This is a genomic window from Streptomyces sp. NPDC058620 (genome assembly GCF_042717135.1).
Lineage (GTDB): Bacteria > Actinomycetota > Actinomycetes > Streptomycetales > Streptomycetaceae > Streptomyces.
Genome location: NZ_JBHXQO010000003.1, coordinates 1 through 56480, shown reverse-complemented (window position 1 = coordinate 56480; position 56480 = coordinate 1). Strand labels below are relative to the sequence as shown.

53 protein-coding genes, 2 tRNA genes and 2 pseudogenes (1 of these 57 running past the window's edge) are annotated in these 56480 nt (G+C 69.9%); 34 read left to right on the top strand and 23 right to left on the bottom strand.

Annotated features, from left to right (window positions below):
• The 6 genes from ACFWSK_RS05000 to ACFWSK_RS04975 form a co-directional block, all read left to right on the top strand.
• A protein-coding gene (locus ACFWSK_RS05000) for a 2Fe-2S iron-sulfur cluster-binding protein (protein ID WP_383782074.1) crosses the window boundary here: on the top strand, positions 1 to 168 show its 3' end. 1458 nt of this gene lie to the left of the window's left edge; 168 of the gene's 1626 nt are visible here — the last part of the coding sequence; the start codon falls outside the window, past its left edge; its stop codon occupies positions 166 to 168.
• 91 nt (positions 169 to 259) lie between these two features.
• Positions 260 to 2611: a xanthine dehydrogenase family protein molybdopterin-binding subunit gene (locus tag ACFWSK_RS04995; protein ID WP_383782072.1), complete on the top strand. Its 2352-nt coding sequence runs from the start codon at positions 260 to 262 to the stop codon at positions 2609 to 2611.
• Between the two features lie 116 nt (positions 2612 to 2727).
• Positions 2728 to 3243 (top strand): hypothetical protein, encoded by a 516-nt coding sequence (locus tag ACFWSK_RS04990; protein ID WP_383782069.1) that lies wholly within the window; start codon positions 2728 to 2730, stop codon positions 3241 to 3243.
• 66 nt (positions 3244 to 3309) lie between these two features.
• Positions 3310 to 4743, top strand: coding sequence for a hypothetical protein (locus ACFWSK_RS04985; RefSeq protein ID WP_383782067.1), 1434 nt, complete (start codon positions 3310 to 3312; stop codon positions 4741 to 4743).
• A 26-nt stretch (positions 4744 to 4769) separates the two neighbouring features.
• Positions 4770 to 6143: a type VII secretion-associated serine protease mycosin gene (gene mycP, locus ACFWSK_RS04980; RefSeq protein WP_383782065.1), complete on the top strand. Its 1374-nt coding sequence runs from the start codon at positions 4770 to 4772 to the stop codon at positions 6141 to 6143.
• A 157-nt stretch (positions 6144 to 6300) separates the two neighbouring features.
• Positions 6301 to 6828: a GNAT family N-acetyltransferase gene (locus ACFWSK_RS04975; protein ID WP_383782063.1), complete on the top strand. Its 528-nt coding sequence runs from the start codon at positions 6301 to 6303 to the stop codon at positions 6826 to 6828.
• Positions 6829 to 6966: 138 nt separating this feature from the next.
• Here the strand turns inward: ACFWSK_RS04975 and ACFWSK_RS04970 are convergent, their stop codons facing one another.
• The gene (locus tag ACFWSK_RS04970; RefSeq protein ID WP_383782061.1) at positions 6967 to 7527 is read right to left on the bottom strand and encodes a GNAT family N-acetyltransferase; all 561 of its coding nucleotides are present in this window, start codon (positions 7525 to 7527) and stop codon (positions 6967 to 6969) included.
• A gap of 174 nt (positions 7528 to 7701) precedes the next feature.
• On the opposite strand from ACFWSK_RS04970, the gene ACFWSK_RS04965 reads away from it, so the two are divergent.
• The 4 genes from ACFWSK_RS04965 (at position 7702) to ACFWSK_RS04950 (ending at position 12653) form a co-directional block, all read left to right on the top strand.
• A complete protein-coding gene (locus ACFWSK_RS04965; protein WP_383782059.1) occupies positions 7702 to 8136 on the top strand; it encodes a hypothetical protein in 435 nt (144 codons plus the stop codon).
• Between the two features lie 18 nt (positions 8137 to 8154).
• Positions 8155 to 10497: a hypothetical protein gene (locus ACFWSK_RS04960; RefSeq protein WP_383782056.1), complete on the top strand. Its 2343-nt coding sequence runs from the start codon at positions 8155 to 8157 to the stop codon at positions 10495 to 10497.
• 81 nt (positions 10498 to 10578) lie between these two features.
• Positions 10579 to 11223 carry a hypothetical protein gene (locus tag ACFWSK_RS04955; protein WP_383782054.1) on the top strand — a complete coding sequence of 215 codons (645 nt, stop codon included), beginning with the start codon at positions 10579 to 10581 and terminating at the stop codon, positions 11221 to 11223.
• Between the two features lie 209 nt (positions 11224 to 11432).
• Positions 11433 to 12653, top strand: coding sequence for a S8 family serine peptidase (locus tag ACFWSK_RS04950; RefSeq protein WP_383782052.1), 1221 nt, complete (start codon positions 11433 to 11435; stop codon positions 12651 to 12653).
• A gap of 4 nt (positions 12654 to 12657) precedes the next feature.
• Here ACFWSK_RS04950 and ACFWSK_RS04945 read toward each other — a convergent pair.
• The 4 genes and pseudogenes from ACFWSK_RS04945 to ACFWSK_RS04930 all read right to left on the bottom strand — a co-directional run.
• Positions 12658 to 13644 (bottom strand): annotated as a pseudogene (locus ACFWSK_RS04945) (serine/threonine-protein kinase); the annotation flags it as partial.
• A gap of 90 nt (positions 13645 to 13734) precedes the next feature.
• Entirely contained in the window at positions 13735 to 15963 is a 2229-nt protein-coding gene (locus tag ACFWSK_RS04940) for a PQQ-binding-like beta-propeller repeat protein (RefSeq protein WP_383782050.1), read from the bottom strand.
• A 3-nt stretch (positions 15964 to 15966) separates the two neighbouring features.
• Positions 15967 to 16866 (bottom strand): serine/threonine protein kinase, encoded by a 900-nt coding sequence (locus ACFWSK_RS04935; RefSeq protein ID WP_383782048.1) that lies wholly within the window; start codon positions 16864 to 16866, stop codon positions 15967 to 15969.
• A 144-nt stretch (positions 16867 to 17010) separates the two neighbouring features.
• Positions 17011 to 17085 (bottom strand) — tRNA-Cys (locus ACFWSK_RS04930).
• 209 nt (positions 17086 to 17294) lie between these two features.
• On the opposite strand from ACFWSK_RS04930, the gene ACFWSK_RS04925 reads away from it, so the two are divergent.
• From ACFWSK_RS04925 to ACFWSK_RS04900, 6 genes are all read left to right on the top strand, one after another.
• Complete coding sequence (locus ACFWSK_RS04925) at positions 17295 to 18770, top strand: MFS transporter (RefSeq protein ID WP_383782046.1); 1476 nt, start codon at positions 17295 to 17297, stop codon at positions 18768 to 18770.
• A gap of 39 nt (positions 18771 to 18809) precedes the next feature.
• On the top strand, positions 18810 to 19010 hold the full coding sequence (locus ACFWSK_RS04920; RefSeq protein WP_026290595.1) for a ribbon-helix-helix protein, CopG family: 201 nt from the start codon (positions 18810 to 18812) through the stop codon (positions 19008 to 19010).
• Entirely contained in the window at positions 19007 to 19396 is a 390-nt protein-coding gene (locus ACFWSK_RS04915; RefSeq protein ID WP_383782044.1) for a type II toxin-antitoxin system death-on-curing family toxin, read from the top strand. The genes ACFWSK_RS04920 and ACFWSK_RS04915 overlap by 4 nt, the downstream gene beginning before the upstream one ends.
• Positions 19397 to 19546: 150 nt before the next feature.
• Positions 19547 to 21328 (top strand): DEAD/DEAH box helicase, encoded by a 1782-nt coding sequence (locus ACFWSK_RS04910; RefSeq protein ID WP_383782042.1) that lies wholly within the window; start codon positions 19547 to 19549, stop codon positions 21326 to 21328.
• A gap of 456 nt (positions 21329 to 21784) precedes the next feature.
• Positions 21785 to 22429, top strand: a complete 645-nt coding sequence (locus tag ACFWSK_RS04905) for an IclR family transcriptional regulator (protein WP_383782039.1) — start codon at positions 21785 to 21787, stop codon at positions 22427 to 22429.
• 113 nt (positions 22430 to 22542) lie between these two features.
• Positions 22543 to 23331 (top strand): S16 family serine protease, encoded by a 789-nt coding sequence (locus ACFWSK_RS04900; RefSeq protein ID WP_383782037.1) that lies wholly within the window; start codon positions 22543 to 22545, stop codon positions 23329 to 23331.
• On the opposite strand, the gene ACFWSK_RS04895 is transcribed toward ACFWSK_RS04900, so the two are convergent.
• From ACFWSK_RS04895 to ACFWSK_RS04860, 8 genes are all read right to left on the bottom strand, one after another.
• Positions 23261 to 24574, bottom strand: a complete 1314-nt coding sequence (locus ACFWSK_RS04895) for an MFS transporter (RefSeq protein ID WP_383782035.1) — start codon at positions 24572 to 24574, stop codon at positions 23261 to 23263. The two genes, ACFWSK_RS04900 and ACFWSK_RS04895, sit on opposite strands and share 71 nt — an antisense overlap.
• A gap of 22 nt (positions 24575 to 24596) precedes the next feature.
• On the bottom strand, positions 24597 to 24785 hold the full coding sequence (locus tag ACFWSK_RS04890) for a hypothetical protein (protein WP_383782032.1): 189 nt from the start codon (positions 24783 to 24785) through the stop codon (positions 24597 to 24599).
• A 13-nt stretch (positions 24786 to 24798) separates the two neighbouring features.
• Positions 24799 to 25380: an ArsR/SmtB family transcription factor gene (locus ACFWSK_RS04885; protein WP_383782030.1), complete on the bottom strand. Its 582-nt coding sequence runs from the start codon at positions 25378 to 25380 to the stop codon at positions 24799 to 24801.
• Positions 25381 to 25456: 76 nt separating this feature from the next.
• Positions 25457 to 26440, bottom strand: a complete 984-nt coding sequence (locus tag ACFWSK_RS04880) for a glycine betaine ABC transporter substrate-binding protein (protein ID WP_383782597.1) — start codon at positions 26438 to 26440, stop codon at positions 25457 to 25459.
• A complete protein-coding gene (locus ACFWSK_RS04875; protein WP_383782025.1) occupies positions 26440 to 27306 on the bottom strand; it encodes an ABC transporter permease in 867 nt (288 codons plus the stop codon). The genes ACFWSK_RS04880 and ACFWSK_RS04875 overlap by 1 nt, the downstream gene beginning before the upstream one ends.
• Positions 27303 to 28562 (bottom strand): betaine/proline/choline family ABC transporter ATP-binding protein, encoded by a 1260-nt coding sequence (locus ACFWSK_RS04870; RefSeq protein ID WP_383782021.1) that lies wholly within the window; start codon positions 28560 to 28562, stop codon positions 27303 to 27305. The genes ACFWSK_RS04875 and ACFWSK_RS04870 overlap by 4 nt, the downstream gene beginning before the upstream one ends.
• Positions 28555 to 29202, bottom strand: a complete 648-nt coding sequence (locus tag ACFWSK_RS04865; RefSeq protein WP_383782018.1) for an ABC transporter permease — start codon at positions 29200 to 29202, stop codon at positions 28555 to 28557. Before ACFWSK_RS04865 ends, ACFWSK_RS04870 begins: the two co-directional genes overlap by 8 nt.
• 15 nt (positions 29203 to 29217) lie before the next feature.
• The gene (locus ACFWSK_RS04860; protein WP_383782014.1) at positions 29218 to 29691 is read right to left on the bottom strand and encodes an Lrp/AsnC family transcriptional regulator; all 474 of its coding nucleotides are present in this window, start codon (positions 29689 to 29691) and stop codon (positions 29218 to 29220) included.
• Positions 29692 to 29828: 137 nt separating this feature from the next.
• Here ACFWSK_RS04860 and hppD point away from each other — a divergent pair, with 137 nt between their 5' ends.
• Entirely contained in the window at positions 29829 to 30974 is a 1146-nt protein-coding gene (gene hppD, locus ACFWSK_RS04855; RefSeq protein WP_383782011.1) for a 4-hydroxyphenylpyruvate dioxygenase, read from the top strand.
• A gap of 160 nt (positions 30975 to 31134) precedes the next feature.
• Here the strand turns inward: hppD and ACFWSK_RS04850 are convergent, their stop codons facing one another.
• Positions 31135 to 32829, bottom strand: coding sequence for a tetratricopeptide repeat protein (locus ACFWSK_RS04850; RefSeq protein WP_383782008.1), 1695 nt, complete (start codon positions 32827 to 32829; stop codon positions 31135 to 31137).
• A gap of 97 nt (positions 32830 to 32926) precedes the next feature.
• On the opposite strand from ACFWSK_RS04850, the gene ACFWSK_RS04845 reads away from it, so the two are divergent.
• Entirely contained in the window at positions 32927 to 34294 is a 1368-nt protein-coding gene (locus ACFWSK_RS04845) for an FAD-binding oxidoreductase (RefSeq protein WP_383782004.1), read from the top strand.
• A gap of 54 nt (positions 34295 to 34348) precedes the next feature.
• On the opposite strand, the gene ACFWSK_RS04840 is transcribed toward ACFWSK_RS04845, so the two are convergent.
• Positions 34349 to 34831, bottom strand: a complete 483-nt coding sequence (locus ACFWSK_RS04840) for an SsgA family sporulation/cell division regulator (protein ID WP_383782001.1) — start codon at positions 34829 to 34831, stop codon at positions 34349 to 34351.
• Positions 34832 to 35057: 226 nt separating this feature from the next.
• Between ACFWSK_RS04840 and ACFWSK_RS04835 the strand changes: the two genes are divergently transcribed.
• Both ACFWSK_RS04835 and ACFWSK_RS04830 read left to right on the top strand, forming a co-directional pair.
• Complete coding sequence (locus ACFWSK_RS04835; RefSeq protein ID WP_383781998.1) at positions 35058 to 36785, top strand: RDD family protein; 1728 nt, start codon at positions 35058 to 35060, stop codon at positions 36783 to 36785.
• A 90-nt stretch (positions 36786 to 36875) separates the two neighbouring features.
• Positions 36876 to 37544: an RDD family protein gene (locus tag ACFWSK_RS04830; protein WP_383781996.1), complete on the top strand. Its 669-nt coding sequence runs from the start codon at positions 36876 to 36878 to the stop codon at positions 37542 to 37544.
• A gap of 43 nt (positions 37545 to 37587) precedes the next feature.
• Here ACFWSK_RS04830 and ACFWSK_RS04825 read toward each other — a convergent pair whose 3' ends face one another.
• Positions 37588 to 37893, bottom strand: coding sequence for a hypothetical protein (locus tag ACFWSK_RS04825; RefSeq protein ID WP_383781992.1), 306 nt, complete (start codon positions 37891 to 37893; stop codon positions 37588 to 37590).
• Positions 37894 to 38263: 370 nt separating this feature from the next.
• On the opposite strand from ACFWSK_RS04825, the gene ACFWSK_RS04820 reads away from it, so the two are divergent.
• Complete coding sequence (locus ACFWSK_RS04820; RefSeq protein ID WP_383781989.1) at positions 38264 to 40666, top strand: immune inhibitor A domain-containing protein; 2403 nt, start codon at positions 38264 to 38266, stop codon at positions 40664 to 40666.
• 123 nt (positions 40667 to 40789) lie between these two features.
• On the top strand, positions 40790 to 41215 hold the full coding sequence (locus ACFWSK_RS04815; protein WP_383782596.1) for a hypothetical protein: 426 nt from the start codon (positions 40790 to 40792) through the stop codon (positions 41213 to 41215).
• On the opposite strand, the pseudogene ACFWSK_RS04810 reads toward ACFWSK_RS04815, so the two are convergent.
• Together ACFWSK_RS04810 and ACFWSK_RS04805 are read right to left on the bottom strand one after the other, a co-directional pair.
• Positions 41103 to 41684, bottom strand: a pseudogene (locus ACFWSK_RS04810) (isochorismatase family protein); the annotation flags it as partial. The gene ACFWSK_RS04815 and the pseudogene ACFWSK_RS04810 sit on opposite strands and share 113 nt — an antisense overlap.
• Before the next feature lie 130 nt (positions 41685 to 41814).
• Entirely contained in the window at positions 41815 to 43143 is a 1329-nt protein-coding gene (locus ACFWSK_RS04805; protein WP_383781986.1) for a nicotinate phosphoribosyltransferase, read from the bottom strand.
• Positions 43144 to 43232: 89 nt separating this feature from the next.
• Here ACFWSK_RS04805 and clpS point away from each other — a divergent pair, with 89 nt between their 5' ends.
• The 7 genes from clpS to ACFWSK_RS04770 all read left to right on the top strand — a co-directional run bounded on the left by clpS (position 43233) and on the right by ACFWSK_RS04770 (position 48106).
• Positions 43233 to 43541, top strand: a complete 309-nt coding sequence (gene clpS / locus ACFWSK_RS04800; protein WP_383781983.1) for an ATP-dependent Clp protease adapter ClpS — start codon at positions 43233 to 43235, stop codon at positions 43539 to 43541.
• A gap of 53 nt (positions 43542 to 43594) precedes the next feature.
• Entirely contained in the window at positions 43595 to 44179 is a 585-nt protein-coding gene (locus ACFWSK_RS04795; RefSeq protein ID WP_383781980.1) for a DUF2017 domain-containing protein, read from the top strand.
• A 296-nt stretch (positions 44180 to 44475) separates the two neighbouring features.
• Positions 44476 to 45906 carry an amino acid permease gene (locus ACFWSK_RS04790; RefSeq protein ID WP_383781977.1) on the top strand — a complete coding sequence of 477 codons (1431 nt, stop codon included), beginning with the start codon at positions 44476 to 44478 and terminating at the stop codon, positions 45904 to 45906.
• 114 nt (positions 45907 to 46020) lie between these two features.
• Positions 46021 to 46443, top strand: coding sequence for a Mov34/MPN/PAD-1 family protein (locus ACFWSK_RS04785; protein ID WP_383781974.1), 423 nt, complete (start codon positions 46021 to 46023; stop codon positions 46441 to 46443).
• Between the two features lie 208 nt (positions 46444 to 46651).
• On the top strand, positions 46652 to 46780 hold the full coding sequence (locus tag ACFWSK_RS04780) for a putative leader peptide (protein WP_383781972.1): 129 nt from the start codon (positions 46652 to 46654) through the stop codon (positions 46778 to 46780).
• Between the two features lie 97 nt (positions 46781 to 46877).
• The gene (locus tag ACFWSK_RS04775; RefSeq protein WP_383781969.1) at positions 46878 to 47156 is read left to right on the top strand and encodes a MoaD/ThiS family protein; all 279 of its coding nucleotides are present in this window, start codon (positions 46878 to 46880) and stop codon (positions 47154 to 47156) included.
• Complete coding sequence (locus tag ACFWSK_RS04770) at positions 47156 to 48106, top strand: PLP-dependent cysteine synthase family protein (protein WP_383781967.1); 951 nt, start codon at positions 47156 to 47158, stop codon at positions 48104 to 48106. Before ACFWSK_RS04775 ends, ACFWSK_RS04770 begins: the two co-directional genes overlap by 1 nt.
• Positions 48107 to 48191: 85 nt before the next feature.
• Here ACFWSK_RS04770 and ACFWSK_RS04765 read toward each other — a convergent pair whose 3' ends face one another.
• Positions 48192 to 48653 (bottom strand): type II toxin-antitoxin system PemK/MazF family toxin, encoded by a 462-nt coding sequence (locus ACFWSK_RS04765; RefSeq protein WP_383781965.1) that lies wholly within the window; start codon positions 48651 to 48653, stop codon positions 48192 to 48194.
• A gap of 191 nt (positions 48654 to 48844) precedes the next feature.
• On the opposite strand from ACFWSK_RS04765, the gene ACFWSK_RS04760 reads away from it, so the two are divergent.
• Complete coding sequence (locus ACFWSK_RS04760) at positions 48845 to 49597, top strand: MBL fold metallo-hydrolase (RefSeq protein WP_383781963.1); 753 nt, start codon at positions 48845 to 48847, stop codon at positions 49595 to 49597.
• Between the two features lie 76 nt (positions 49598 to 49673).
• On the opposite strand, the gene ACFWSK_RS04755 is transcribed toward ACFWSK_RS04760, so the two are convergent.
• Positions 49674 to 50936 carry a PTS transporter subunit EIIC gene (locus tag ACFWSK_RS04755; protein WP_383781960.1) on the bottom strand — a complete coding sequence of 421 codons (1263 nt, stop codon included), beginning with the start codon at positions 50934 to 50936 and terminating at the stop codon, positions 49674 to 49676.
• A 262-nt stretch (positions 50937 to 51198) separates the two neighbouring features.
• Positions 51199 to 52509 (bottom strand): PTS transporter subunit EIIC, encoded by a 1311-nt coding sequence (locus ACFWSK_RS04750; RefSeq protein ID WP_383781957.1) that lies wholly within the window; start codon positions 52507 to 52509, stop codon positions 51199 to 51201.
• Positions 52510 to 52729: 220 nt separating this feature from the next.
• On the opposite strand from ACFWSK_RS04750, the gene ACFWSK_RS04745 reads away from it, so the two are divergent.
• The 4 genes from ACFWSK_RS04745 to rdgB all read left to right on the top strand — a co-directional run bounded on the left by ACFWSK_RS04745 (position 52730) and on the right by rdgB (position 54931).
• The gene (locus ACFWSK_RS04745; protein WP_173313430.1) at positions 52730 to 52963 is read left to right on the top strand and encodes a glucose PTS transporter subunit EIIB; all 234 of its coding nucleotides are present in this window, start codon (positions 52730 to 52732) and stop codon (positions 52961 to 52963) included.
• 97 nt (positions 52964 to 53060) lie between these two features.
• The gene (gene rph, locus ACFWSK_RS04740) at positions 53061 to 53798 is read left to right on the top strand and encodes a ribonuclease PH (protein ID WP_383781953.1); all 738 of its coding nucleotides are present in this window, start codon (positions 53061 to 53063) and stop codon (positions 53796 to 53798) included.
• A 103-nt stretch (positions 53799 to 53901) separates the two neighbouring features.
• A complete protein-coding gene (locus tag ACFWSK_RS04735; RefSeq protein ID WP_383781951.1) occupies positions 53902 to 54297 on the top strand; it encodes a hypothetical protein in 396 nt (131 codons plus the stop codon).
• 31 nt (positions 54298 to 54328) lie between these two features.
• Entirely contained in the window at positions 54329 to 54931 is a 603-nt protein-coding gene (gene rdgB / locus ACFWSK_RS04730; protein WP_383781949.1) for an RdgB/HAM1 family non-canonical purine NTP pyrophosphatase, read from the top strand.
• Positions 54932 to 54999: 68 nt separating this feature from the next.
• Here the strand turns inward: rdgB and ACFWSK_RS04725 are convergent.
• Both ACFWSK_RS04725 and ACFWSK_RS04720 read right to left on the bottom strand, forming a co-directional pair.
• A tRNA-Leu gene (locus ACFWSK_RS04725) sits at positions 55000 to 55083 on the bottom strand.
• Positions 55084 to 55126: 43 nt separating this feature from the next.
• The gene (locus ACFWSK_RS04720; protein ID WP_383781946.1) at positions 55127 to 56089 is read right to left on the bottom strand and encodes an HNH endonuclease; all 963 of its coding nucleotides are present in this window, start codon (positions 56087 to 56089) and stop codon (positions 55127 to 55129) included.
• Positions 56090 to 56480: the final 391 nt, after the last annotated feature.

The following is a 56480-nucleotide window of genomic DNA, read 5'->3' as shown; positions in this document are numbered from 1 at the left end:
TCCGGCTACCGGGGAGTGCTCGACGCGGTGGGCGAGGTCATCGCGGGCCGCGAGGCGAACGCGGACACGTCCGCGTCCGCGCCGGCCGACGAAGCGCGCATCCCGCACCAGGCGCCCCCGGGCGCCGGTAGTGTCCAGCCTCAGCCGCACGAGGGAGGCGACCTGTGAGCGACGCACGCAGGACCGCCGGAAACCCGAGCGCGACCCCACCGGCCGACCACAGCTGCTGCCGCAGCGGGGCGAATGACAAGGAGGCGGCGTGAGCAGCGACGCAGCCACCGCGGCCAACGCGACCAGCGCCACCCGCACCACGTTCCCGGACACCACGGTCCCCGGCTCCGGCCCGGACCAGGAGCCGCCGGCGCTCGGCCTGGGCGCTTCGCTCCCGCCCGCCGACGCCCGCGCGAAGACCGAGGGCACCTTCCCGTACGCGGCCGACCTCTGGGCCGAGGGGCTGCTGTGGGCGTCCGTACTCCGCTCCCCGCATCCGCACGCCCGCATCCTGTCCATCGACACCTCGGCAGCGGCCGAGATGCCGGGGGTACGCGCGGTCGTCACCCACGAGGACATCCCCGGGGACCGCTCCTACGGCCGCCAGGTCGTCGACCGCCCCGTGTTCGCCTCCGAACTGGTGCGCCACCACGGTGAGCCCATCGCCGCCGTCGCCGCGGACCACCCGGACACGGCACGCCTCGCCGCAGCGGCCATCGCCGTCGAGTACGAGGTCCTGGAACCGGTCACCGACCCGGAGAAGGCGTTCACCGCCGAGCCCCTGCACCCCGACGGCAACCTCATCCGCCACATTCCGCTGCGCTACGGCGACCCGGAGGCCGAGGGCGAGGTGGTCGTCGAGGGCCTGTACCGCATCGGCCGTCAGGACCCCGCCCCGATCGGAGCCGAGGCCGGTCTCGCCGTGCCCCGTCCCGACGGCGGCGTGGAGATCTACACGGCCTCCACCGACCCGCACACCGACCGCGACCTGGCCGCCGCCTGCTTCGGCCTGGAGACGGACCGCGTGAAGGTCGTCGTCACCGGCGTCCCCGGCGCCACCGGCGACCGCGAGGACCCCGGCTTCCAGATCCCGCTCGGCCTGCTCGCCCTGCGCACGGGCTGCCCGGTCAAACTGGCCGCCACCCGCGAGGAGTCCTTCCTCGGTCACGCCCACCGCCACCCGACGCTCCTGCGCTACCGCCATCACGCGGACGCCGAAGGCCGGCTCGTCAAGGTCGAGGCCCAGATCCTGCTGGACGCGGGCGCGTACGCCGACGCCTCGTCCGAGTCCCTGGCCGCGGCCGTCGCCTTCGCATGCGGTCCGTACGTCGTACCGCATGCCTTCATCGAGGGCTGGGCCGTCCGTACGAACAACCCGCCTTCCGGCCACGTACGCGGCGAGGGCGCGATGCAGGTCTGCGCGGCCTACGAGGGCCAGATGGACAAACTGGCGGCGAGGCTGGGCATCGACCCGGCTGAGCTCCGCCTCCGTAACGTGCTGTCCACCGGCGACATCCTCCCGACCAGCCAGACCGTGACCTGCCCGGCCCCGGTCGCGGAACTGCTCAGGGCGGTACGGGACTTCCCGCTCCCCGCCCTGCCGAAGGACTCCTCGGAGGAGGACTGGCTGCTGCCCGGCGGCCCGGAGGGCGCGGGCGAGCCAGGCGCCGTACGGCGCGGGGTCGGGTACGCGCTCGGCATGGTCCACATGCTCGGCGCGGAGGGCACGGACGAGGTCTCCACCGCCACGGTCCGGGTCCACGACGGCATCGCCACGGTCATCTGCGCGGCGGTCGAAACAGGCCAGGGCTTCTCGACCCTCGCCCGGCAGGTCGTGCAGGAGACCCTGGGCATCGAAGAGGTCCACGTGGCCGCGGTCGACACCGACCAGCCCCCGGCGGGCCCGGCGACGCACGGCCGCCACACCTGGGTCTCCGGCGGGGCGGTGGAGCGGGCCGCCAAGATGGTGCGCACCCAGCTCCTCCAGCCGCTGGCCCACAAGTTCGGCATGTCCACGGAGCTCCTCCAGATCGCCGACGGCAAGATCACCTCGTACGACGGCGTGCTGTCCACGACGGTCACGGAGGCCATGGACGGCAAGGAACTCTGGGCCACGGCCCAGTGCCGCCCCCACCCGACCGAACCCCTCGACGAGTCCGGCCAGGGCGACGCGTTCGTCGGCCTCGCCTTCTGCGCGATCCGGGCGGTGGTGGACGTCGACATCGAGCTCGGATCGATCCGGGTCGTCGAGATGGCGGTCGCCCAGGACGTGGGCCGCGTACTGAACCCCGCGCAGCTGGCCGTCCGCATAGAGGCGGGCGTCACCCAGGGCATCGGCGCGGCCCTGACGGAGAACCTGCGCACCGCCCGTGGCCTGATCCGTCACCCCGACCTCACCGGGTACGCGCTTCCGACGGCCCTGGACGCACCGGACATTCGCATCGTCAAACTCGTCGAGGAACGCGACGTGGTGGCCCCCTTCGGCGCCAAGGCCGCCTCCGCGGTGCCGGTGGTGACATCCCCCGCGGCCGTCGCGTCGGCGGTCCGCTCGGCGACCGGCCGCCCGGTCAACCGCCTCCCGATCCGCCCGCAGGCTGCGGTCTCAACACCCAAGGCATGACCGGCGCATGACGGTGTGATTCGCGTTGCACGTGCAACCCAGGGGTGCGAGCTGTCACTGATGCTGACTACAGTGATCTCCAAAGCTTTAGCGAGTTGTAAACGGGGGAGGGCACTGTGGCGAGCGACGCAGGGTCAGGGGCGGGGCCGGTTCCGGGATGGCCGTTCGGCGGCATCTTCGGTGCGGTGCAGGACACGGTGGGCGACCTGGTCACGGAGCTCCAGTCGTTCACGAAGTTCCGCGACCGCATAGATGAGCTGATCCAGGACCTCAAGGCATCACCGGCCGACTCGAGGAAGGTGGGCGAGGACCGCGTCGCGTCCACCGAGTTCGGCGACCCGGCATGGGCCGAGGCGAGCGGACTGTACGAGTCGTACAAGACGGTCATCACGGAGCTGGAGAGCCTCTCGAAGATGCTCTCGGACTCGATGGAGGGCATGGGCATCGCGGTCCTCGCGTCGCACAAGGGTTACGAGAACCTCGACGAGGACATCCGCGAGCGCATGCGCGCGATCAGCGACAGCACGACGGAGCATTACGGCGGCGAGTACGTTCCGGAGCCGGACCCGACGAAGCCGGCGGAGCCGAAGACGGGCGACGCCTCGGGTTCCGGCGGGCTTTCATGGAAGTGATGATCACGGGCGGCTTGGCGCGGGGAGAGGCGGGGGAGCGGGATGGGTAGGACATCGTTCGAGGACATGTCGCACGAGCGGATGCTCAGGTGGCTCGATCAGGCCAACAGCGGGGCTGTGCAAGGTGCGGCCGACCGCCTGTTGAGTGCGGCTACGGAGATCGCCAAGATTGCGGAGGACCTGAAGATCCGTCCGCAGATGGTGGACTGGAAGGGTGAGGGCGCGAACGCGTTCCGCACCTGGAGTGCGGACCTGGCCAACGCGACCTTGCGTCTGAGCGAGTACAGCGAGGGTGCGTCGAAGCGGCTGGCCGAGGCGTCCGACGCGATCGCGCTGGCTCAGGTAGCGATTCCACGCACGCACGCCGGTGCACAGGCGAACCTGGATGCGGCGCTGGCGGCGCGGAACGATCCGGACGCTTCGGCGGTGGCGCGGACGTCTGCGGAGACGCTTCTCGCCGAGAAGGAAGCGAACCGCCAAGAGGCGGCACGGGAGATGAAGAAGCTCGCAGAAGCTTACGAGCTGTCGAAGGACCGGATCGCTGCTCTGGACAAGCCGAAGTTCCCGCCGCCCCCGGCGGCGTTCGTACCGGAGCGGGACACGAACCGTCACGACGAGCAGGGCTACGACCGTGGAGCTACGGGCGGGTCGACAGGTGGCATTGCGGGTGGCGTATCGGCGTACACCAGAGAACCTGAATCGACAGGTGGCGCAACGGCGATTCCTCGAATGGCACAGGCGCCCTCGTCGTCAGGCAATGCGGTGTTGCGTCCCGTGGACATGGAGATCGACAGCGTAGCCACGCTGCCAACCGCTCCGGCCGTCCCTTCTGCGAGTCCGCCGAGCATGCCGGGTGGAGGAAAGGCCGATGGCGGCTTGCCGCCGGTGATCGGGGGCGCCCCACCCGTTGTCGCGCGCGGCCCGGGCCTGCCGCCCACGTCGGGCGGTGGAGGAAAGTCGACAGGCGCTTCGCGCCTGCCCATGCCTCCCGCGACCAGCACGACCTCCGGCCCCGGGGCCATCGGCCGACCGTCGGGTCAGAACGGAATCGTCGGTGGACGCCCGGTCCCGCAGTCGTCGGGCAAGCCGATGGTCGGACTTCCCCGTGGCACCGTGATCGGTGGCGAAGGGACCCATAGCGGCCGTGCGCCCATGGGGCACGGCCCGGGCATGGGCGGCCCCACCGGCGGCCAGAACGGCATGCTGGGCGGGCGCCGTCTGGCGGGTGAGACCGGCGGAATCGTTGGCGGTCGTCCGCAGCAGCAAGGCACCTCCAGCGGTCGCCCGTTCACGCCGGGAGGCAGTGGCCTGGTCAGGGGTGGGGGCTCGGCCCAAGGCGCTCGTGGTGCAGGTCCGGTCGGGCGTGGGGGATCCTTCACGCCTCAGCGCCCGGGAGACTCGCGTCGTGAGGCTAGAGGCGAGAGGCCGGACTACCTCACGGAGGACGAGGAGACCTGGCAGCAGAACGGTCGGCGCATCGTGCCGCCGGTCGTCGACTGAGTACTAGGAACTGGCAAAGGAATCGCATGCGGATCAGCAGGAGCACCGACCGGGTAGTCGCTCGCCCCGGAACCATGGCCTCGGTCGTTGTGGGGCTGCTGCTGATCGGAGCCGTACCTGCTCATGCGGATTCCGTGCGTTCCGACCAGTGGCACCTCGACGCCATGCAGGCCGAGGAGATGTGGGAGATGAGCACCGGTGAGAACGTCACCGTCGCCGTCATCGACTCCGGTGTTGATGCTTCGAACCCTGATTTGCTCGGCCAAGTACTCAAAGGGAAGGACCTGGCCGAGGATTCTCCTGGCGATGAACGCGTCGACTATGACGGTCACGGAACGGGAATGGCTGGACTTATCGCCGGTACCGGTAAGTCCGGTGGAGGCGACGGTGCCTTCGGTCTGGCTCCAGGCGCCAAGATTCTCCCCGTTCGTATGACCGACGATACCGGCAAGGTCAACGGGGCCACAGGCAGCAAGAATTACAGCGATGACTTGTCTGCCGGGATTCGTTTTGCAGTGGATAACGGTGCCAAGGTAATCAATGTTTCTCAGGGGAACGAGGAGGGTAGCGAGGAAATCAACGATGCGGTGAAGTATGCCCTTAAAAAGGGGGCGTTGATCTTTGCTGCTGTCGGAAATACAGGTGACACGGATAACTCGCTCGAATATCCAGCGGGAACCCCAGGTGTTGTCGGCGTAGGGTCCCTTGGCAAGGACCTCAAGAAGGCACCAACGTCTCAGTACGGCAGCCAGGTTGACCTTTCGGCGCCGGGAGTGGACATGGTCCATGCGTGTGGCCGCCAGAAATCGGGGCTGTGCAGGTCCACCGGCACCAGCGACGCCTCCGCCATCGCCTCCGCCTCAGCCGCCCTGATCTGGTCCAAGTACCCGGACTGGACCAACAACCAGGTCCTACGGGTCCTGATCGACACGGCCAGCGGCCCGACCAGCGGTGCCGAGCGCAACGACTACATCGGCTATGGTGCGGTTCGCCCCGGGGCAGCCTTGTCGAATCCCGGCGACCCCGGCCCCGCCGACGTTTACCCGCTCCCCGACCTCGCCGCTGCCGAGTCCGCGAAGCAGTCCGCCATGCCGTCCGCCAAGCCGTCGCAAGCCAAGGGCGGCTCCGAGGCGAACGAGACCCCCGCCGCCGCTGCCCCCGCCACCGACGACGAGGGCGGCAACACGGCGCTCTGGATCGGTCTCGGTGTCGGAGCGGCCGCCCTCATTGGTGGTGCGGTGGCCGTCGCAGCCGCACGCTCCCGCCGCCGCCGCACCACCGCCGCCCCCACCCCGCCCCCGTACCAGCAGGCGCCCCACCCGGCCTACGCCCCGCCCCACGGAACCCCCGGCGCCCGGCCCCCGTACGGCGGCCCGCCCTCCCAGGACCCCCGCGTCTGAGCGGACCTGTGCAGGGGAAGTCGAGGCTTGCGGAGGCTGCGTAGCGTCCCACGCAACGCAGCCTCCGCAACCACTTGCAACCGCCCCTCAAGGGGTTCTGTCGGTCCCAGCAGAAGTTGGCCGTCTCATCCGACGCACCGCGACGAGGATCGAGCCCATGCGCAGCAGCACCAGGATCCGCCTGATCGAGCCCACCGACGCCGCCCCGATAGCCGCGCATCGGGTGCGGGACTTCGAGGCTTTCCGGCCGTGGGAACCGGCCCAGCCGGCCGACTTCTTCACCCCGGAGGGCCAGGCGGAGCGGATCGACAGCCTGCTGGCCGGATACCGGGCCGGCGCGGTCTGGCCGGGCGTGGTACTCGCCGACGACCAGGTGATCGGGCAGGTCACCGTCGGAGGCATCCTGCCGCAGCCGCATTTGCGCCGCGGCTCCGTCGGGTACTGGATCGCCGGCGTCGCCCAGAATCAGGGGCACGCCGGGCACGCCGTCGGGCTCGTACTCCGGGTGATGACGGACGAACTCGCGTTGCACCGCGCCGAGGCGTCCACCAATCTGGAGAATCTGCCGTCGCAGCGGGTGCTGCGCCGCAACGGGTTCAGCCCGTACGGCGTCGCGCACTCCTCGATCTTTCTCGACGGGAACTGGCGGGACGGGCTGCTGTGGGAGCGGATCCTCGGCGACTAGCCTCGCCGCCGCCCGCCTCACCCGCGGTGGACGCCCGCCTCACCCGCGGTGGACGCCCGCCTCACCCGCGGTGGACGCCCGCCTCACCCGCGGTGGACGCCCCCTCCGCCTGCGGTGGCCGTCTTCCGGGTGCGTGCCCTACGGCTTGGCGGGGTGAGCGGAGAGCCATTCCGGGGCCAGCACCGACCAGATCTCGGTGTCCTGCCGTACGCCCCGGTAGAGGTCGTTCTGCCGCTGTACGCCTTCGAGGGTCATCCCGAGCCGCTTGGCCACGTTGATGCTGGGCGTGTTCTCGGGGGACACCAGCCACTCCACCCGGTGCATTCCGCGTTCCCGGACCGCCCAGTCGATGATCACGCGAAGCGCACGGGTGACCAGGCCGCGCCCCGTCGCGTCCGGTTCCAGCCAGCAGCCTGCCTCGCAGGTGCCCGCGGCGGCGTCGAAGGTGGGCAGGAGGATGCCGCCGACGAGGAGTCCGTCGAGCCAGATGCCGTAGATCCGGCCGGTGTCCGCGGCGGTCTTGTCGGCGTGCTTCCGGAGCCAGTTCCGTGCGGAGTCGAGGTCGGGCACCACATCGGGAAGTCCCACGTGCCGGCCGATGTGCGCGCGGCCACGGTCCATGTGCGCGAGGAACTCCTCCGCCTGCCAGGGCTCCAGCGGTCGCAGCTCTGCTCCGTCACCCAGGGATATCGCGAACATTCCCGTCCTCCTCAGCGATCACGTGCGGTCCCCGGATCTTCGCACGCGACCGGTGCCGCTCCACGTGGTGCACATCCCGGAGTGGAGTCGCTGAAACTGGCCGGTTAGCGTGTGCGTCATCGAGGTGGAGGTAACCGCTCCGATGGAATCCGATACGCGAGTACGGGGGAATGCATGACGTTCGACGCAGAGTGGGCGACACTTCGTGCGGAATCGACGCAACGGGTCGATATGCGACTGAATGGCGTTCCCCCGGAGCCGGGCGGTTCCGGCGGCCCGTCCTCTGCCGACCTTGCGGTCAATCAGGACAACCTGGGTGCCATCGGGCACGACGCGTACGAACTGCGCACCAGGGTCTCGAAAGACGGCGATCACGCCCGGCCCTCGACCTTCGAAGCGGCCATCGCGCTCACCAACGGGAACTTCGAGAGCGGCTCGGGTCTTCTGAAGGTCCACGACCGGTGGAACACGCACTTGAAGACGCTTCTCGACGCGTGCTCGCAGATTTCGAACCATCTCAATTACACGAAATCCGCTCACCAGAAGGACGACGTCCAGATCGGCGGCGACCTGATCTCCGTGTCCAAGCTCAACGAGTATCTGAAGTAATCCGCGGGGGAACAGGTCATGTTGAAGTACGAGGACATCGTCGACGCACCGGTCGCCAAGCTGAAGACTGCCGCTGACGACTGGTCGGAGATGGTCACCAGACTGGACCGGCTGGCCGAGGACGCCACCAACGGGATGAAGGCCAAGGCGGACAAGGCCGAGTGGGAGGGCGCGAACGCCGGTGTCACCAAGGCGTTCATCGGTAAGACCGCGAAGGAGTTCACGGACGCGGCGGCCGAGGCCAAGGGTGTCAAGCTCATCCTGGAGGACGCCCACACGGCCATCAAGAAGGCCAAGGACGACCTGGTGGCCGTCCGGGACGTCGAAGGCCCCGCGGCGGGCATCCACGTCGACGCCAAGGGCAAGGTCACGGCGCGCCACCCGCTGGAGAAGGACAACGCGGCTCGGCACGACCCGGACTACAGCGAACTCCTGCGCAAGCAGCGGGAATCCCTGGAGGCGTGGCAGAAGAAGATCGACCTCATCGTCGACAACTGCAACGACACGGATGTCGCCTTCAAGAACGCCCTGGAAGCCAACGTCACCGAGAGCAACGACTTCAGCGCTCCGAAGTACCAGAACCTGGACCAGGAGGAAGCGGCCAGGGCCGCGCAACTCGCCGCCAGGGGCCGCGACATCACGCACACGGAACTCCAGTCCCTCAACGAGTTGCTGCACGACAACTCGAAGTCCCAGGAATTCTCGAAGAATTTCTACGAGAAGCTCGGGCCGGAGAAGTCCCTCGCGTTCTTCGGCCAGCTCGCGACGGACACGCACGACTACGGCAAGGTCGACAAGGAACGCCTGAAGGACGTCCAGGAGCTGCAGCGAAATCTCGGTCTCAACCTGGCCACCGCCTCGCACGACAAGGCGTTCTCGGCCGAGTGGGGGCCGGAGCTGCGCAAACTCGGCACCGAGCAGATCCCGCTGTCGAAGTACGACAACTCCGGCGGTGCGTACGGGTACCAGTTGCTCGGCGGCATCATGCGGTACGGGAACTACGACGCGAAGTTCCTCAACCCGATTGCCGAACACGTGGCGCAGCTGCATCAGAAGGACCCGTACATGTTCGCCAACAACAAGCAGATCAACGGCTTCCTGGAGCACCCGTTCAACCCGTCGGGTAGGAACGGCGCCGGATACGACCCGACCACGGCCATGCTGGAGGCGCTCGGGAACAGCCCGGATGCCGCGAAGCACTTCTTCGCCGACGATCCGACCGCGTACAACAAGGACGGGACCGTCAACGCGGGAGCGACGGCGGACCTCGGCAAGAACAAGGACGGCGAAAAGATCACCAACTATCTCGATTTCTTCGGAAACGAGAAGTGGGAGTCGTTCCCGGACAGCAACTCCACCGACCCGGACAAGCTGGAGCCGACCCTTCAGTACATGCCGGACGCACTGGGGAACGCCCTGGAGGCGGCGACCCTCGGCTACCCGGCCGGCCACCCGGACGGCAGCGTGGTCAGAGACGCGGACAACGCCAAGGTCATGCAGGACGTCATGGAGAAGTACGGCAACGACGCGGGGCTGCTCAAGCAGCACGAGGCGATGGCGGACAGCCTCGGCACCATGGGGGCCGGCTATATCGACGACATCAACTGGGCGCTGGACAAGGGGAATACGGACAGCGTCTTCGCCCCCGGCAAGAATCCGGACGGACACATCGACTTCGAGGACGACGAGGAGGGCCGGAGGACGGCGCGCGGGTTCCTCAGTGTGCTGGGTCAGCACCCGGACGCGTACGCCACCGTGTCCAAGGCGGAGCAGGTGTACTCCACCAGCGTGCTGGAGGCTCAGGTCGGTCGCGACGGGAAGATCGACACCGGAGCCGCCCGGTCGACGGTGCATGTCGGTGCAGAGGTGCAAGGCATGCTCGACCAGTCACGTGCCGACCAGGTCGAGGCGACGAACCTGAAGACCCACGAGGACTACGAGAAGGCGGTGGCCAAGCGGGCGGGGTGGATCGAGTTCGGCGCCGTGGCGGGAGTCGCGGCCGGCGTCGCCTTCCTGCCCGCGACGGCTGCCGTGGGCGCGGCCGCGGTCCTCGTCCCGCTCGCCACCGATACCGCCAGTGGGGCCGTGGAGCAGGTCATCGGCCAGGTCATCGGCAATATCTCGGACAACTCCGTGGACGAGCACAAGGACAAGGTGGAGGACCTCACCCGGGAGGAGAAGACCAAGGTCTACTCCGCCGGTGAAGGTATGGCCGAAGCCCCGATGGAAGCGTTCATGGCGCAGCACGGTGTCGACATCAACAGCGAGTTCGGTCAGGACCTGAAGGAATCCATGAGGATCGGTTATGCGACGGGCAATGACCGTGAGAACCAGCAGGGCAGCGACCCGGAAACCGGCTGACGCGATGAGCGGCGATGAGACGGAGAGATACTGATGTTGATCAAAGGTAGGCGTGTCCGCAGTGGCCTCTCCGGCGTGGCGGTGACTGCTTCTCTGCTCGCCGGTGCCGTCGGCTGCGTGGGTGACGAGGGCACATCGACGGCCGACGAGAAGTCCGTCGCCGCCGAGAAGCTGTGCGGGGGTGCGGTGTCCGCCGAGGCGGGAAAGGCGCTGAAAGTCATCACCGGGTCGACCAGGTTCGAGGAGTCGGGCGAGACGTCCACAGTCGCTCATGCCGCAGAAAAGGTGATCGGTGCCTTCTCGCCTCCCGGCGCCGGCTCTTCCGGCGAGGACGGCGACATCTGCCGGATCTACACCCCTGTCGGAACGCCCGGTGACGAGCTCAGGGTCACGTGGCACCTGTCCTACCGGGGTCCTGGCGACGCGAATCCCGCTTCGAAGTTCACGCCGCTGGACATGGGGGAGTGGGCAGGGACCGCACCGGACGAAGCGTTCATCGGCTTCGCCTGCCGAAGCGAAAAGCTGGCCGGGTCGGCGCAGACTGCCGGCCACATCCGGATCGGCGTCGGGCGGACGGGAATGCCACAGGAGGCCGAAGGCGATGTCGAGGCGTTGCGGCGGGCCTACGCGACCGTGACGCACTCGGTGTCGCGCGCCATGGCCGAGCAACTGGGCTGCGACGGGGAGGCGGGGCTTGAGCCCCAGCCCTCGCTGGACCCGGCGTAGCGAGGGGAGCCGGGGTAACTGAGTGAGGATACGTGGGCCCTTGCCGGAAACCCCGGGACCTCCCGGTCGTCGCCGCTGACTAAAGTGATCTCCGAAGCTTCGAGGGGGAGGTAGCCGTGCTGCCGGTTGCTGTGCTGCCGAGCGATCGGGGGGCAAGGGGGTCGGCACTCGCCCCCGAGCGAACGGGCCTGTTCCGGACGGTGCTTCCGGTGGTCCTGGCGTCGCTGGCGCTCGGAGCGGGCACGGCTCCCGCGCACGCGGCCACGGTGCTCTCCGGCCAGTGGCACCTCACCCGGATGCAGGCCCAGGAGATGTGGCGGACCAGCACCGGGGCCGGTGTCACGGTCGCGCTCATCGACACCCGGGTGCGCGAGGTTCCCGAGCTGTCCGGCCGGCTGCTGCCGGGCAAGGACTTCCGTGGGGGAGCCGCCGGTGAGCGCAACGACTTCGGCACCACCGCCGCCTCAGTGATCGCCGGTACCGGCAAGGGGCCCGGCGGCCGGGAGAGCGCGTTCGGGCTCGCCCCCGGGGCGAAGGTGCTCCCGCTGGAGGTCTCCGACGGCCAGGGCACCGGCAACGCCGCCGCGCAGGACGACGCGGTCAACACCGGACTCGTCCCGGCCCTCCGGTACGCGGCCGACTCCGACGCGAAGATCATCAGCGTGTCGCTCTCCGCGTCCGGCGACACCGATGAGGTGCGCGCAGCCGTGGACTACGCCCGCAGCAAGGGAAAGCTGATCTTCGCGGCCGTCGGCGAGTCCGTGATCGACGCGCCGCTGGTGCGGTACCCGGCCGCGACGCCCGGGGTCGTCGGCGTCAGCGCCGTCGGCAAGGACCTGAACGGCCTCAAGAAGGCGGGTGCCGGGCTCGCGGTGGATCTCAGCGCACCCGGTGAGGACATCATCAGCGCGTGCGCGGGCGAGACCGGGCTGTGCCGGAGCAAGGGCACCGCGGTGGCCACCGCGCTGGCCTCCGCCTCCGCCGCGCTGATCTGGGCCGAGCACCCCGCGTGGACGGCCAACCAGGTCCTGCGCGTCATGGTCGGCACGGCGGGCGGCCCGACCAGCGGGGCCGTACGCAACGACTTCATCGGGTACGGGATCGTCCGGCCCCGCATCGCGCTGAAGACCCCGGGCGACCCGGGGGCGGCCGACCGGGACCCCATCCCCGACTACCGGACCGCGTCCCCCACCCCCAGGCCGTCGGCCTCCGCATCGGCCTCCGCGTCCGCGTCGCAGGAGCCCTCCGGCGGGGCGGGCTCCGGTCCGGCGCAGGGCGCACCCATGGCCGCGTCGGACGGCGGACACAGCGCGGCCTTCTGGCTCGCGCTCGCCGTGTGCGCCGCCGGGCTGCTCTGTATGGGTGTCGCGGCGCCGCCCCTGCTGGCCGACAGGCGGCGTGCCCGGCCGGCCGGCCTCAGTCGTCCTTGAGCTGCCACGCGGCAGTGCCGCCGCCCACGGCGAGCACGGCCCCGCCGGTGGCGAGCGCGGTGAGGAACCTGCGCCGGGTCTGATCCATCGGGGCGGCGGCGGGGCCTGCGGGGATCAGGCGGGCCGCCTCGGTCTCGTACCGGTTGATCAGCGGTGCCAGGCCGCCCTGCCGCCACACCTTCTCCGCACGCCGCGGGGGCGCGAACGCGCGGGCGATCTGTTCCGGTCCGGGCCGCGCGCCGGGCTCCTTGGCGAGGCAGGGGGCGATGAGGGCCCGCAACGGCTCGGGGACGTACGACAACTGCGGCTGCCCGTGTACGACTTCGTACTGCACGGCGGCGACATGGCCGCCGGTGAAGGCGCGTTGCCCGCCCGCCGCGTACACCAGCACGGCGCCCAGCGAGAAGACGTCGGCGGCCGGGCCCACCCGGTGCCCGAGCACCTGCTCGGGCGCACCGTAGCCGGGTGTGACGGGGATCTGGCCGGTCGTCGTGAGGGTGAGCCCGTGTTCCGGGCGGGCGATACCGAAGTCGATGATGCGCGGCCCGTCCGACGTCAGCACGATGTTCGCCGGCTTGAGGTCGCGGTGCACGATCCCGGCGCCGTGGATCTCGTGCAGGGCGCGGGCCAGCGCCGATGCCAGGACGTGCACCGTCGGGGCGTCGAGCGGGCCGTGGGCCGCGATGGCCTGCTCCAGGTCGGGGCCGGCCAGGAACTCGGCTGCGATCCACGGCCGCCCGCCCTCGACCTGCGCGTCCAGCACCCTGGCCACGCCCTTGCCGGTGACGGTCCGCGCGGTCTGCGCCTCGCGGACGAAGCGCTGCACCAGCTGCTGGTCGTGGGCGAGTTCGGGCCGCAGTGACTTCACCGCGGCCCGGTGGCCGCGGCCGTCCTGCCCGAAGTAGACCTTGCCCATTCCGCCCTCGCCGAGCACCCCGAGCAGACGGTACGGGCCGAGCCGGAGCGGGTCTCCCGGGCCGAGCGGTTTCATGGCGGGTCCTTCTCGGAGGAGTGACGGAAGGTGAGGGAGGAGGGGGACGGGGAGCGGGTGTGTGACCGAGCGGCCGTGCGACGGCCCGGGTCAGCCGTCGAGGCGCAGGGCCTCCACCTCTCGGTCGCCGCCGTTGCCGACGAGCGTGTCCTTGCCGGGTGCGAGCGCGAAGTTGACGATCGGCGTCCGCAGCGAGCGTACGTACGTCCGGCCGCTCAGCTCGATCGCCCCCAGCCCCTGCTCGTCCCCGTAGTAGAGGTGCTTGCCGACGACGACGGGCGGCGCCCCCGCGGTGGTGCCGCTGCCCTCGGGAACCGGGACCTCCCAGAGGAGTTCGCCGCGTTCCGGGTCCAGGGCGATCATGCCCCGCCCGCCCTCGGCCGCGTACAGCACGCCGTTCCGTACGGCCGGCGGCCCGTAGTGGTCACTGCCGTCCGCCGAGTCGCCGAGACCGCGGTCGCGGCCGAACTCCCAGACCACCGCGCCGTTGGACAGCCCGATCGCCTGGAGCACGGTCGTCCCGATGTAGAGGTGCGTACCGTCGTCGGCGAGCTGGGCCCCACTGCTCGCCAGGGTGGAGCTGTTGTCGGCCGCCGCCTCCACGGACCTGCGCCACAGCTCCTTGCCCGAGCCGGTGTCGTGCGCGCTGAGTGTGAGGTCGAACGCGGTCTGCGCGACGACGATCCGGTTGCCGACCACCTTGCCGATGGCCCCGCCGTAGCCACCGCCCTTCTTCCACTCCTGGAGCGGGACGCGCCAGCGGAGTTTCCCCGTGCGCGCGTTGACCGCGTACAGGTGCCAGTCGAACGTCTCCGAGGTGTCGTCCCCGGCGGTCAGATACACGGTGTCGGCGGTGGCGCAGAGGAGTTCGGCGCTCGCACCCTTCGGCAGATTCAGGCCCGACAGCGTGGTCACCGTACGGGCCTGCCGGCCGGTTTCCGTGTCGACCGTGACGACCGAGTAGTCGTCGGTCGTCTCGCCGACCGTCCAGTAGAGCAGGGAGCCGTCCGTGATGGCCCGGCCCTCGAACAACGTCGGGAAGAACATCCAGAGTTCTCTGCCGTCCGCCGGGTCGATGCCGCGCAGCTGACCGCCCGTCGTCACGACGATGGTCCTGCCCACGAAGAGCGGCGGCATCGTCTCGTCGGCCTTCCCCTCACCGGTGGTCCACAGCACGTCCCAGGGACCCGCCGTGTCCCGGGCCGGCGGCGAGGCGGACGGACCCGCCCCGGATGCGGACGTCCCCGGCGAGCCCTTCGCCGCGTCCTTCGCGTCCGACCGGCCGGGCCGCAGCCACAGTCCGGCGCCCGCGACCGCACCGGCCGCCACCACCCCGCCGAGGGTCAGGAGCCCGCGGCGGGAAAGCGCCGCGCGCCGGGATGCCGGTGCGGCGGTGGCGGCGACGGGCGGTTCCGCCGGCGCAGGGAGCCGCTCGGGGCGGAACTGCCAGACCTCGGCCGCGCGGCGGGCGATCTCCGAGAGGAGCGGGTGGGAGAGGTGGTCGGCGAACTCGCCGTGCCCGTCGTGGAGCGCGGCGGCCAGCTCCCCGGTGGCCGGGCGCAGCGCGGGGTCCTTCGCCAGGCACCGGGCGAGCACCGGGGCCAGCGACTCCGGAACGCCGGTCAGGTCCGGGTCGGCGTACCGGACGCGGTAGAGCAGATCGGCGGGCTGTCCGCTGCCGAACGGGCCGTGGCCGGTGGCGGCGAAGACGAGGACACCGGCGAGCGCGAAGACGTCACCGGCCGGGGTGTGCTCCTGTCCGGTGGCCTGCTCCGGGGACATGAACGCGGGGGTTCCGGCGGCCGCGCCCACGCGTGTGAGGCGGTCGTCGCCGAGGGCGCGGGCGATGCCGAAGTCGATGACCTTCGGTCCGTACGCGGTGATCATGACGTTGGACGGCTTCAGGTCGCGGTGCACCACGTCGGAGCGGTGCAGCTGCCCGAGCGCTCCGCACAGTGCCGCGCCCACGGCCCGTACGGCGGCCTCGGGAAGGGGGCCGCTCACGGCGACCGCGTCGTCCAGGGGCGGGCCCAGGACGTACTCCGTCGCCATCCAGGGCACATCCGCGAGTGGATCGGCGTCGACGACCTGGGCGCCGTGCCGGCCGCCGATCACCCGGGCCGCGTCGGCCTCCAGCCGGAACCGGGCGCGGAACGCGGCATCGGCCGCGATGTGCGCGTGCACCGTCTTGAGGGCGACGGTCGCGCCGCCGGGCGTGCGGGCCAGGTAGACCGTGCCCATGCCGCCGCTGCCGAGCCGGGCGGCCAGCCGGTACGTGCCGATGTGCGAGGGGTCTTCGTGAAGCAGGGGTCTGATCATCGGTCAGGCTCCGAGAGGCGGTCGTACGTCGGCTGCGAGGATCTCCGCGGACTGGCGGGCGATCGCCGCGACCACCCGGCCGGGCAGCCGCAGCGCGCCCGCCTCGGGCCCCGTCTCCAGGACGGTGGCGACCGGGGCGGAGGTCGCCGGCGGTGCGAGTGCCTCGAGAACGTCGGTCGCCCGGGGGCGGGCCGCGGGGTCGCGGGAGAGACAGGCGGACACGAGCGACCGCAGCAGGAGGGGGAGTTCGTCCCGGTCGGGGACGGTGTGGCCGGTGGCCGCGTACGCGAGGACCGCGCCCAGGGCGTGGATGTCACCCGGTGGTCGGGGGCGCCCGCCCGCGGCCTGTTCGGGCGGGAGGCTTCCCGGGTCGAGGCCGGGGAGCCCCGACCGGGCCGTGCCGTCCTCTGCGGCGGTGCGCGCCGCGCCGAAGCACGTGAGCCGCGGGCCGTCCCCGGCCAGCAGCACGGCGGCGGGCGACACCCCCGCGTGGGTCACCCCGGCCGCATGGGCGGTGGCCAGCGCCTCGGCGAGGCAGCGGCCCAGGACGCGCAGCGTCTCCTCGGGCAGCGGCCCTCCGTTGACGGCCAGGGCCGTCGGGAGGGGGAGCGCGGGGACGTACGGGCGTGCGCACCACACGGCCGTACCGGGCTCCGCGTGCTCGGTGACGGGGGCGGCCCACGGGCCGAGCAGGAACCGGGCGGCCTGCGCCTCGGTGAGGAACCTGCCCGGGTCGGTGCCGGGGAGCGGCACGCTCACCAGCGCGGCCCGGCCGCCGTCCGCGGTGCGGGCGATGAAGCGCTGCTCGGGGACGGCGGCGGCGCCGGGGCCCGTCGGGTCCAGCCGTGCGACGACGAGGTAGGGGCCGATCTGCCGGGAGGGAGCGAGGTGCGGCAACTGCATGGAACGGAAATCCCCCCGGACGTCATCGGAACAGGGGCAGCCTACTCAGTGATCAAGCCCGGAGGCTTCGCGGCCGAGCGGCGGTCGGCTCCGACCCGCAACGCCACCGCCCGCCCCTCGGTGTGAGGGGCGGGCGGTGGCGTATGGAGACCGTGACCGGATTCGAACCGGTGTAACTCGAGTTGCAGTCGAGCCCCTGAGCCTCTCGGGCACACGGTCATGTGTGTTTCTTCCTTGCCCTGACGACGTTAGGGCGGTCGCCCGGGGCGTACAAGGGGCCCGGCCGGCCCGCAATACGACTGCCACACGCCGTTCATGAGGGGGCACGGCCGGGGTGGTGACGGGGCCCCGGACCTACGACCAACGGACGAGAGCGGTCCCGCACATCGACAGGGTTCAAACGGATCTTTGCCCCTTACTCTTGGCTCATGACCGCCCTCGAACCGCGCGACGCCGACGTCTCGCCCCGCACCGGACCCCCCGTCGTCGCCGAGAGCGAGAGCGCGGAGAAGAACGAGGGCGTACTCGGACGGAGCCACCGGGCGCTCAGCATCGGCATCGTCTCCGTCGTGCTCCTCATCGCCTTCGAGGCCACCGCCGTCGGGACGGCCATGCCGGTCGCGGCGCGCGAACTGCACGGCATCCCCCTGTACGCGTTCGCGTTCTCCGCGTACTTCACCACCAGCCTCTTCGCCATGGTGCTCTCGGGGCAGTGGGCCGACCGGCGTGGACCGCTGGCGCCGCTCGCCGCGGGGATCAGTTCCTTCGCGGCCGGGCTCCTGCTCTCCGGGACAGCAGGAAGCATGTGGATGTTCATCGCCGGGCGGGCCGTCCAGGGGCTCGGCGGCGGGCTGGTGATCGTGGCGCTGTACGTGGTGATCGGCCGCGCCTACCCGGAGCGGATCAGGCCGGCGATCATGGCCGCCTTCGCCGCGAGCTGGGTGATCCCCTCCGTCGTCGGCCCGCTCGCCTCCGGGACCGTGACCGAACACCTCGGGTGGCGGTGGGTCTTCGTCGGCATTCCCGTGCTCATCGTCTTCCCGCTGGCCCTCGCCCTGCCGGCGATCCGGCGGATGGCGGCGGGGCCCGCCGACGGCTCGACGGGATCGGAACCGTTCGACCGGCGGCGCATCCGGCTCGCGCTCGGTATCTCGGTGGGGGCGGGCCTGCTCCAGTACGCGGGGCAGGAGCTGAACAGGTACGCCCTGCTCCCGGCCGCGGCCGGCGTCGCACTGCTGGTCCCCGCCGTACGGGGCCTGCTTCCGCCCGGCACCGTGCGGGCGGCGCGCGGACTGCCCGCGGTGGTGCTGCTGCGCGGGGTCGCGGCCGGTTCGTTCATCGCCGCCGAGTCCTTCGTACCGCTGATGCTCGTGACCCAGCGCGGGCTGACCCCGACGATGGCCGGTCTCTCGCTGGCCGTCGGCGGTGCGACATGGGCGCTCGGCTCGTACGTACAGTCGCGCCCGCGCCTGGAGAAGCACCGGGAACCGCTCATGGTGGCGGGCATGGTGCTCGTCGCGGTGTCGATCGCGGCGGCGCCCACCGTGCTGATCCAGGGCGTGCCGGTCTGGATCGTCGCGGTGGCCTGGGCCTTCGGGTGCTTCGGCATGGGCATGGTGATCGCGTCGACGAGCGTGCTGCTGCTGAAGCTGTCGGCGCCGGAGGAGGCGGGAGCCAACTCGGCGGCACTCCAGATCTCCGACGGCCTCTCGAACGTGCTGCTGCTCGCGGGCGGCGGTGCGGCGTTCGCCGCACTCGGTGGGGGAGCGCTGGGCGCGGCGGCGCACGGGGCGGGGGCGGGCGTCGCGGTCTCGCACCCCGGTGCGTTCGTGGCGGTCTTCCTGCCGATGGCCGGGGTGGCGCTGGCGGGGGCGTGGGTGGCGGCGCGGGTGCGGGTCCCGTAGCGGTACCACTCTGGCCCCACTCGCTGGTACCGTTTTGGTATGGCCATGAACCTGCGTCTTCGCGACGACCAGACCGAGGCACTCAAGCAGCGCGCCGAGCAGGAGGGCACCAGCATGCACGCCATACTCCTGCAGGCCGTGGACGACTACCTCGCCAGGACCGCACAGCAGGCCATCGTCCGCAAGACGGCCAAGGAGCAGGCCGCCAAGTGGAGCGAGCTCATGGAGCGGCTCAAGTGACCTGCGTCTATCTGTCCGCCGAGGACATCCTCGTCATCGCCGGACATGCCTGCGGCGACATGCAGATCGTGGTGCGCGACGCGGGCCTTCTGGAATCGGCCGCGCACCGGCCTTCCGCGGCCATGTTCGGGGAAGAGGCGTACCCGGACGTGGTCGACAAGGCCGCGGCGCTGCTGCAGTCGCTGGCGATCAATCGCCCTCTGTTCGATGGCAACAAGCGCATGGCCTGGCTGTCCTGCGTGACGTTCCTTGCCATGAACGGGGTGGACCTGCGCCCCGACATCGACGCCGCGGAACGCCTGGTCATCGCCGTCGCCACGGGTGAGATGGACGAGGTGAAAGCCATCGCGCATGGGCTCCGCGAGCTGGTCGTCGCGGAGGTGTGACAGCCATCGCAATTCCTGGCGCAGCGGCGTAGTTCAGGGAGGTTCGTAGCCGGGTCACCGGTAAGGTGGCCCGGTTGTCGTATCTCGTACGAGGTCGTGCGAGCCCCGCGGACAGCGCCCCACGTACCCGAGAGACCCGAACCGGAGACCGTGACTACTACCGCCTCCCACCACCTCTCACCCGCCTTTCCCGGTCGCGCCCCCTGGGGTACGGCCGGCAAGCTGCGAGCCTGGCAGCAGGGCGCCATGGAGAGGTACATCCAGGAGCAGCCGCGTGACTTCCTCGCGGTTGCGACGCCCGGCGCAGGGAAGACCACCTTCGCGCTGACCCTCGCCTCGTGGCTGCTGCACCACCACGTCGTGCAGCAGATCACCGTCGTCGCGCCGACCGAGCACCTCAAGAAGCAGTGGGCCGAGGCCGCGGCCCGGATAGGGATCAAGCTCGACCCCGAGTACAGCGCGGGCCCCGTGAGCAAGGAGTACCACGGGGTCGCCGTGACGTACGCGGGTGTCGGCGTCCGGCCGATGCTGCACCGCAACCGCTGCGAACAGCGCAAGACCCTCGTGATCCTCGACGAGATCCACCACGCCGGTGACTCGAAGTCGTGGGGCGAGGCGTGTCAGGAGGCGTTCGACCCGGCGACCCGCCGGCTGGCGCTCACCGGAACGCCCTTCCGGTCCGACACCAACCCGATCCCCTTCGTGGCGTACGAGGAGGGGAACGACGGAATCCGGCGCTCCTCGGCCGACTACACGTACGGCTACGGCAACGCCCTCGCCGACGGTGTCGTGCGTCCGGTCATCTTCCTCAGCTACAGCGGCAACATGCGCTGGCGCACGAAGGCAGGTGACGAGATCGCCGCACGCCTCGGCGAGCCGATGACCAAGGACGCCATCGGCCAGGCGTGGCGGACCGCGCTCTCGCCCACCGGGGACTGGATTCCCAACGTGCTCTCCGCCGCCGACAAGCGGCTGACCGAGGTGCGCAAGGGCATCCCCGACGCCGGTGGGCTCGTCATCGCCACCGACCAGGAGTCGGCCCGCGAGTACGCCAAGATCCTCAAGAAGGTGACAGGGCAGAAGGCGACCGTCGTCCTCTCCGACGAGAAGGCCGCCTCGAAGAAGATCGACCAGTTCGCCGCCGACGAATCGCGGTGGATGGTCGCGGTCCGGATGGTGTCGGAGGGCGTCGACGTGCCGCGCCTCGCGGTCGGCGTGTACGCCACCACCATCTCGACGCCCCTCTTCTTCGCGCAGGCCGTCGGGCGATTCGTACGGTCGCGGCGCCGGGGCGAGACCGCCTCCGTCTTCGTACCGACCATTCCGATGCTCCTCGACTTCGCCAACGAGATGGAGGTCGAGCGGGACCACGTCCTCGACAAGCCCAAGAAGGGCAGTGACGAGGAGAACCCGTTCGCCGAGGAGGACAAGCTCCTCTCCGACGCGGAGAAGCTGGAGGACGAGGAGACCGAGGAGCAGCTGCCCTTCGAGGCGCTGGAGTCCGACGCGGTCTTCGACCGGGTGCTGTACGACGGTGCCGAATTCGGCATGCAGGCGCACCCGGGCAGCGAGGAGGAGCAGGACTACCTCGGTATCCCGGGGCTACTCGAACCCGACCAGGTGCAGCTGCTGCTCCAGAAGCGGCAGACCCGGCAGATCGCGCACAGCCGTCAGAAGCCGGCAGAGGAGGCCGACCTGCTGGAGAAGCCGGCCGAGGCGCGGCCGGTCGTCACCCACAAGCAACTGCTCGGACTGCGCAAGTCGCTGAACACGATGGTGTCGGCGTACACGCACCAGAGCGGCAAGCCGCACGGCGTGATCCACACCGAACTGCGCCGGGTGTGCGGCGGACCGCCGAGCGCCGAGGCGACCGCCGGACAGATCCAGGACCGGATCAAGAAGGTCCAGGAGTGGGCGACCCGTATGACGTGAGGGGGCGCCGCACCCTTCGCAGACCACCGCCGGCCCGGGCAGGAGCACCGCTCCTCGCCCGGGCCGGTTGCTTTCATGGAAAAATTTTGGCCGATTGTTTACGGCTTGTTAACGCTGGTTCACATGTGGTGCACATGCCGTATACGGAGCGTGGCGGACGAGTCGCCCGACCAGGACGCGCGTAGATGTCCGGGTTCCGGACGGTGCCCCGCTGACCGGCACTTATGCCTGGCGGCCGTAGGGGCGTTTCCGCGGACGCCCGGATTCTGGACGAGGTCTTCCGCTGAGCGGACTGGCTCGCTACTGTCCCGGCCATATGAACGCCCCGTGGCAACGCCGCCGCGGAGCGCAGCCGGTGCCATGGCCAGCCGGCGGCCTCTCCGTGCGTCGCCGCTGGGACCGGTGTCGCCACTGCCGCGAGAGAGCCGCCGCCACTCACCAAGAGGAGAGGGCGTCGTGACCGCGGAGACATCCCAGACGCTCGACCGAGGACTGCGCGTCCTCAAGCTGCTCGCCGACACCGACCACGGCCTGACCGTCACCGAGTTGTCCAACAAACTCGGCGTCAATCGCACCGTGGTCTACCGTCTGCTCGCCACACTCGAACAACACGCCCTGGTACGCCGCGATCTGGGCGGCCGGGCCAGGGTGGGCCTGGGCGTGCTCCGCCTCGGCCGCCAGGTGCACCCGCTCGTCCGGGAGGCCGCGCTGCCCGCGCTGCGTTCGCTGGCCGAGGACATAGGCGCCACCGCCCACCTCACCCTCGTCGACGGCACCGACGCCCTCGCCGTCGCGGTCGTCGAGCCGACCTGGACCGACTACCACGTCGCCTACCGTGCCGGCTTCCGGCACCCGCTCGACCGGGGCGCTGCGGGCCGGGCGATTCTCACCGCCCGCCAGCAGACCGCACCGGACCACCCCGGCTACACCCTCACACACGGCGAACTCGAGGCCGGGGCGAGCGGCGCCGCCGCACCGCTCGTCGGGGTCTCGGGCGTGGAGGGCAGCGTCGGCGTGGTGATGCTCGCCGACGCCGTACCGGAACGAGTGGGTCCGCGTGTGCTGGACGCTGCCCGGGAGGTCGCGGACGCGCTGCGGTAGGCGCGGAACCTCCGCCCCCGACCGCCGGGCGGGCTCGCTCCTGCCGAGCCCGCCCGGCGGCGTGGGACGGAGCGCGGCGGATGGACGCGGAGCGCGGAAGATAGATTGGGCGGGTGCTCTCTCGCCTCTCGCGCCCCCGCGCGCTCGCCCTCTGCGCGCTGCCCGTCCTCGCGGTATTCGGTACGGCCGCCCTCGCGCCCCTGCCGTTCACCCTGGCGCAGCCGGGGCTGACCGCGGACGTCCTCGGGGACGATCAGGGGAAACCGGTGATCACCGTCAAGGGGACGCCCACCCGGACCACCGAGGGCCAGCTCCGGATGACGACGATCGTCGCGACCGGGCCGACCGCCGACGTCGGGATCGGTGACGTGATCGACAGCTGGTTCAGGACCGACCGGGCGGTCATGCCCCGGGACGCCGTCTACCCGACCGGCGGCTCCGAGAAGGAGATCGAGCAGCGCAATCTCGAAGACATGAAGAAGTCGCAGAGCGTTGCCGTCGACGCGGCCCTGACCTACCTCGACAAGGACCCCGGCTCCGTCGACGTCAGCCTGAGCCTCGCCGATGTGGGCGGGCCGAGCGCCGGCCTCTTCTTCTCGCTCGGCATCATCGACAAGCTGGCGGGCGACGGCTCCGGCGGTGACCTCACCGGCGGCCGCAACGTCGCAGGCACCGGCACCATCAGCGCCGACGGCAAGGTCGGCGCCGTCGGCGGCGTCTCCCTGAAGACTCAGGCCGCCCACCGTGACGGGGCGACGGTCTTCCTCGTACCGAAGGCCGAGTGCAGGCAGGCGCAGGCGGAGCTGCCGAAGGGTCTCCGGCTCATCCCGGTCACGACGCTGAGCGGTGCGGTGTCCTCTCTGCGGGCGCTGGAGCAGGGGGGCAGGGTCCCGGGCTGCTGACGCCCTTGCCGGTGGCCGGTTCCGGCTCCTCCATCGTGCGCCAGGCGGGGAAGACCAGCGGGCTCAGCGTGGCGAGGAAGTAGACCCCGCCCATCGCGAGCAGCGCGCCCGTCGCGCCCGTGCTCTCCACCAGCAGGCCGGCCGCCAGACCGCCCACCGGCATGGCGAGTTCACAGCCGGCGGTGATCGCACCGGACACCCGGCTGCGCAGTTCCTCGGGGACGCGTTCGTACGTCATCGTGGTCAGGATCGGGTTCAGCATGCCGCCCGCGATCCCGCCCAGCGCCATCGTGACGGCCAGCGGAAGGGTCGTACCGGTGAGCGCGGCGACCGCGAACCGGGGCGCGCCGCACAGGATCACGCACACCGTGAACACCGCCCGCCGCGAGAACCGGTGCCCCACGGCCCCGTACAGCAGCGCTCCCGTCAGACCTCCCGCCCCGAACAGCGCGGTGAGCAGGCCGAGATCGGTGGCTCCGCCCAATTCGCCCTCGGCGTGCACGGGGAGCAGGACGGCGTTCCATCCCTGGTCGGTGCCGTTCATGAACATCACCATGACCACGACGGCGAGCAGCAGCCGGTTGCCCAGCAAGTACGCGTATCCCTCGCGGAGTTCGGAGCGGTACGCGCGCAGCGAGACCGGCGCCGCGGCCTTGCGGGGTTCGGCCGCCCGGACCCCTCGCACCCCGGCCGCGACCAGCAGCGCGGACACGAGGAACGTCGCCGCGTCCAGCAGGAGCACGGTCTCGGCGCCGGTGAACGAGATCAGGACACCGGCCAGCGCCGCCCCGGCCATCCGGGCGCCGCGCGACACGGCGTCGAAGAGGCTGGCGGCGCGGGCGAGCGTGGTGCCCGCGTGCTCGGCGAGGTCGGGGACGAGGACGTACCGTGCCGTGTTGCCCGGCGTGTGGACCAGGCCGTTGAGCGCCATGAGCGCACACAGCATCCAGAATTCGAGCACCCCCGCGTAGTGGAGCAGCGGGATGGCGGCGATGGCCGTGCCGCAGACCGCGTCGGAGGCGACGGAGATCCGGCGGCGGCCGACCCGGTCGATGACGGGCCCGCCGATCAGCGCGGCGACGACGATGGGCAGGGTCGCGCAGAAGGCGACGACGCCGGCCCGGCCCGCGCTGCCCGTGGTCTCCAGGACGAACCATGGGACGCCGATGAGAGTGAGCGACGTACCGGCCGTGGATATGGAGTTGGCCGCGAGTACGGCGATCAGTGGTGTGCGGTGACCCATGGTGATTCCCCCCGGTCGTGGTCTAGGCCGCGCGAGGCGCGCGCACCGCTGCGGACGCGGAGCGCTCCTGGGTGAGTCGCAGGCCGAACTCGACAAGTGCCCAGCCCAGTTGGGCCTTGATGCCCCTGCGTGCCGGCCGGAGCGCCGCCGCCTCGCGGTGCAGTTCGGCGGAGCGGTACGTGTGCAGCTGGAGGTGGATGTCGGGGTGCATGGCGGTGTTCCCTTCAGTCGGACGAGCGAGGGAAGGCGTGCAGGTGGAAGCGGACCTTGGCGGACCCCTCGGTGCCGGGAGCCACCTCCCGCTTCCGGTAGCTGTTGATCAGCTCGTGCACCTTGGAGTCCAGTTCCATGGCGAGTTCCGGCGTGAGCCGAAGCGTCCAGTCGCTGAGGTCGTGGGCGTCGGCCCAGTCCGGCCAGTCGCCCATGGTGCCGATGAACGTGCTGAGTTCCTGGGTGTGGAGGGAGGCCACCTCGTGGCTGAAGAGGTTCGCGGCGCCGCGCACTGTCGGGTCGTCGTTGGTGTGAAGCTCGGAGTTGAACCGGATGGACTCATGGGCCGCCTGCCACCAGCGCTCGCGCCCCTTGCCGTGTTCGGGGGCGTCCTCGACGAAGCCGTACGCGGCGAGCTGGCGCAGGTGATAGCTGGTCGCCCCGCTGGACTCGCCCAGGATCGCGGCGAGTTGCGAGGCGGTGGCGGGGCCCTCGGCGCGCAGCTTGCTCAGCAGGCGCATGCGCAGGGGGTGGGCCAGCCCCCGCAGGGTGCGTGGGTCGAGCTCGTGGATTCTGTCCTGCGGGATCTCGGGCATGGGCCTACCGTAGAGTCGCAAAGGAACCGTTGCAAGTATTTTTTTGCAATGACTTCTTTGCAACTCTGCCCCCTGCTCACCCTTCCGTGATGAACCCCTCCTCGACCAGCCAGTCCTTCGCCACCTCGTGCGGGTCCTCCCCGTCCACGTCCACCTTGGCGTTGAGCACCTGCGCCACCTCCGTCGTCAGCTTCCTGCTGAGCGGGTCGAGCAGGTCCGCGATCTCCGGGTACTTCTCGAACGTCGCCGTGTGGATGACCGGCGCCGCGTTGTAGTTGGGGAAGAAGTGCTTGTCGTCCTCCAGTACGTCCAGGTCCATCGCCCTGATCCGCCCGTCCGTGGTGAACACCTCGCCGAGCAGGCAGGAGTCGGACTTGGACACCTGGGTGTAGATGATCCCGGCGTCCATCTTCTGGATGTTGGCGGCCGGGATCGACATCCCGTACGCCTTCTCCATGCCCGGCAGGCCGTCGTCGCGCGAGGCGAACTCGTTCTCCACGCAGACCGTCACCGCGCCCGGGTCCTTCTTCGACAGCTCGGCGACGTCCGACAGCGTCCTGAGCCTGTACTTCGTGTTGTTCTTCTTGCTGATCGCCAGCGCGTAGGTGTTGTTGAGGGTGGACTGCGGCAGCCAGGTCACCCCGTTGCGGCGGTCCTGGTCGCGGACCGCCTCCCACTGCTTCAGCGGGTCGACGATCGGCTTCGCACGGCCGAGGTAGGTGATCCAGGCCGTGCCCGTGTACTCGTACATCGCATCGGCGTCGCCCTGGACGATCGCCTCGCGCGCACTGATCGAGCCCGGCAGGTTCGTCCGGTCCAGGACCTCCGCGCCGGCAGCCTTGAAGATCAGGCCGATCATCTGACCGAGAATGATGTTCTCGCTGAAGTTCTTCGAGGTGACGGTCAGGGAAGCGCCCTTGAGCGGTTCGCCCGCACCGACCGAGCCCGGCTCCACCTCGTCCACCATCGGCGAACCGCTCTTCAGTCCGCACCCGGCGAGCACCACGGACGCCACCGCGATCCCCGCCAGCGCACTCCTCGCCCTGCGGCGGCCCACCATCACGGGGCCTCCAGTCCACGCGGCGTCAGCGACAGCTCGACCAGCGAGGCCATCCAGTCCACCAGCAGCGCGAGCACCACCGTGAGGACGGAGCCGAGCACCAGAACCGGCATCCGCTGGGTCTGGATGCCGGAGGTGATCAGGTCGCCCAGCCCGCCGCCGCCACCGAACGTGGCCAGCGTCGCCGTGCCCACGTTGAGCACCAGGGCCGTCCGCACCCCCGCCAGAATCAGTGGCACGGCGAGCGGCAGCTCGACCTTGGTCAGCGTGCCCACGCCCGACATCCCGATGCCGCGCGAGGCCTCGATCAGCGTCGGATCGATCGACTTGAGACCGGCGACCGTGTTGGAGAGCACTGGCAGCACGGCGTAGATCACCATTCCGACGATCGCCGTGGACGGGCCGATGCCCAGCCAGATCACCAGCAGCGCCAGCAGACCGATCGCCGGGGTGGCCTGCCCGACGTTGGCGACGGCCGTGACGACCGGGGCACCCTTGCTCAGTCCGCGCCGGGTCAGTGCGATCCCCAGCGGGATCGCGATGATCAGCACCCAGAAGGTGGAGATCGCGGTCAGCCTGACGTGCTGCCACCACCGCAGCTCCACATTGCCGCCCGAGAGCGAGTTCTCCGCGATCGAGTCGAGCGAGACATTGGTGATCCACACATAGGTGATGGCCAGGACCACCGCGAGGGCGAGCGGCACCACCACCAGCTTCTGCCAGGTGATCCGGCGCGCAGGACCGGCCGGCGCGGCGACGGGGTCCTCCTCCTCGTCACGGAAGGCATGGCCGTTGACGTCGTGCTCGCCGGGCGCCCGGGTCTCCGGCACCCCGCGCCCCGGCGGCACCTGATGGCTGGGAGTCATGGGGAGGTGCCACCACCCTCCAGCTCCTGTTCGGTCCGGTGGGCCCGCAGCTCCTCCAGATCGTGCTCGTGCTCGATCGCGGTGAGCCGGTCGGCCTCCAGGAGCTCCTGCACGGAGTTCATGAGAGTCACCATGTCGACGACGCCGATGAACTCACCGCGCCGCCCCGTCACCGCCACCCGGCCACCGCTGTCGAGCAGCACCGCCTCCAGTGCGTCGTGCAGCGTCGCGTCCCGCGTCACCGTGTCGTGCACCAGCTGCCCGGCGCGGGCCAGGGAGCCCCGGGCCCGCATCAGGTCACCACGCCGCAGCCACTTGTACGGGCGGTTCCTGCGGTCCAGCATCAGCAGCTCGGTGTGCGGGCCGCTGCGCAGCTTGTTGAAGATCGACTGGAGCGGGTCGTCGACCGTCACGGTGGGGAAGTCCGCGATGCCCACATCCCGTACGCGTGTGAGGTTGAGCCGCTTCAGGGCCGCGCCCGCGCCCACGAAGCCGGAGACGAAGTCGTCCGTCGGATTGGTCAGGATCGCCTCGGGCGTGTCGAACTGGGCGATGTGCGAACGCTCCCGCAGCACCGCGATCCGGTCGCCCAGCTTGATCGCCTCGTCGAAGTCGTGCGTGACGAACACGATCGTCTTGTGGAGCTCGTGCTGGAGCCGGATCAGCTCGTCCTGGAGGTGGTCACGGGTGATCGGGTCGACGGCGCCGAACGGCTCGTCCATCAGCAGCACCGGCGGATCGGCGGCCAGCGCCCTCGCCACCCCGACCCGCTGCTGCTGACCGCCCGACAACTGGCGGGGATAGCGCCCGTGGAACTCCCTGGGGTCGAGACCGACCAGGTCGAGCATCTCCTCGACCCGGTCCTTCACCCGCGACTTCGACCAGCCGACCATCTTCGGCACGAGCGCGATGTTCTCCGCGACCGTCATGTGCGGGAAGAGGCCGGACGACTGGATCGCGTATCCGACCTTGCGGCGGAGCTTCACCGGGTCGATGTCGGTGACGTCCTCGTCATTGATCCTGATCCGCCCGGACGTCGGCTCGATCAGCCGGTTGATCATCTTCAGGGTGGTGGACTTCCCGCAGCCGGAGGGCCCCACGAAGATGACCGTCTCACCGGCCTTGATCTCCATCGAGACGTTGTCCACGGCGGGGCTGGGATTGCCGGGATAGGTCTTGGTCAGATTCTCCAGCTGGATCGTGGCGCCGGACGTCGCGGTGCTGCTGGGTCCGGCATCGGTCGCGGTCTCAGACACGGATACCCCTGGGAATGGTCAGCCGCCCGAGCAGGACGTACGCGGCGTCGAAGAGCAGAGCGAGGATGACGATGCCGAGCGTGCCGGCGAGGACCTGGTTGATCGCGTTGGCGCTGCCCAGCGAGGCGATCCCGCGGAAGATCTCGTTGCCGAGGCCGGGGCCCGAGGCGTACGCGGCGATGGCGGCGATCCCCATCAGCATCTGCGTGGAGACCCGGATACCGGTCAGGATCGGCGGCCAGGCGAGCGGCAGCTCCACCTTGCGCAGCCGCGCGAACCGCGACATCCCGATGCCCGTCGCCGCGTCGACGAGGGACGGATCGACGCCGCGCAGCCCGACGATGGAGTTACGGACGACGGGCAGCAGCCCGTACAGGGTGAGCACGATGACGGTGGGCGGCACACCCAGCCCCACCAGCGGGATCAGGAGACCGATGGCGGCGAGGGAAGGGATGGTGAGGATCGTCGCCGTGGAGGTGACGGCCAGCGACCCGCCCCAGCCGCTCCGATAGCTGACCACGCCGATCAGGATGCCCAGCACGGTGGCGATGACCATGCACTGGAAAACCGCGCTGACGTGCTGGAACGCGTCGGTGAGCAGTTGCTGGTGCCGATTGCCCAGGTACTCCCAGAAGCTCACACGTCACTCCCCGGTTCAGTCGGTGTCCTCCGCGGCCTGCTCGACCAGCGGGATGATGCGGAGCGGGACCGGGTTCTCCATGACGATCGCCGTGGAGGCCCGGACGATGCCATCAAATCCGACAACCAGGTCGATCACCCGCTGGAGATCCGCGTTCGAGCGGGCGACGAGCCGGCACAGCATGTCCCCGTGGCCGGTCGTGGTGTGCAACTCCAGCACCTCGGGAACGCCGCTCAAATGGGCCCGGACGTCAGCCCCTTGACCCTGTTTGATCTCCAGCGTGGCAAAGGCGGTGACCGGGTAGCCGAGCGCCGCCGGGTCCACGTCCGGGCCGAAGCCGCGGATTACCCCGTTCGCCTGAAGGCGGTCCATCCGGGCCTGCACCGTCCCGCGTGCCACCCCCAGACGCCTGGACGCTTCGAGCACTCCGATGCGGGGTTCCCGGGCCAGCAGCACGATGAGCCGCCCGTCCAGTCGGTCGATCGCCACGGTCCGGCTCCTGGAGGTCGAGTGTGTGATGGTCATCATGTACAGATAGCCGACCGCCACGGCACCCCCAGTGCACATATTGCGCAGCCAAATCGCGAACTGTTGCGCAGCTTGCGAAGCGGCGGGAACCTTCGGATATGACTGAGACTCTGCACACCACCCCCGACACCGCCCGGCAGGCCGATCCCTTCCCGGTCAAGGGAATGGACGCGGTCGTCTTCGCCGTGGGCAACGCCAAGCAGGCCGCGCACTACTACTCGACGGCGTTCGGCATGAAGCTCGTCGCCTACTCCGGACCGGAGAACGGCACCCGCGAGACCGCGAGCTACGTGCTGACCAACGGCGCCGCCCGCTTCGTCCTGACCTCGGTCATCAAGGCGTCCACCGAGCACGGCCGCTTCCTGGAGGAGCACGTCGCCGAGCACGGTGACGGCGTCGTCGACCTGGCCATCGAGGTTCCGGACGCGCGCGCCGCGTACGCCTACGCGGTGGAGCACGGCGCCCGTGGCATCACCGAGCCGTACGAGGTCAAGGACGAGCACGGCACGGTCGTGCTGGCCGCCATCGCGACGTACGGCAGGACCCGCCACACCCTCGTCGAGCGCAGCGGCTACGACGGCCCCTACCTGCCTGGCTTCGCCGCCGCCGACCCGATCGTCGAGCCGCCGGCCAAGCGCACCTTCCAGGCCATCGACCACTGCGTCGGCAACGTCGAGCTGGGCCGCATGAACGAGTGGGTGGCCTTCTACAACAACGTCATGGGCTTCACCAACATGAAGGAGTTCGTGGGCGACGACATCGCCACCGAGTACTCCGCCCTGATGTCGAAGGTCGTCGCCGACGGCACGCTCAAGGTCAAGTTCCCGATCAACGAGCCCGCGATCGCGAAGAAGAAGTCGCAGATCGACGAGTACCTGGAGTTCTACGGCGGCGCGGGCGTCCAGCACATCGCGCTGGCCACCAACGACATCGTCGCGACGGTCCGCTCGATGCGCGCGGCGGGCGTCTCCTTCCTGGACACCCCCGACTCGTACTACGACACGCTCGGCGAGTGGGCCGGCGAGACCCGCGTCCCGGTCGAGACCCTGCGCGAGCTGAAGATCCTGGTCGACCGCGACGAGGACGGCTACCTGCTGCAGATCTTCACCAAGCCGGTCCAGGACCGCCCGACGGTCTTCTTCGAGATGATCGAGCGCCACGGCTCGATGGGCTTCGGCAAGGGCAACTTCAAGGCCCTGTTCGAGGCGATCGAGCGCGAACAGGAGAAGCGCGGCAACCTCTAGCCCTGCCGGCACACCGCCTGAACCACCCCCTCGGCCCGCCTCCCCGGCCGGGACAGCAGAACGGGCCCTCCACGGGCCCGTTCCGCGTTTCCGCCGGCATTCGATCAACGCCCCGGCGCACCTGCGGCGGTGGCGCCGGGCACTTGTTCCGGTACTGACGTCACTGGCCGCCGGACGGACGGGCCGACGGTGACGTGCGGGTCGGTGAGGGCGTGGCCGAGGGGCTCTGCTTCTGCTTCTGCTTCGGAGACGGGGACGGGGACGGGGAAGGGGAAGGGGACGTCGTCTCCGGGGGTGTCGAGGCCGAACTCGTCGGTTCCGGGGCCGGTTCCGGGGTCTCGGCCGGGGCTGCGGCGGGCTGCATGTCCCTCGGGCCGCCGTCCGCCGGTTCGCCGAGAGACTTCAGGGCGTCCTCCGCCAGGGGAGCGGCCAGCGGGGAGAAGTCCGGGTTGGTGCGCAGGGCTTCCTCCAGGTGCCGGCGGGCCCCGCCGTACTGGCCCAGCTCCCGCTCGATCACGCCCAGGTGGTACGCGTACGAGGCGTTCCGCACGCCCGTCTCCAGCGCGCTGCGGGCGTACTCCAGCGCCTCCTCCGAGTCGCCCGACCGGTGCAGCGCCCAGCCCAGTGCGTCGGCCACCGCGGCGCTGCGGCGTTGCTGGGACCACTCGGCGCGCAGCAGCTCCACCGCCGTGCCGGCGTCGCCGTGGTCCGTCTCCAGGCGGGCCAGGAGCAGGGTCTCGTTCACCCCGGCGGCCTTCGCCCGCGTCAGCATCCCGCGCAGCTTCGTGTACTGGGTGAGGGCGTCGCCGTCGAAGCCCAAGGACTCGTACAGCTCGCCCAGTTCGAGGACGTACTCCGGACGGGGCAGCTTCGCCACCGCCCTCTGGTAGGCGGACAGCGCCTCGTCCGTACGGTCCAGGGCCACCAGCGCGCGGGCCCGGCCCGCATGCGAGGCGTGGTGGCCGCTGTCGGTGCGCAGGGCCGCGTCGTACTGGGCCACGGCCTCCTCCGGCTCACCGCGCTCCCAGGCCAGCTCGCCCAGCCGGTGCAGGGCCTCCGCCTTCTCGGCCAGGGTGGCCGCCCGGTCGGCGGCCTCCTGGGCGGTGGCGAGCGCGTCCTCGCGCCAGCCCCTGTCGCGGTACATCTGGGCCGTACGGGCCAGGGCGGGCACCCCCTTGCGGAGCCGGCCGAATGCCTCCGTCGCCTCCCCTGCCGCCTCGTAGTCGCCCAGCCCGTTGTACGCCTCGATCAGGACCGGGTACGCCCGCCACGTCCTCGGCTCCCGCGCCTTCACCGACTCGCCCCACTTCTTCGCCGCGAGGAAGTCGTGCCGTGCGTTGGCGAGCGCCGCCAAGCCCACCCACGCCTCCCCGTTGCCGCGCTCACCGGGCCGCGCGGCCAGCGAGCGCTTCAGGGCGCCTTCCGCCCGGGCGTAGTACGCCGCGTCCGCGGTACGCCGCCCCCACTCCACGTACGCCGAACCGAGCACCGCCCACGACGGTGCGTCCTGCGGATGCCCGGCCACCCACTTCTGCCGGTCCCCGATCAGGGCCGTCAGGTCCGGGAGCGCGGCGGGGGACCCCGCGGTCGTCGCCGCCTGGGCCCGTTCGGCCGGACCTGGTACGCCGGACCCGGTGTCCCTCCGGTTCTCCGGTACGGCCACCACCGCCCCCGTCACGAGCACGGCCGCCGCCACCACTCCGAACGCGGCCCGGCGCAGGGTCGTACGCAGCGTGGGGGGCGGCGGCGGGACGGCCGTCGCACCCTCCGGCGGGAGCGCGGTGGCGGCGGGCGGGGAGGCGTGAGGGTCGGGCGGCTGACGGGATTCCGGGTCCTGCTGCGGCATGACGTCCATATCGATCACTCTGCGTCAGTACGAAGAGCACACCGCCCCTTGCGAACGCCGCCGCAGACGGGTTCACACCATTGGCCCCGGGTGTCAGTCTTGGATCATGGACGATCTTCTCGAACGGCTGCGCGCCGGTCTCCCCGCCGAGGCACTGATCACCGACCCCGACGTCACCGCCTCGTACGCCCACGACATGGCGAGCTTCTGCGACGCGGGCGCGCCCGCCGTCGTCGTGCTCCCGCGCACGGTCGAGCAGGTACAGCACGTCATGCGCACGGCGACGGCCCTGCGCGTCCCGGTCGTCCCGCAGGGCGCGCGCACCGGCCTCTCGGGGGCGGCCAACGCCTCCGAGGGGTGCGTCGTGCTGTCCCTGGTGAAGATGGACCGGATCCTGGAGATCAGCCCGGTCGACCGGATCGCCGTCGTCGAGCCGGGCGTCATCAACGCGGTGCTCTCGCGCGCGGTGAACGAGCACGGTCTGTACTATCCGCCGGACCCCTCCAGCTGGGAGATGTGCACCATCGGGGGGAACATCGGCACCGCCTCCGGCGGACTGTGCTGCGTGAAGTACGGGGTCACCGCCGAGTACGTACTCGGCCTGGACGTCGTCCTCGCCGACGGACGCCTGCTCACGACCGGGCGCCGCACCGCCAAGGGCGTCGCCGGATACGACCTCACCCGGCTCTTCGTGGGCTCCGAGGGCAGCCTCGGGATCGTCGTCAAGGCCGTCCTCGCGCTGAAGCCGCAGCCGCCGCAGCAGCTCGTCCTGGCCGCGGAGTTCGGCTCCGCGGCGGCCGCCTGCGACGCGGTCTGCCGGATCATGGAGCGCGGCCACACCCCGTCACTCCTCGAACTGATGGACCGTACGACGGTCCGCGCCGTGAACGCGATGGCCGGCATGGGCCTCCCCGAAACCACCGAAGCGCTGCTGCTCTGTGCCTTCGACACCCCGGACCCGGCCGCCGACCTGGCCGCCGTGGGGGAGCTGTGCACCGCCGCGGGAGCCACCGAAGTGGTCCCGGCCGAGGACGCCGCCGAGTCGGAGATGCTCCTCCAGGCCCGCCGGATGTCGCTCACCGCCCTGGAGACCATCAAGTCCGCCACCATGATCGACGACGTGTGCGTACCGCGCTCGAAGCTCGGCGCGATGCTCGAAGGGACCACCGCCATCGCCGAGAAGTTCGGCCTCACCATCGGCGTCTGCGCCCATGCCGGTGACGGCAACACGCACCCCGTCGTCTGCTTCGACCACACCGACGCCGACGAGTCCCGCCGGGCCCGCGAGTCCTTCGACGAGATCATGGCGCTCGGCCTCGAACTGGGCGGCACCATCACCGGCGAGCACGGCGTCGGCGTACTGAAGAAGGAGTGGCTCGCCCGGGAACTGGGTGAGGTCGGCATCGAGCTGCAACGCGGCATCAAGGCCGCGTTCGACCCGCTGGGACTCCTCAACCCGGGCAAGCTCTTCTGAAAACCCCGGGCGAGCGCTTCCGGCCTCCGCGTCCCTCCTCCGGCACCCGCGTCCTCAGAGCTCCCCGTCCTGGGACGGGGACTCGTCGGAGGACCACGGGTCGCTCAGCCACAGGTCGTCGGCAGGCAGCGGCGCGAGCAGCTCGGCGAGCGCCTCGTCCAGACCCAGCCGCTCGGTCTCCGTACCGGGCGGCACCACGCGCAGCGTCCGCTCCACCCAGGCGGCCACCGCGGCGGACGGCACCTCCAGCAGGGCGTTGCCGTCGGGCGAGGTCAGGGCGACACAGATGACGTTGCGCTCGTCGATCTTCGTCGGCCAGATCCGCACGTCCCCGTGGCCGCACGGCCGGAACACCCCTTCCACCAGGAGCTCGCGCGCGAACGTCCAGTGCACGGGTGCCTCGGAGCCGATGTGGAACGTGATGTGCACGGCGTACGGGTCGGCGGTGCGGTAGCTCAGCCGGGCGGGGACGGGGATGGAGCGCTCGGGCGACAGGACAAGCTTCAGTTCCAGCTCGCGTTCCACGACGTTCAGCATGAGAGTGCACGACCTTCCGGTGCTCGGTGGCCGGTCCCATGACCGGCCCGCACAAGGAGAGAGCGCCCTCCCTGCCACCTATTACGCGACTTCTCAAAAAAACTTCAGAAGTTCCCGGAAGAAGGTCCAAACACCGGGACCGGCCCGGGGGCGGGCGGCCGTCTGATAGATGTGGACCCTTGTACAGACGGTCTGAGACCTCGAAGAGAGATACGGGACCACGGTGATGAGCGCGCCAACCCCGGCACCCGGTGACGACAGCCCCCGCGAGGGGTACTACCCCGACCCCTCCATTCCCGGTTACGTCCGGTACTGGAACGGCGCTTCATGGGTTCCCGGTACGAGTCGGCCGGCGCCCCAGCAGGGCGAGACGGCCCCCGCGCCGCCGCCCTCCGACGCGGCTGCCGCACCTGGGCAGCGGGCGGCTTCGATGGAGGAGACCGGGCCGGTCTTCTTCGACGAGGTCGACGACGTCGACGAAGTCCACGGAACCGACGGCGCACCGGGTGCGGCCGGCCGGCCGCCCACCGGCAGCCGCTCCGAAGCGGCGCCCTCCTGGCAGGCCGACACCTCCCGGCAGACCGGCTTCGGCGGAGACCGCGACCGCCGCGTCTCCTGGGGCGGCGGCCAGGCGGCCCAGGGCACCCCCGACGCGCACACCCCCGCCGACAGCGCTCCCGGGGACCGGGTCCCGGGCGGCCGCGCCCCCGTGGGACGGACCCCCGCCGACCGCGCCCCCGCCGACCCCCGTCGGCCCGCGGCGCAGGACCCGACCGGCGGCGCGCTGCCCGGCATGCGGGACGGCAGCGCGCCCGTACCGGACGGCACCATGGCCATCCGGTCCGACCGGCCCGCGGCGGACGCGGGACGCCCCCCGGCCGACGGCACGGTCACGATCCGCGCCACGGGAAGCCAGGGCGGCCAGGGCGGCCAGAGGAGCCAAGGCAGCCAGAGCGGCCAAAGCAGCCAGGGCGGCGGCGCCAGGCCGGACCGGTCGCGTGACACCGGGCCCGTGCCCGACGGGACGATGACGATCCGCGCGGTGGGCTCCGGCCCCACCCCGCAGGCACCGGCACCGCAGGCCACCACCCCGCAGCGCACCGCCCCGGCTCCCGCCCAGCGACAGGCACCGCCCGAGGCGGCGCACCCCCAGGCGGCCCCTAACCAGCCCCACAGCCAGGCCCCCGCACCCCTCCCCGCGCCGGCCCCCGCCCCCGTACCCCCGGCCCTCCACACGCCCCTCACGCCCGGTCCCGGCGGCGGCTCCGCCTCCTGGGCCCAGCAGGTGCACCAGCTCGCCCAGCCCGAGCAGGCGGCGCACCCCGCGCAGCAACTCCAGCCCCAGCAGCACCCGGGACAGCAGGGCAACCAGCAGCACCCGGGACAGCAGGCACCCCGGCCCGACCAGCCCGTCGCGCCCTGGAAGCCGCCCGTCGACGACCACTTCCAGCAGCTCGCCCGCGCCCAGACCTCGGCCAGGCCCGCCGGGCTCGGCAAGCGGTTCGCCGCCCGGCTCCTCGACACCGTCGTACTCGGCGCGGTCGTCGGCGCGGTCGGATTCCCGCTCGTCACCCAGGCCCTGGACCACATCGACGAGAAGATCGAGGCCGCCAAGCAGTCCGGCGAGACGGTCACCGTCTGGCTGGTGGACTCCACGACGGCCGGTCTGTTCGGCGGCGTGCTCGGCGCCTTCCTCGTCCTCGGCTTCCTCCTGGAGGCGCTGCCCACCGCCAAGTGGGGGCGCACGCTCGGCAAGAAGCTCTGCGGCCTGGAAGTGCGCGACATCGAGTCCCACGGCCCGCCCACCGTGGGGGCCGCCCTGCGCCGCTGGCTCGTCTACGGCGTGCTCGGCATCCTGGTCGTCGGCGTACTCAACGTGCTGTGGTGTCTGATCGACCGTCCGTGGCGCCAGTGCTGGCACGACAAGGCGGCCCGCACCTTCGTCGCGGGCTGACGCCCCGTCGCCCGCCCCGGCTGCCCCACCCCTTCCCCCGAACGCACCTGAGCCGTTGCGGGCGGGGGTGGGCCGGGGTGCACTGCCCCCATGAGTAACGACCAGCCGACGCCCGGCCAGCCGCCCGAGGACGACGATCCGTTCCTCAAGAAGCCGCAGGAGCCGACGCCGCCGTCCGGGGGTTCTCCCTACGGCAGCGTGCCGCCTCCGCCGCCTCCGCCGCCGCCGTACGATCCGGGTCAGTACGGCGGTCAGTACGGTGGCGTCGACCCACTGGCCGGGATGCCGCCGCTCGCCGAACCGGGCAAGCGGATTCTGGCGCGGCTGATCGACTTCCTCATCATCTCGATCCCGCTGTATCTGATCTCGCTGCCCTTCGGCGGCGCGGTCGACGTCACGAACGACGACGGCGACGAGGACTTCTCCTCGGCCCTCAGCAACTCGTACACCGGGCACCAGCTGCTCTGGTCGCTGATCGGCCTCGTTGTCTACGTCGCGTACGACACGTACCTGACCAAGAAGGACGGCCGGACGATCGGGAAGCGGCTGCTGAAACTGCGCGTCGCGATGCTCAACGACGGCCGCGTACCGGACACCAGCTCCGCGCTGATGCGTGCGGTCGTGCTGTGGCTTCCGGCGCTGCTGTGCTGCCCGTGCCTGTGGTGGCTGATCAACATCGTGCTGATGTTCACGGACAAGCCCTACCGGCAGGGCCTCCAGGACAAGGCGGCCAAGACAGTGGTGGTGTCCGTCCCGTAGGGAATGGCGTGCGTGGCACGCGTGGCGCGGCCGGCCCCGGTGCTCAGCGTCGCAGCGAGTGTTCCTCGACGCGTTCGGCGGAGCGGGCGGCGGGGACCTTCGCCGAGATCCCGTCGAGCGCCTGTCGCGTACGGACGGCGGCCGACGGCGTCGCCGTCCCGGTCCTCCGCGCCGCCTTCGTGCGCTTCGGCAGGGTCACGGCCACCAGCAGACCGAGCGCGAGCGCCGCGGTGCAGACGACTGCGACGGCGACGAGTGAAGTCGCGCCGGAGAGCAGCAGCATGGCGAGGGCCGAGAAGACGACGGTGACCGAACCGTAGGAAAGCTGTGCGGCAGTCGGATGCGGCATGGCGATATCCGTCCTCGGGACGTCGGCTGGGGCAGTCTCTCAACACAGTCGCTCTGTCAAGCGACTCTACGACGGTGGATGCCCGACTGGAACGTGCAGTAAGCGTGACCTAACCCACCGTGCCGATGCACGGGGGGCGCACTGGGTCACGTTCTTCGTCAACATGCCGGTCTGACGCGCCCGTTGCCGTTTCGTGAACGTCCGCATACCGGAAAGAGACTCCTGCATAGTGCACTTGGTATGTCCAAGTCAAGGTCTGTCTTTTCTTCCATAACTCCGATCGAATGTCGTCACTTGTGACGCGTTTACGCGCGCGGCCCTTCAGAAACCCCCTGGCCGCGGACGCGGGCGCTGGGGAGGACTGGATCAAGTGACCACTAAGAGACGTGCGCTCCGCGCCACCGCGGTTGCCGTGGCCCTGGCGGCGAGCGCCGCCACGGCATCGGCATTCGCCACAGCCCAGGCGGACGACCAGCCCTCGGGCTCGGGTGCCTCCATCATCGACCGCCGTGACCCGGCGGCTCCGGCGAAGGGGCACGACCACGACCTGGAGGGACCCTTCAGCAAGCAGCAGGACGCACAGCGTCAGGCCGCCCTGGAGCAGGTCATATCCGGCGACAAGAAGGTCGCGAACCGCAACGGTTCCAAGGTCGTCAAGCTCGACGACAAGAAGTACGTCGAGCTCGGCCGCGAGAAGACCGACAAGATCTTCACCATCCTGGTGGAGTTCGGCGACCAGGTCGACAACACCACCATGTTCGACCCGGACGGCGACGGCCCCAAGCCGCCCGTCAAGAAGTTCGGCGGCACGCCCGGCCCGGCGCACAACCAGATAGCCGAGCCCGACCCGGCGAAGGACAACAGCACCGCCTGGAAGGCCGATTACAACCAGGCCCACTTCCAGGAGCTGTACTTCGGCGAGGGCAAGGGCGTCGACTCGCTCAAGACCTACTACGAGAAGACCTCCTCGGGCCGCTACTCGGTCGACGGCGCGGTCTCGGACTGGGTCAAGGTCCCCTACAACGAGGCCCGTTACGGTTCCAACTACTGCGGCAGCAGCAACTGCGCCAACGTGTGGGACACGGTGCGCGACGGCGTCAACGCCTGGGTCGCGGACCAGAAGGCCAAGGGCCGCACCCTCGACCAGATCAAGACGGACCTGGCGCAGTACGACCAGTGGGACCGTTACGACTTCGACGGTGACGGCAACTTCAACGAGTCCGACGGCTACATCGACCACTTCCAGCTGGTCCACGCCGGCGAGGACGAGTCGGCGGGCGGCGGTGCCCAGGGCACCGACGCGCTGTGGGCGCACCGCTGGTACGCGTACGGCACCAACGCCGGTGCCACCGGCCCGGCCAACAACAAGGCCGGCGGCGCCGAGATCGGTGACACGGGCATCTGGGTCGGTGACTACACCGCACAGCCCGAGAACGGCGGCCTGGGCGTCTTCGCCCACGAGTACGCCCACGACCTCGGTCTCCCGGACCTGTACGACACCTCCGGCGGCGGCGAGAACTCGGTCGGCTTCTGGTCCCTGATGTCGGCGGGCTCCTGGCTCGGCACCGGCACCGGTGAGATCGGCAACCTGCCGGGCGACATGACCGCCTGGGACAAGCTCCAGCTGGGCTGGCTCGACTACGACACCGCCAAGGCGGGCAAGCGCTCGCTGCACAAGCTCGGTGTGTCGGCGTACAACACGAAGGACAAGCAGGCGCTCGTCGTCGAGCTCCCCGAGAAGGCCGTCACCACCACCGTCACGAAGCCCGCCGAGGGCTCGAAGCAGTGGTGGAGCGACATGGGCGACGACCTGTCGAACACGCTGACCCGCTCGGTCGACCTGACCGGCAAGTCCGCCGCTTCGCTGGACCTCTCGGGCTGGTACGACATCGAGGCCGACTACGACTACCTCTACACCGAGGTGTCCGAGAACGGCGGCGCCAACTGGACCGCCCTCGACGGCACGGCCGACGGCAAGGCGATCCCGCGCGACGCCAGCGACAAGCCGGCGCTCACCGACGTCTCGGGCGCCTACAAGAAGCTCTCGTACTCCCTGAACGCCTACGCGGGCAAGAAGTTCGACCTCCGCTTCCGCTACCAGACGGACGGCGGCGCGGGCGGCAAGGGCTTCACCGCCGACGCCATCACCGTGAACGCGGACGGCGCCGTGCTCTTCACGGACAACGCCGAGGGCGACGACAACGGCTGGACCGCCAAGGGCTTCTCCCGGATCGGTGCGTCGTTCACCCAGGACTACCCGCAGTACTACATCGCCGAGAACCGCCAGTACGTCTCGTACGACAAGACCCTCAAGGTCGGCCCGTACAACTTCGGTTTCTCGACGACCCGTCCCGACTGGGTCGAGCACTACCCGTACCAGAACGGTCTGATGGTGTGGCTCTGGGACAAGTCCCAGAAGGACAACAACACCTCCCAGCACCACGGCCAGGGTCTGATCCTTCCGGTCGACTCCCACGCCAAGCCGCTGAAGTGGGCCAACGGCTCGCTGCTGCGCAACAAGATCCAGCCGTTCGACGCCCCGTTCAGCTGGCAGCGGACCGACGGCTTCACGCTCCACAACGCCGACGTGCCGCTGCGGATCAAGCCGTCGCACGGTGTCCCGGTCTTCGACGACCGCAAGGGCACGTACTGGTACGCGGAGAACCCGACGGGAAGCGTCAAGGTTCCTGACACCAACACCCGGATCTCGATCGTCAGCGAGCCGCGCAGCGGCTCGACGATGACCGTCCTGGTCGGTCCGTCGACCAAGTAATTCGTATCACCGCAGGTCAAACCATGATCGGCCGTCGCCCTCTAGCGGGTGGCGGCCGATCGTGTTTAGGTGCCTCTTGTTCAGATCCTTATTGACATGACGTCTTACGGGGGAGCGCGGAACATGGCAGGCGGAGGTTTCTGCAGGTTGCCGAACGGCACGGTGGTGGTCGCACTCACCCTGACCCACACCGCGGAGGGGGCGGACCCGGCGGCGCCGGTCCGTGTCCTGGTGCACGCGGCCAACCGGGCCCGCGCCCTGACCCGGCTGCGCAACCTGGGCCTGCGCGCCGTCTACCTCCGCGGCAACGCCCAGCCGCCCACCCCGGACGAGATCACGGCCGTGCTGCACCACCCGGACGGCCTGCTGTGGCGGGCCTCTCCGCAGACCGGCCAGGAGCTCTGGCACCCGATCCGCGCCCTGCTGAGACCGGGCGGACCACCGGCTTGCCGGAGAGCTCCACGCCCGCCGTACGGAGTTCCGTCAGCGCCCGCTCGGTGGTCCCCTCGGCGACGCCGGCGGTCAGCTCCAGCAGGACGTGCGTGGTGAAGCCCTCGCGGGCCGCGTCGAGTGCCGTCGCCCGGACGCAGTGGTCGGTCGCGATACCGACCACGTCGACCTCGGTGACGGAGCGCTCCCGCAGCCACTGGGCGAGGCCGACACCGTTCTCGTCGACGCCCTCGAAGCCGCTGTAGGCCGCGGCGTACGCGCCCTTGTCGAAGACGGTGTCGATGGCGCCCGAGGCGACGGCGGGGGCGAAATTGGGGTGGAAGCCGACCCCCTCGGTACCGGCGACGCAGTGCGCGGGCCAGGAGTCCTCGAAGTCGGGCCGGTCCGAGAAGTGCCCGCCCGGGTCGACGTGGTGGTCCCGGGTGGCGACCACGTGCCGGTATCCGGGCTGGGCCTCACCGATCAGGTCGGTGATGGCGGCGGCGACATCGGCGCCTCCCGCCACCGCGAGGCTGCCGCCCTCGCAGAAGTCGTTCTGAACGTCCACGACGATCAACGCGCGGTGCATGGCGGGTGTCCTTCGGTGGGGGAGAGGTGCGACGGTCGGGCCGGGTGGGGATGTCTTCGAGCCTAGAGACTCCGGCCCCACAATCAAGCCCGCCCGGCCACCGATGCGGTGCTTCAGGCGTGCGAGGTGCTCAGACGTACTCGGTGGGGATCACCGGCTCGCCGCGCGACAGCTGGCTCGCCGACATCGGCAGGCCCCCGCGGGCGGCGATGTGCCGGGTGCGGGCGGCCTCCAGCGGCTCGCGCGCGAGGACTTCGCCGCCCCGCACCAGCTCCACCAGCAGCTGCCGGTCGGCGAGTTCGGCCGGAACCGGTCCGGTGCCGATCACCTCGGCCTCGGCCACTCCGTCCTCGTCCAGCCGGCGCGCGGCCCACTTGCGGCCGCCCACCGAGGACTTGGCGCCCAGCGACTTCTTGGCGACGGGGCGCAGCGGCTCCGCCGGATCGGCGGAACCCGCCCGGGCGACCAGCTTGTAGACCATCGAGCAGGTGGGGTGGCCGCTGCCCGTGACCAGTTGCGTCCCCACCCCGTAGGCGTCGACCGGAGCCGCGGCGAGCGAGGCGATGGCGTACTCGTCCAGGTCGGACGTCACCACGATCTTCGTCTCGGTGGCGCCCAGCTCGTCCAGCTGCTGCCGCACCCGGTGCGCGACCAGGAGCAGGTCCCCGGAGTCGATCCGTACGGCCCCGAGCTCCGTGCCGGCGATCTCCACCGCCGTACGGACCGCCTCGGTCACGTCGTACGTGTCGACGAGGAGCGTCGTGCTCCGGCCGAGGGAGTCGACCTGGGCCTGGAACGCGTCGCGCTCGGTGTCGTGGAGCAGGGTGAAGGCGTGGGCACTCGTACCGACGGTCGGAATGTTGTACCGGAAGCCCGCGGCCAGGTCGGACGTGGTGTCGAAACCGCCGACGTACGCGGCACGGGCCGACGCCACGGCGGACAGTTCGTGCGTGCGGCGCGCGCCCATCTCGATCAGCCGGCGGCCACCGGCCGCGGCCGACATCCGGGAGGCCGCTGCGGCGATCGCCGAGTCGTGGTTGAGGATGGAGAGGATCACGGTCTCCAGCAGCACGCACTCCGCGAAGGAGCCCTCGACCCGCAGGATCGGCGAGCCGGGGAAGTACACCTCGCCCTCCGGGTAACCCCAGATGTCGCCGCTGAACCGGTAGCCGGCCAGCCATTCGAGGGTCGGCTCGTCGACGATGTTCCGGTCGCGGAGGAAGGTCAGCATCTCGTCGTCGAAGTGGAAGTTCTCCACCGCGTCGAGCACCCGCCCCGTTCCTCCGACCACTCCGTACCGCCGCCCCTCGGGAAGCCGCCGGGTGAATGCCTCGAACACCGAGTGCCGGTCCGCGGTGCCGGCCTTCAGTGCGGCCTGCACCATCGTGAGCTCGTACTGGTCGGTGAAGAGTGCGGTCGACGGCACACCGACCCGCCGCCCAAGGTCCGCTGAGTTCATGACACGGATGCTACCCCCTATTTCGTCAAAGTGACGAGATGTAGGGTCCGTTTGTGCGATGAGCCCTCTCGGGTGGCAGCATGGGGTAGGTGAGCGTTGCTGCCCCCGTAGAGATCGAACGTCCCGAATCGGCCGAGGAGACCTCCGTCGTCCCCGAGCCCGATGTCCCCTGGCTGACGCTGGTGCACAACGACCCGGTCAACCTCATGAGCTACGTGACCTATGTCTTCCAGGCGTACTTCGGCTACTCCAAGGACAAGGCCCACAAGCTGATGCTCGACGTCCACCAGAAGGGCCGCGCCGTCGTCTCCAGCGGAAGCCGCGAGGAGATGGAACGCGACGTCCAGGCCATGCACGGCTACGGCCTCTGGGCGACGCTGACCCAGGACCGCAACTAGCCCCGTCGCCGACCCCGCCCCGCCCCTCCTTCCGCCCCACCATCGGAGAATCCATGGCCGGCCATTTCGAGGCCACCCCCGGCGGCGGCGCGGCCGTCGCGCTCGACGAGGTCGAGATCGCCATCCTGCGCTCCCTCGCCATCCAACTGCTGGAACTGATCGGTCCTGGTGACGAACCCGCCGAGGGCGAGGACCCCCTCGCCGCACTCTTCGCCGAGGGCCCCAGCGAACCGCCGTCCGACCCCGCCCTGGCCCGGCTCTTCCCCGAGGCGTACGGCGACGAGGACAAGGAGCTGCGCGAGGCGTCCGCCGAATTCCGCCGCTTCACCGAGAACGACCTGCGCACCCGCAAGCGCGACGACGCCCTCGCCGTCGTCAGGACCCTGGACTCGCTCTCGCCCGCCGCGGACGGCGGCGCCGTACTCAGGCTCACCGCTGAGGAATGCCACCACTGGCTGGGCTCCCTCAACGACCTGCGGCTCACCATCGGCACCCGCCTGGAGGTCTCCGACGAGGACGGCGCCGAGGACGGCTCGCTCTACCGCCTTCCCGACAGCGACCCGCGCAAGCCCATGGTGATGGCCTACCTCTGGCTCGGCGCCCTCCAGGAAACGCTCGTCGAGACACTGATGCCGTAGGTGTTCGCTCAACGGACGCTCAAATCCGAATAACGATCGCGTCACCTGAATGGCCTTTTTTGCTGCGCCTGGAAACGCTTGTCCGCTTTTTCCTGTGGCGTGCGCCACACCATGACTCCCGGCCCCCCGGGGCATACGTGATAAATCTTCACGACCACCCGGGGACGCCACCCCTGTCCCCGGGGGCGCTACACACCGGCCGAACGCCGGCGGCACTCCATCCATATCCGGGGGGATCAGGACCTGATCCGCAGCCTGCGAAGGCGCGGATCAGCGTGGAGAAAGGCGCATCACCCATGACATCGGCGCAGGTCGACAAGGGGCACGCAGGGCAGGAGCCCGCGAATGCCGAAACAACGGGCGAGGGATACCAGCGCGGACTGGGAGCCCGGCAGATCCAGATGATCGCCATCGGCGGAGCCATCGGTACCGGGCTCTTCCTGGGTGCGGGCAAGGCCATCGACCGGGCGGGGCCCAGTCTCATCCTGGCCTACGCCATCGCGGGCCTGGTGATCTTCTTCATCATGCGGTCCCTGGGCGAACTCCTCATGTACCGCCCGGTGTCGGGCTCATTCTCGGAGTACGCCCGCGAATTCATCGGCCCGTTCTTCGGGTTCGTGACCGGCTGGACCTACTGGCTGTTCTGGGTCGTCACCGGAATCACCGAGGTCACCGCAGCCGCCACCTATATGACGTACTGGTGGGACATTCCCCAGTGGCTGTCCGCGCTCGTATTCACGATCATTCTGTTCGGCGCCAACCTGATCTCCGTGAAGCTCTTCGGTGAGCTCGAATTCTGGTTCTCGATGGTCAAGGTCACCGCGATCATCGGCATGATCCTGATCTGCGCCGGCGTCCTCACGATCGGCTTCTCCGACGCAGGGGACACCGCGACCGTCGCCAATCTCTGGAACGACGGCGGATTCTTCCCCGAAGGCATCGGCGGCACGCTGATGACCCTCCAGATCGTGATGTTCGCCTTCCTCGCCGTCGAACTCGTCGGCGTCACCGCGGGCGAGTCCAAAGACCCGAAGACCGTCCTGCCCAAGGCCATCAACACCGTGCCGTGGCGCATCGCCGTCTTCTACGTCGGCGCGCTGATCATGATCCTCTCCGTGGTGCCGTGGAGCTCGTTCGAGCCGGGCGTCTCCCCGTTCGTCGCCGCCTTCGAACAGATGGGCCTCGGCGTCGGCGCCGCCATCGTCAACTTCGTCGTCCTCACCGCGGCGCTCTCCTCCTGCAACTCCGGCATGTACTCCACCGGACGCATGCTCCGCGACCTGGCACTCAACGGCCAGGGCCCCAAGGCGTTCACCAAGCTGACGAAGAACGGCCTGCCGCTCGCGGGCACCTCCTTCTCCGCCGCACTGATGCTCGTCGGCGTCTGGATCAACTACCAGTGGCCGGGCGACGCGTTCAACTACGTCGTCTCCTTCGCGACCATCTCCGGCATGTGGGCCTGGATCATGATCCTGGTCTGCCAGCTCCGCTACCGCGCCAAGGCCGACCGCGGTGAACTGCCGCAGTCCACCTTCAGGGCGCCCGGCGCACCCTTCACCAGCTGGTTCGCACTTGCCTTCATCGGCCTCGTCATCGTCATGATGGCCGTCGACAAGGACGCCCGGATCTCCCTGTACTGCGCCCCGCTGTGGGCCCTGATCCTCGGTGTCTCCTACCTGGTGCTCAAGGCCCGCAACCCCGAGAACACCGCCTTCGTCAAGCGCTGACCACGCCCGGAGGCATTCCCGGACGCCCGGCCGCCCCAACGGCCCCGTCCACCATGTGGGCCCGCCCGTACCACTCCCCGGTACGTGCGGGCCCACATGCATATCCTGAACGCCATGCTGACCATCACCCAGGCGCTGTACGACCAGATCGTCGCGCACTCCCGCGCAGACCACCCCGACGAGGCGTGCGGCGTGGTCGCGGGCCCGGCCGGAACGGGGCGCGCCGAACGCTTCATCCCCATGCTCAACGCCGCTCGCTCGCCCACGTTCTACGAGTTCGACTCGGGCGACCTGCTGAAGCTCTACCGCGAGATGGACGACCGCGACGAAGAGCCCGTGATCATCTACCACTCGCACACCGCGACCGAGGCATACCCCTCGCGCACCGACCTCACCTACGCCAACGAGCCCGGGGCCCACTACGTCCTCGTCTCCACCGCGGACACCGACGAGGCGGGCCCCTTCCAGTTCCGCTCGTACCGCATCGTCGACGGCGAGGTCACGGAAGAGGACGTCCAGGTCGTCGAGGCGTACTGAGCCGGCCCCTGGCTCCCGAACCCCTCCGGAAAAGTCATCTCCCGGACCGGGAACGGGAGTCAGGAGCCGGCCCGCCGCACTCCCGTGCCGGGCTCACCGGCCGGACCCACCTGCGCTCCTGAGCGCGCTGTCCACACAGTGAACACATACCATCCACCATGCGAGATCACACTCGGGTTTCCCGGGTGGGAATCGATACGATGACCGCATGGTTCTCCATGACGTGAGCGACAAGACGCCGGGCATGCTGCTCGTCGCGCGGCTGCACGTCGACCTGTGCAGGCTGTCCAGCGCGATCTGTCCCGGCCGCAGCCTGCCCGTGAGCCGCACGGTCTGAGCCCCGGCCCGAGCGCCACCCACCCGCCCCACCCCCTGCGCGGGGGCAGAAACGCGCGCCCCACGCCACCTCTCCGCATTCGACAGGAGCCCACGCCATGGCCATCGAGGTCCGCATCCCGACCATCCTCCGCACCTACACCGACGGCGCCAAGGCGGTCAACGGCAGCGGGGAGACCATCGCCGACCTGTTCACCGACCTGGAGAGCCGTCACAACGGCATCCGCGAACGCATCGTCGACGCTGGCGAACTCCGCCGCTTCGTGAACGTGTACCTCAACGACGAAGACGTCCGCTTCCTCGACGGCATCAACACCAAGCTGAGCGACGGCGACAGCATCACCATCCTCCCGGCCGTCGCCGGCGGCATGCGCTGATGCGGTACGACACCCCGCTGGCGGCCGTGGGCAACACACCCCTCGTCCGCCTGCCCCGGCTGTCCCCGTCCGACGACGTACGCATCTGGGCCAAACTGGAGGACCGCAACCCCACCGGCTCGATCAAGGACCGCCCCGCGCTCCACATGGTCGAACAGGCGGAGAAGGACGGCCGCCTCACCCCCGGCTGCACGATCCTCGAACCCACCAGCGGCAACACCGGCATCTCACTCGCCATGGCGGCCAAGCTCAAGGGCTACCGCATCGTCTGCGTCATGCCGGAGAACACCTCGCAGGAACGCCGCGACCTGCTCACCATGTGGGGCGCCGAGATCATCCCGTCCCCGGCCGCCGGCGGCTCCAACACCGCCGTCCGCGTCGCCAAGGAACTCGCCGCCGAGCACCCCGACTGGGTCATGCTCTACCAGTACGGAAACCCGGACAACGCGGGCGCCCACTACGCGACGACCGGCCCGGAGATCCTCGCGGACCTCCCCTCCATCACCCACTTCGTCGCCGGCCTCGGCACGACAGGCACCCTCATGGGCGTGGGCCGCTACCTGCGCGAACAGGTCGAGGGCATCAAGATCGTCGCAGCCGAGCCGCGCTACGACGACCTCGTCTACGGCCTGCGCAACCTCGACGAGGGCTTCGTCCCCGAGCTGTACGACGCCTCGGTCCTCACCACCCGCTTCTCGGTCGGCTCGGCCGACGCGGTCACCCGCACCCGCGAACTCCTCCAGCAGGAGGGCATCTTCGCGGGCGTCTCCACGGGCGCCGCCCTGCACGCCGCGATCGGCGTCGGAAACAAGGCCGTCAAGGCCGGCGAAACAGCCGACATCGTCTTCGTCGTCGCCGACGGCGGCTGGAAGTACCTGTCCACGGGCGTCTACACCGCCCCCACGACCGAAGCGGCCATCGAAACACTCCACGGCCAGCTCTGGGCATAACCCCTGCCGACCAAGCACCGGGCGGGCACCGAAACCCCGGCCCGTCCGGCGCTTGAGCACACCGGGAAGGGCCCCACACCCCGCCTCACCGCGACCTGCGCACCCGTGACCACACCCCCGGGTCCACGTCGCCCACCCTCCGCCGGAACCCCCGCACCGCCACACTCCGCGTCTCATCCGGCTCCAGATAGCTCGGCCGCCCCCGCGCATCCCCCACCGTCCCCGGCGCCAGCGCGATCACCCCCGGCCGCTCCGCATGGTGCTTGCTCGTGATCTTGGCGACGACGGCCGTGCCACCCCGTACCGACAGAACGAGACACGGCCGGTCCTTCGACCCGGGCCCGTCCTCGTACGGCACCTCCGCCCACCAGATCTCGCCCGGCCGAGGCAACCGCCCGGCACCGCGCCGCGGCCCCGCCGGCCGACCCGGCGGACGGGCCCGCCCACCCGGACGGCCCCGGCCACCGCGCCCCCGCCCGCCCACCACCGCCACGACGAGAGCGAGCAGTACGACCGCGGCAAGCGCCACCCACCAGGACGTGTTCATACGAACGACCGTACCGGCGCCTTCCATCGAACCGGTGACAGAGCAGGTGAGTTCCCCCACAACGGCAGGCCGCGGAGGAGCGACCAGGTGTTTCGCGCCTTACGCTCGACGAACCGTTCAACGCACCGCTCACCGCACCGCAGGAACCGCACGAACCCTCCCCGTTCCCACGCCTCGGAGGTTCACGCTCCATGAAGCTCACCGTCGTCGGCTGCTCCGGCTCGTTCCCGTCCGCGGGTTCGGCTTGCTCGAGCTACCTCGTAGAGGCCGACGGCTTCCGGCTGCTCCTCGACATGGGCAACGGCGCCCTCGGCGAGCTGCAGCGCCACGTCGGTCTCTACGACCTCGACGCGATCTTCCTCAGCCACCTCCACGCCGATCACTGCATCGACATGTGCGCGTACTTCGTGGTCCGCTACTACCGGCACGACGGCGGACGCCCCGTCCCCATCCCGGTGTACGGCCCCGACGGCACCGAACAGCGCCTGACCACGGCCCACGCCGACACCCCGTCCGACCGGGCGATGAGCGAGGTCTTCGACTTCCACACGCTCAAGTCGGGATCGTTCGAGATCGGCCCCTTCTCGGTGCGTACGGAGCAGCTCTGCCACCCGGTCGAAACCTTCGGCATCCGGGTCGAGCACGACGGCCGGACCCTCACGTACTCCGGCGACACCGGGCCCTGCGAGGCCCTGGACGAACTTGCCGAGGGTGCGGACCTGTTCCTGTGCGAGGCGTCGTTCGTCGACGGCAAGGAAGACATCCCCGACCTTCACCTCAATGGCCGTGAGGCGGGCGAGCACGCCGCGCGCGCCGGAGCCGGGCGCCTCGTCCTCACCCACATCCCGCCGTGGACGGACGCCGCCCGCAACGTGGCCGACGCCCGCGAGGCGTACGACGGCCCGGTCGAGCTGGCCGCCCCGGGCGCGGTGTACGAGGTATAGGGCCTGCGGCACGCAGACGAGGCCCCCACCTTCCGCCGGGAAGGTGGGGGCCTCGTCACATCTGTCCTGGCCGGGCTTACGCCTTGGTCAGGTCCTCGACCTCTTCCTCGGGCTCGCGGCCCGGGGTGGTCAGGTTGAACTTGGTGATTGCGAAGCGGAAGACCACGTAGTAGATCGCCGCGAAGACCAGACCGATCGGGATGATCATCCAGGGCTTGGTCGCCAGGTTCCAGTTCAGGAAGTAGTCGATCGCACCGGCGGAGAAGCTGAAGCCGTGGTGCACGCCCAGACCCCAGGTGACGGCCATCGAGACGGCGGTCAGCACCGCGTGGATCACGTACAGGAGCGGCGCGATGAACATGAACGCGAACTCGATCGGCTCGGTGATACCGGTGACGAAGGAGGTCAGCGCGAGGGACATCATCATGCCGCCGACGGCCTTGCGGCGCTCGGGGCGTGCGCAGTGCGTGATCGCCAGGGCGGCGGCCGGCAGGGCGAACATCATGATCGGGAAGAAGCCGGACATGAACTGACCGGCGGTGGGGTCACCGTGGAAGAAGCGCGGCAGGTCGCCGTGCCACACGCCACCCGCGGAGTCCTTGAAGGAACCGATCTCCTGCCAGGCCACCGTGTTCACGAACTGGTGCATACCGACCGGCAGCAGGCCGCGGTTGACGACACCGAAGACACCGGCGCCGATGGCGCCCAGACCGGTCATCCACTCACCGAAGTTGGTGATGAGGTCGCCGATCGGCTCCCAGACCAGGCCGAACAGGACACCCATGATGGTGCCCACGAAGGCCATGATGATCGGGACGAGGCGGCGGCCGTTGAAGAAGCCGAGCCAGTCCACCAGCTTGGTTCGGTGGTAGCGCTGCCATATGACGGCGGCCAGGAGGCCCATGATGATGCCGCCGAAGACCTTGGGGTCGTTGTACGTCGCCGCGACGTCGACACCCTTGTTGGCCGTCGTGTTGATGACGGCGTCGGAGGTCGGGAACGCGGTCAGCACGTTCTTGTAGACCAGGAAGCCGACCAGGGCGGCGAGTGCGGTGGAGCCGTCGGCCTTCTTGGCGAAGCCGATGGCGATACCGACGCAGAACAGCAGCGGCAGGTTGGCGAAGACCGCGTCACCGGCGGTCGCGAAGACCGTGGCGACCTTGCCCCAGCCGAGGCCCTCGGCCCCGAAGACATCGGGCTGGCCGAGGCGGAGCAGGATGCCCGCCGCGGGCAGCACGGCGATCGGCAGCTGGAGGCTGCGTCCCACCTTCTGCAGGCCCTGGAACAGGCCGGAGCCCCGCTTCTTCGCGGGGGCCGCCGAAGCGGTGGCCGTACTCATCAACTTCCTCCATAGGCAAGGCGCCGCCAGGGACAGGTGCACTTGGGGGGCGACGACTCAAGGAACGCGGCGGGTCAGTGCCGCGTGGTCTGGACCACTCAGTGGTGTAGACCAGTTTTAGCACGGTGAAGGTTAGATAAGGAACCTGCAAATTCCCCTTAATTCGCAGTAGTGCACCCAGCACCCTCAGTGACATGGCGAAGGCCCCCGGACCGCACGGTCCGGGGGCCTTCACGAGGACGCGGGCGAAGCCCGGTGCCTCCTACTTCGTGAGATTCTTCTCGATCTCCTCCTCGACCTCGTCGGGCTCACGCCCAGGGGTCTGGAGATCGAACTTCGTGATTGCGAACCGGAAGATCACGTAGTACACGACGGCGAAGGCCAGGCCGATCGGGATGATCAGCCATGGCTTGGTCGCCAGACTCCAGTTGATGACGTAGTCGATCAGACCCGCCGAGAAGCTGAAGCCGTCCTTCACCCCGAGCGCCCACGTCACCGCCATCGAGACACCGGTGAGCAGCGCGTGGATCGCGTACAGCAAGGGTGCGACGAAGAGGAACGAGTACTCGATCGGCTCGGTGATGCCCGTCACGAACGACGTCAGACCGACCGAGACCATCAGGCCGCCGACCGCCTTGCGCCGGTGCGGCTTCGCGCAGTGGTAGATCGCCAGCGCCGCCGCCGGCAGCGCGAACATCATGATCGGGAAGAATCCCGTGGTGAACTGACCGGCCGTCGGGTCGCCCGCCAGGAAGCGGTTGATGTCACCGTGCACGACGGTGCCGTCCGGCTTGGTGTAGTCACCGAACTGGAACCAGACGAACGTGTTGAGGAACTGGTGCAGGCCGAACACCAGCAGCGCGCGGTTGGCGATACCGAAGATGCCGGAACCCAGCCAGTCCAGGTCCACCAGCCATTCGGAGAAGTCGACCAGCCCGTCACCGATCGGCTGCCACACCCAGGCGCACAGGGACGCGAAGGCCAGACCGACGAACGCCATGATGATCGGGACGAGCCGGCGTCCGTTGAAGAAGCCCAGCCAGTCGACCAATTTGACCCGGTGGTACCGCATCCAGAACCAGGCCGACATCAGGCCCATGATGATGCCACCGAAGACACCGGGGTTCTGGTACTCGGCCGCCGTCACCGTCGCGTCTCCGTCGACGCAGGTGCCGAACCACGTGCCGCCCGACGTGAACGTCGAACCCGGGGCGCAGTCCACCGGGAACGCGTGCAGCACCGAGTAGTAGACGAGGAAGCCGGTCACCGCCGCGAGCGCCGTCGAACCGTCCGACTTCTTCGCCATGCCGATGGCGACACCGACGCAGAACAGGAGAGGCAGACCCAGCCCGGAATCGAGCAGCGCGCCGCCCGCCGCCGCGAACACCTTGGCGACGTTCGTCCAGCCCAGACCGTCGTCACCGAAGACGTCCGGCTGACCGAGCCGGTTGAGGATGCCCGCCGCCGGAAGCACCGCGATCGGCAACTGGAGGCTGCGGCCCATCTTCTGCAGCCCCTGGAAGAGGCCGCTCCACCACTTCCGCGTCGGCACTGCTGCGCTGCTGGAGCTCATCGGCATCCTCCCGGAACACGCCTGGTTTGGCGGTTGTTGCAAACTGGTGTAGACCAGTCGCGGTACGGTGCGGGCCCGCTCGGAAGACAGGGCGCCGGTGATCGTCATCATTCGTGATCAGCCGGAAACGCGCCTGCGAAGTTGGGCCAACCGTGCGTTACCGTGACGAAACGGACCCACGGTGGGCCGCTCACAGCACGCAAAGACCAGGGAGTAGGACATGGCCAGCAAGGCTGAGAAGATCGTCGCCGGGCTCGGCGGCATCGAGAACATCGACGAGATCGAAGGGTGTATCACCCGCCTCCGCACCGAGGTCCACGACGCCAGCAAGGTCGACGAAGCCGCGCTCAAGGCCGCCGGAGCGCACGGCGTCGTCAAGATGGGCACCGCGATCCAGGTCGTCATCGGCACCGACGCCGACCCCATCGCCGCCGACATCGAAGACATGATGTGACCCGCTGACACCGGCTCACCCCACCGGCCGCCGCCCCCCACACCCGGGGAACGGCGGCCGGTCCCGTGCGCCCACGTACGACCATTAGGCTGCCCCCATGTCTCGCATCGACGGCCGCACCCCCGAACAGCTCCGCCCCGTCACCATCGAACGCGGATGGAGCAAGCACGCCGAAGGGTCGGTACTCATCTCCTTCGGCGACACCAAGGTCTTCTGCACCGCCTCCGTCACCGAAGGCGTCCCGCGCTGGCGCAAGGGCAGCGGAGAAGGCTGGGTCACCGCCGAGTACTCGATGCTGCCCCGCTCGACCAACACCCGCGGCGACCGCGAATCCGTACGCGGCAAGATCGGCGGACGCACCCACGAGATCAGCCGGCTCATCGGCCGCTCCCTGCGCGCCGTCATCGACTACAAGGCACTCGGCGAGAACACCATCGTCCTGGACTGCGACGTCCTCCAGGCCGACGGCGGCACCCGCACGGCCGCCATCACCGGCGCCTACGTCGCCCTCGCCGACGCCATCGCCTGGGCCCAGACGAAGAAGATCATCAAGGCCGGGCGCAAGCCGCTGACCGGCACCGTCTCCGCCATCAGCGTCGGCATCGTCGACGGCACCCCCCTCCTCGACCTCTGCTACGAGGAGGACGTCCGCGCCGACACCGACATGAACGTCGTCTGCACCGGCGACGGCCGCTTCGTCGAGGTCCAGGGCACCGCCGAGGCCGAGCCCTTCGACCGCAAGGAACTCAACGCGCTCCTCGACCTCGCCACCGGCGGCTGCGAGGACCTCACCGCAATCCAGCTCGAAGCCCTCGCCCGCACCCTCGGCGAGTAAAGAAGCAACCAAGAACACACCACACAGCGTCGTTACGAGTACGGGCGCACGGGTCGAACCGTGCGCCCGTCCACGTAGCAACCCCCCGGGGAGGGACCGCACCATGGCCACGCGCCACCACCGTCACCACCGCATCGCACTCGCCGTCACAGCCACCCTGCTGACCCTCACCACGGCCGTCGGCTGCAGCGCCCTCGACAAGGCACTCGACTGCGTCCAGACCGCCGACGCGATCGCCACCAGCGTCGGCAAGCTCGAACAGGCCATCTCCACCGCCGCCGACGACCCGACGCAGGCGTCCGAAGCCCTGGACGAGATCGACAGGGAACTGAAGAACCTCGGCGACAAGACCGACAACGCCGACCTCAGCAAGGCCGTCGACGACCTCCAGGCCGGAGTCACCAACGTCCGCGGCTCCATCGAATCCGGCGACGCCACCCCCGACATCACCCCGGTCACCGACGCCGCCGCCGAGATCGGCAAGGTCTGCACCCCGTAGGGACCCCGCTCCACCCGGCGATAATCGACGCATGACCCGCCTCATCCTCGCCACCCGCAACGCCGGGAAGATCACCGAACTCCACGCGATCCTCGCCGACGCAGGACTCACCCACGACCTCGTCGGCGCGGACGCGTACCCCGACATCCCCGACGTCAGGGAAACCGGCGTCACCTTCGCGGAGAACGCCCTCCTCAAGGCCCACGCCCTCGCCCGCGCCACCGGCCACCCGGCCATCGCCGACGACTCCGGCCTCTGCGTCGACGTACTCGGCGGCGCCCCCGGCATCTTCTCCGCCCGCTGGGCCGGCACCCACGGCGACGACCGGGCCAACCTGAACCTGCTCCTGGCCCAGCTCGCCGACATCGACGCCCCCCACCGCACCGCTTACTTCGCCTGCGCGGCAGCCCTGGCCCTCCCCGACGGCACGGAACGCGTGGTCGAAGGCCGCCTCCTGGGCACCCTGCGCCCCACCCCGTCCGGCACGAACGGCTTCGGCTACGACCCGATCCTCCAGCCGGACGGCGAGACGCGAACGTGCGCGGAACTGACCCCAGCTGAGAAGAACGCGATCAGCCACCGGGGCAAGGCGTTCCGGGCGCTGGTGCCGGTGGTGCGGGAGCTGGTGGGCTGAGACCTTCTGCGAACGCCACAGGCCCGGTTCAACAAGGCGTGAGCCATGGACCGGGCCTGTTCGCAAAGTGCGCGAGGAGGGACTCGAACCCTCACGCCACTAGGACACTGGTACCTAAAACCAGCCTGTCTTGCCAATTCCAGCACTCGCGCGCGTTGGCAGTCTACAAGGGGAGGGCGCGTACGCCAGAAGGAGTCAATCGGCGACCGTCTTGGTTCGGCGCCGGTTGCGACACCATGTCTCGGTCAGCGCGTGGCAATTCGGGCACGGATAGCGCAGGTTTTCAGCCCGATTGTCGAGCCAGTCGCCACTGATGTGGTCAATCTGGAGTGTGATCGACTGCCCCAGCCACTCGCCGGTGCTCCCGCACGATGCGCACTGGTAGGGAACGCCAATCTCTTGTAGCGCTCGGTGAAGGCGTGGGCGGTTTGCGCGCGCGGATCCCGAGGGCATAACCACGAGCGTTTTCAGCGCGATCGGTTGAGGTTCGTGTACCCGGGCGGCGCCCCAGGAGCGACGCTTGAAATGGCTCGTGTCGAGCTTCAGCTGAAGGACTTTGCGCCGGACACGTCGGTGATTCGTGTCGTTCACCTCGAGGCTGAGCGTGCGCATGACCTCGGCGTAACTAGTGGCCTCTGGTACCGCTGCCCGCAACGCGTCCTCAGGGATCGTGAGGCGAGCGTTACGGAAGTGGGATGTGTCGATGCCCCTCCTCCGGAGCATCGACGCCACTGCCGCCCGTGACTGGCCGTCGTCGGGAACTCCGAGTGCCCGCGCCACCCCGCGAACGCTTTCGGCGGAGGTGGCGGCCGCCTGTAGTTCCTCGGTGGTGAAGAGCAGGCCAAGCTGGGGGCGATTCATACCGGGGAAGTGGCTGACATCGATCCCTGCGGCTGCGATGCGGCGGGCTATGTGGGACAACGTGCCCGTTGCGGGCGGCGCACCCAGCTTGAGGACGACCTCGCGCAGCGACGATGACGACGCGGCGGCAGCGGCGATCGACGCATCCGGGTACTTCCGCCAGGGACTGCGCTTTTTGAAGTGACTGGTGTCGAGCCCGAGGCCGGCCACCTTTTCCTGGAGTACGCGGCGCCGGCCGCCACTCTTCTTGAGGCCGAGACGTCGCATGAGGTCGGTCCAGTTGGTCGACTCGGCCACCGCTGTCGCCAGCCTCTGCCCGTCGTATGCGTCAGGCACGTCGACCACGCCCGGGAAGCACCGAAGAGCGGTTCAGTGCCACTACTCGACGGCTGCCTCGTGAGGTGTCGCCTACGGCGCTGCCTCCGCACCATCGCACCGCGTCGTTGCAGTTCGTCGTCTCGCGGGCTGCCTCTTCGGGCAGCTCGCGGGTGTACCTGGCCGGCATGTTCCCCTCCGCATCCGGCCGCGCGTTTGCGGCCTCGTACGGAGCAACGAACCGTTAATCGGATGGTCACGTCCGGAATGCGATGGGATGCGGAAGGGCCCGCACCGCTTCTCGGGGACCGAGAACGGTGCGGGCCCGTCCGCGTACAGATCGGGTCCCAACTTGGGGTCCGGGGAGGGCCCG

Bases quoted from the DNA above. Each gene is read 5' to 3' on its own strand.
- ACFWSK_RS04775 (WP_383781969.1), top strand. From the start codon at position 46,878: ATGGCCATCGAGGTCCGCATCCCGACCATCCTCCGCACCTACACCGAC.
- ACFWSK_RS04835 (WP_383781998.1), top strand. From the start codon at position 35,058: ATGAGCGCGCCAACCCCGGCACCCGGTGACGACAGCCCCCGCGAGGGG.
- ACFWSK_RS04965 (WP_383782059.1), top strand. From the start codon at position 7,702: ATGACGTTCGACGCAGAGTGGGCGACACTTCGTGCGGAATCGACGCAA.
- ACFWSK_RS04985 (WP_383782067.1), top strand. From the start codon at position 3,310: ATGTCGCACGAGCGGATGCTCAGGTGGCTCGATCAGGCCAACAGCGGG.
- ACFWSK_RS04750 (WP_383781957.1), bottom strand. From the start codon at position 52,509: ATGAGCTCCAGCAGCGCAGCAGTGCCGACGCGGAAGTGGTGGAGCGGC.
- ACFWSK_RS04760 (WP_383781963.1), top strand. From the start codon at position 48,845: ATGAAGCTCACCGTCGTCGGCTGCTCCGGCTCGTTCCCGTCCGCGGGT.
- ACFWSK_RS04780 (WP_383781972.1), top strand. From the start codon at position 46,652: ATGGTTCTCCATGACGTGAGCGACAAGACGCCGGGCATGCTGCTCGTC.
- ACFWSK_RS04880 (WP_383782597.1), bottom strand. From the start codon at position 26,440: ATGGTGGGCCGCCGCAGGGCGAGGAGTGCGCTGGCGGGGATCGCGGTG.
- ACFWSK_RS04825 (WP_383781992.1), bottom strand. From the start codon at position 37,893: ATGCCGCATCCGACTGCCGCACAGCTTTCCTACGGTTCGGTCACCGTC.
- ACFWSK_RS04970 (WP_383782061.1), bottom strand. From the start codon at position 7,527: ATGTTCGCGATATCCCTGGGTGACGGAGCAGAGCTGCGACCGCTGGAG.
- ACFWSK_RS04795 (WP_383781980.1), top strand. From the start codon at position 43,595: ATGGCCGGCCATTTCGAGGCCACCCCCGGCGGCGGCGCGGCCGTCGCG.
- ACFWSK_RS04845 (WP_383782004.1), top strand. From the start codon at position 32,927: ATGGACGATCTTCTCGAACGGCTGCGCGCCGGTCTCCCCGCCGAGGCA.
- ACFWSK_RS04805 (WP_383781986.1), bottom strand. From the start codon at position 43,143: ATGAACTCAGCGGACCTTGGGCGGCGGGTCGGTGTGCCGTCGACCGCA.
- mycP (WP_383782065.1), top strand. From the start codon at position 4,770: ATGCGGATCAGCAGGAGCACCGACCGGGTAGTCGCTCGCCCCGGAACC.
- ACFWSK_RS04830 (WP_383781996.1), top strand. From the start codon at position 36,876: ATGAGTAACGACCAGCCGACGCCCGGCCAGCCGCCCGAGGACGACGAT.
- ACFWSK_RS04815 (WP_383782596.1), top strand. From the start codon at position 40,790: ATGGCAGGCGGAGGTTTCTGCAGGTTGCCGAACGGCACGGTGGTGGTC.
- ACFWSK_RS04940 (WP_383782050.1), bottom strand. From the start codon at position 15,963: ATGATCAGACCCCTGCTTCACGAAGACCCCTCGCACATCGGCACGTAC.
- ACFWSK_RS04960 (WP_383782056.1), top strand. From the start codon at position 8,155: ATGTTGAAGTACGAGGACATCGTCGACGCACCGGTCGCCAAGCTGAAG.
- ACFWSK_RS04840 (WP_383782001.1), bottom strand. From the start codon at position 34,831: ATGCTGAACGTCGTGGAACGCGAGCTGGAACTGAAGCTTGTCCTGTCG.
- rph (WP_383781953.1), top strand. From the start codon at position 53,061: ATGTCTCGCATCGACGGCCGCACCCCCGAACAGCTCCGCCCCGTCACC.
- ACFWSK_RS04790 (WP_383781977.1), top strand. From the start codon at position 44,476: ATGACATCGGCGCAGGTCGACAAGGGGCACGCAGGGCAGGAGCCCGCG.
- ACFWSK_RS04935 (WP_383782048.1), bottom strand. From the start codon at position 16,866: ATGCAGTTGCCGCACCTCGCTCCCTCCCGGCAGATCGGCCCCTACCTC.
- rdgB (WP_383781949.1), top strand. From the start codon at position 54,329: ATGACCCGCCTCATCCTCGCCACCCGCAACGCCGGGAAGATCACCGAA.
- ACFWSK_RS04890 (WP_383782032.1), bottom strand. From the start codon at position 24,785: ATGCACCCCGACATCCACCTCCAGCTGCACACGTACCGCTCCGCCGAA.
- ACFWSK_RS04785 (WP_383781974.1), top strand. From the start codon at position 46,021: ATGCTGACCATCACCCAGGCGCTGTACGACCAGATCGTCGCGCACTCC.
- ACFWSK_RS04850 (WP_383782008.1), bottom strand. From the start codon at position 32,829: ATGGACGTCATGCCGCAGCAGGACCCGGAATCCCGTCAGCCGCCCGAC.
- ACFWSK_RS04975 (WP_383782063.1), top strand. From the start codon at position 6,301: ATGCGCAGCAGCACCAGGATCCGCCTGATCGAGCCCACCGACGCCGCC.
- ACFWSK_RS04770 (WP_383781967.1), top strand. From the start codon at position 47,156: ATGCGGTACGACACCCCGCTGGCGGCCGTGGGCAACACACCCCTCGTC.
- ACFWSK_RS04920 (WP_026290595.1), top strand. From the start codon at position 18,810: ATGGCCATGAACCTGCGTCTTCGCGACGACCAGACCGAGGCACTCAAG.
- ACFWSK_RS04885 (WP_383782030.1), bottom strand. From the start codon at position 25,380: ATGCCCGAGATCCCGCAGGACAGAATCCACGAGCTCGACCCACGCACC.
- ACFWSK_RS04735 (WP_383781951.1), top strand. From the start codon at position 53,902: ATGGCCACGCGCCACCACCGTCACCACCGCATCGCACTCGCCGTCACA.
- hppD (WP_383782011.1), top strand. From the start codon at position 29,829: ATGACTGAGACTCTGCACACCACCCCCGACACCGCCCGGCAGGCCGAT.
- ACFWSK_RS04755 (WP_383781960.1), bottom strand. From the start codon at position 50,936: ATGAGTACGGCCACCGCTTCGGCGGCCCCCGCGAAGAAGCGGGGCTCC.
- ACFWSK_RS04875 (WP_383782025.1), bottom strand. From the start codon at position 27,306: ATGACTCCCAGCCATCAGGTGCCGCCGGGGCGCGGGGTGCCGGAGACC.
- ACFWSK_RS04745 (WP_173313430.1), top strand. From the start codon at position 52,730: ATGGCCAGCAAGGCTGAGAAGATCGTCGCCGGGCTCGGCGGCATCGAG.
- ACFWSK_RS04925 (WP_383782046.1), top strand. From the start codon at position 17,295: ATGACCGCCCTCGAACCGCGCGACGCCGACGTCTCGCCCCGCACCGGA.
- ACFWSK_RS04895 (WP_383782035.1), bottom strand. From the start codon at position 24,574: ATGGGTCACCGCACACCACTGATCGCCGTACTCGCGGCCAACTCCATA.
- ACFWSK_RS04765 (WP_383781965.1), bottom strand. From the start codon at position 48,653: ATGAACACGTCCTGGTGGGTGGCGCTTGCCGCGGTCGTACTGCTCGCT.